General features: G+C 37.1%; 44 protein-coding genes. 24 read left to right on the top strand and 20 right to left on the bottom strand.

Annotation, left to right across the window (positions count from 1 at the left end):
* Positions 1 to 18: 18 nt before the first annotated feature.
* Positions 19 to 750 carry a ParA family protein gene (locus EHQ49_RS18465; RefSeq protein WP_135581471.1) on the bottom strand — a complete coding sequence of 244 codons (732 nt, stop codon included), beginning with the start codon at positions 748 to 750 and terminating at the stop codon, positions 19 to 21.
* A gap of 787 nt (positions 751 to 1,537) precedes the next feature.
* On the opposite strand from EHQ49_RS18465, the gene EHQ49_RS18475 reads away from it, so the two are divergent.
* Positions 1,538 to 2,098 (top strand): helix-turn-helix domain-containing protein, encoded by a 561-nt coding sequence (locus EHQ49_RS18475; RefSeq protein ID WP_135581475.1) that lies wholly within the window; start codon positions 1,538 to 1,540, stop codon positions 2,096 to 2,098.
* Positions 2,099 to 2,155: 57 nt separating this feature from the next.
* Here the strand turns inward: EHQ49_RS18475 and EHQ49_RS18480 are convergent, their stop codons facing one another.
* A complete protein-coding gene (locus EHQ49_RS18480) occupies positions 2,156 to 2,602 on the bottom strand; it encodes a hypothetical protein (protein WP_135581476.1) in 447 nt (148 codons plus the stop codon).
* Positions 2,603 to 2,717: 115 nt separating this feature from the next.
* On the opposite strand from EHQ49_RS18480, the gene EHQ49_RS18485 reads away from it, so the two are divergent.
* On the top strand, positions 2,718 to 3,683 hold the full coding sequence (locus EHQ49_RS18485; protein WP_135581478.1) for a YheT family hydrolase: 966 nt from the start codon (positions 2,718 to 2,720) through the stop codon (positions 3,681 to 3,683).
* Here EHQ49_RS18485 and mdoH read toward each other — a convergent pair.
* Genes mdoH through EHQ49_RS18500 form a run of 3 tightly spaced genes read right to left on the bottom strand, consistent with a single transcriptional unit; the run spans position 3,622 to position 7,647 of the window.
* Entirely contained in the window at positions 3,622 to 5,703 is a 2,082-nt protein-coding gene (gene mdoH, locus EHQ49_RS18490) for a glucans biosynthesis glucosyltransferase MdoH (RefSeq protein WP_135581481.1), read from the bottom strand. The genes EHQ49_RS18485 and mdoH overlap by 62 nt on opposite strands.
* Positions 5,700 to 6,089, bottom strand: coding sequence for a hypothetical protein (locus EHQ49_RS18495; RefSeq protein ID WP_135581483.1), 390 nt, complete (start codon positions 6,087 to 6,089; stop codon positions 5,700 to 5,702). The genes mdoH and EHQ49_RS18495 overlap by 4 nt, the downstream gene beginning before the upstream one ends.
* Positions 6,073 to 7,647 carry an OpgD/OpgG family glucan biosynthesis protein gene (locus EHQ49_RS18500; protein ID WP_135581485.1) on the bottom strand — a complete coding sequence of 525 codons (1,575 nt, stop codon included), beginning with the start codon at positions 7,645 to 7,647 and terminating at the stop codon, positions 6,073 to 6,075. Before EHQ49_RS18500 ends, EHQ49_RS18495 begins: the two co-directional genes overlap by 17 nt.
* A gap of 143 nt (positions 7,648 to 7,790) precedes the next feature.
* On the opposite strand from EHQ49_RS18500, the gene EHQ49_RS18505 reads away from it, so the two are divergent.
* From EHQ49_RS18505 to EHQ49_RS18520, 4 genes are read left to right on the top strand one after another with little or no spacing between them, the layout of a single operon-like run.
* Positions 7,791 to 9,263: a hypothetical protein gene (locus EHQ49_RS18505; RefSeq protein WP_135581487.1), complete on the top strand. Its 1,473-nt coding sequence runs from the start codon at positions 7,791 to 7,793 to the stop codon at positions 9,261 to 9,263.
* Complete coding sequence (locus EHQ49_RS18510; RefSeq protein WP_135581489.1) at positions 9,260 to 11,044, top strand: YlbF family regulator; 1,785 nt, start codon at positions 9,260 to 9,262, stop codon at positions 11,042 to 11,044. The genes EHQ49_RS18505 and EHQ49_RS18510 overlap by 4 nt, the downstream gene beginning before the upstream one ends.
* A 12-nt stretch (positions 11,045 to 11,056) precedes the next feature.
* A complete protein-coding gene (gene dgcR, locus EHQ49_RS18515; RefSeq protein ID WP_135581491.1) occupies positions 11,057 to 11,953 on the top strand; it encodes a diguanylate cyclase DgcR in 897 nt (298 codons plus the stop codon).
* 9 nt (positions 11,954 to 11,962) lie between these two features.
* Positions 11,963 to 13,009 (top strand): serine/threonine protein kinase, encoded by a 1,047-nt coding sequence (locus EHQ49_RS18520; RefSeq protein WP_135581493.1) that lies wholly within the window; start codon positions 11,963 to 11,965, stop codon positions 13,007 to 13,009.
* Between the two features lie 5 nt (positions 13,010 to 13,014).
* Here EHQ49_RS18520 and EHQ49_RS18525 read toward each other — a convergent pair whose 3' ends face one another.
* Positions 13,015 to 13,803, bottom strand: coding sequence for a TrmH family RNA methyltransferase (locus EHQ49_RS18525; RefSeq protein WP_135581495.1), 789 nt, complete (start codon positions 13,801 to 13,803; stop codon positions 13,015 to 13,017).
* 146 nt (positions 13,804 to 13,949) lie between these two features.
* Positions 13,950 to 14,483, bottom strand: coding sequence for a dihydrofolate reductase family protein (locus EHQ49_RS18530; protein WP_135581497.1), 534 nt, complete (start codon positions 14,481 to 14,483; stop codon positions 13,950 to 13,952).
* A gap of 62 nt (positions 14,484 to 14,545) precedes the next feature.
* Here EHQ49_RS18530 and EHQ49_RS18535 point away from each other — a divergent pair, with 62 nt between their 5' ends.
* Together EHQ49_RS18535 and EHQ49_RS18540 are read left to right on the top strand one after the other, a co-directional pair.
* On the top strand, positions 14,546 to 15,082 hold the full coding sequence (locus EHQ49_RS18535; RefSeq protein WP_135581500.1) for a TetR/AcrR family transcriptional regulator: 537 nt from the start codon (positions 14,546 to 14,548) through the stop codon (positions 15,080 to 15,082).
* A gap of 168 nt (positions 15,083 to 15,250) precedes the next feature.
* Positions 15,251 to 16,993, top strand: coding sequence for a PAS domain-containing sensor histidine kinase (locus tag EHQ49_RS18540; protein WP_135581557.1), 1,743 nt, complete (start codon positions 15,251 to 15,253; stop codon positions 16,991 to 16,993).
* Between the two features lie 634 nt (positions 16,994 to 17,627).
* Here the strand turns inward: EHQ49_RS18540 and EHQ49_RS18555 are convergent.
* Positions 17,628 to 17,849 carry a DUF167 domain-containing protein gene (locus tag EHQ49_RS18555; protein ID WP_135581502.1) on the bottom strand — a complete coding sequence of 74 codons (222 nt, stop codon included), beginning with the start codon at positions 17,847 to 17,849 and terminating at the stop codon, positions 17,628 to 17,630.
* A 430-nt stretch (positions 17,850 to 18,279) separates the two neighbouring features.
* Here EHQ49_RS18555 and amt point away from each other — a divergent pair, with 430 nt between their 5' ends.
* The 5 genes from amt (at position 18,280) to EHQ49_RS18580 (ending at position 27,179) form a co-directional block, all read left to right on the top strand.
* Positions 18,280 to 20,370 carry an ammonium transporter gene (amt, locus tag EHQ49_RS18560; RefSeq protein WP_135581504.1) on the top strand — a complete coding sequence of 697 codons (2,091 nt, stop codon included), beginning with the start codon at positions 18,280 to 18,282 and terminating at the stop codon, positions 20,368 to 20,370.
* A 216-nt stretch (positions 20,371 to 20,586) separates the two neighbouring features.
* Complete coding sequence (locus tag EHQ49_RS18565) at positions 20,587 to 20,946, top strand: helix-turn-helix domain-containing protein (protein ID WP_135581506.1); 360 nt, start codon at positions 20,587 to 20,589, stop codon at positions 20,944 to 20,946.
* Entirely contained in the window at positions 20,939 to 22,264 is a 1,326-nt protein-coding gene (locus EHQ49_RS18570) for a type II toxin-antitoxin system HipA family toxin (RefSeq protein ID WP_135581508.1), read from the top strand. The genes EHQ49_RS18565 and EHQ49_RS18570 overlap by 8 nt, the downstream gene beginning before the upstream one ends.
* A 575-nt stretch (positions 22,265 to 22,839) precedes the next feature.
* On the top strand, positions 22,840 to 23,808 hold the full coding sequence (locus EHQ49_RS18575) for a hypothetical protein (protein WP_135581510.1): 969 nt from the start codon (positions 22,840 to 22,842) through the stop codon (positions 23,806 to 23,808).
* Positions 23,805 to 27,179, top strand: coding sequence for a hypothetical protein (locus EHQ49_RS18580; protein ID WP_135581512.1), 3,375 nt, complete (start codon positions 23,805 to 23,807; stop codon positions 27,177 to 27,179). The genes EHQ49_RS18575 and EHQ49_RS18580 overlap by 4 nt, the downstream gene beginning before the upstream one ends.
* A gap of 58 nt (positions 27,180 to 27,237) precedes the next feature.
* Here the strand turns inward: EHQ49_RS18580 and EHQ49_RS18585 are convergent, their stop codons facing one another.
* Positions 27,238 to 28,332, bottom strand: coding sequence for a helix-turn-helix domain-containing protein (locus tag EHQ49_RS18585; RefSeq protein WP_135581514.1), 1,095 nt, complete (start codon positions 28,330 to 28,332; stop codon positions 27,238 to 27,240).
* Between the two features lie 169 nt (positions 28,333 to 28,501).
* On the opposite strand from EHQ49_RS18585, the gene EHQ49_RS18590 reads away from it, so the two are divergent.
* The 4 genes from EHQ49_RS18590 to recD all read left to right on the top strand — a co-directional run bounded on the left by EHQ49_RS18590 (position 28,502) and on the right by recD (position 39,216).
* The gene (locus EHQ49_RS18590; protein ID WP_135581516.1) at positions 28,502 to 30,223 is read left to right on the top strand and encodes an alpha/beta fold hydrolase; all 1,722 of its coding nucleotides are present in this window, start codon (positions 28,502 to 28,504) and stop codon (positions 30,221 to 30,223) included.
* 285 nt (positions 30,224 to 30,508) lie between these two features.
* Positions 30,509 to 33,817 (top strand): exodeoxyribonuclease V subunit gamma, encoded by a 3,309-nt coding sequence (locus EHQ49_RS18595; RefSeq protein WP_135581518.1) that lies wholly within the window; start codon positions 30,509 to 30,511, stop codon positions 33,815 to 33,817.
* A complete protein-coding gene (locus EHQ49_RS18600) occupies positions 33,818 to 37,429 on the top strand; it encodes a UvrD-helicase domain-containing protein (protein WP_135581520.1) in 3,612 nt (1,203 codons plus the stop codon).
* Entirely contained in the window at positions 37,426 to 39,216 is a 1,791-nt protein-coding gene (gene recD / locus EHQ49_RS18605) for an exodeoxyribonuclease V subunit alpha (RefSeq protein WP_135581523.1), read from the top strand. The genes EHQ49_RS18600 and recD overlap by 4 nt, the downstream gene beginning before the upstream one ends.
* Here recD and EHQ49_RS18610 read toward each other — a convergent pair.
* From EHQ49_RS18610 to EHQ49_RS18625, 4 genes are all read right to left on the bottom strand, one after another.
* Positions 39,208 to 39,729: a nucleoside 2-deoxyribosyltransferase gene (locus EHQ49_RS18610; protein WP_135581525.1), complete on the bottom strand. Its 522-nt coding sequence runs from the start codon at positions 39,727 to 39,729 to the stop codon at positions 39,208 to 39,210. The two genes, recD and EHQ49_RS18610, sit on opposite strands and share 9 nt — an antisense overlap.
* Before the next feature lie 42 nt (positions 39,730 to 39,771).
* On the bottom strand, positions 39,772 to 42,240 hold the full coding sequence (locus EHQ49_RS18615) for a TonB-dependent receptor plug domain-containing protein (protein WP_244241557.1): 2,469 nt from the start codon (positions 42,238 to 42,240) through the stop codon (positions 39,772 to 39,774).
* 32 nt (positions 42,241 to 42,272) lie between these two features.
* The gene (locus tag EHQ49_RS18620) at positions 42,273 to 42,965 is read right to left on the bottom strand and encodes an HmuY family protein (protein ID WP_135581527.1); all 693 of its coding nucleotides are present in this window, start codon (positions 42,963 to 42,965) and stop codon (positions 42,273 to 42,275) included.
* 71 nt (positions 42,966 to 43,036) lie between these two features.
* Positions 43,037 to 43,759 carry a hypothetical protein gene (locus EHQ49_RS18625; protein WP_135581529.1) on the bottom strand — a complete coding sequence of 241 codons (723 nt, stop codon included), beginning with the start codon at positions 43,757 to 43,759 and terminating at the stop codon, positions 43,037 to 43,039.
* 62 nt (positions 43,760 to 43,821) lie between these two features.
* Between EHQ49_RS18625 and EHQ49_RS18630 the strand changes: the two genes are divergently transcribed.
* Genes EHQ49_RS18630 through EHQ49_RS18645 form a run of 4 tightly spaced genes read left to right on the top strand, consistent with a single transcriptional unit; the run spans position 43,822 to position 47,535 of the window.
* Positions 43,822 to 44,727: a heme/hemin ABC transporter substrate-binding protein gene (locus tag EHQ49_RS18630; protein ID WP_244241558.1), complete on the top strand. Its 906-nt coding sequence runs from the start codon at positions 43,822 to 43,824 to the stop codon at positions 44,725 to 44,727.
* Positions 44,724 to 45,710, top strand: coding sequence for a FecCD family ABC transporter permease (locus EHQ49_RS18635; RefSeq protein WP_135581531.1), 987 nt, complete (start codon positions 44,724 to 44,726; stop codon positions 45,708 to 45,710). Before EHQ49_RS18630 ends, EHQ49_RS18635 begins: the two co-directional genes overlap by 4 nt.
* Positions 45,707 to 46,486 (top strand): heme ABC transporter ATP-binding protein, encoded by a 780-nt coding sequence (locus EHQ49_RS18640; RefSeq protein ID WP_135581533.1) that lies wholly within the window; start codon positions 45,707 to 45,709, stop codon positions 46,484 to 46,486. The genes EHQ49_RS18635 and EHQ49_RS18640 overlap by 4 nt, the downstream gene beginning before the upstream one ends.
* Complete coding sequence (locus EHQ49_RS18645; RefSeq protein WP_135581535.1) at positions 46,483 to 47,535, top strand: hemin-degrading factor; 1,053 nt, start codon at positions 46,483 to 46,485, stop codon at positions 47,533 to 47,535. The genes EHQ49_RS18640 and EHQ49_RS18645 overlap by 4 nt, the downstream gene beginning before the upstream one ends.
* Here the strand turns inward: EHQ49_RS18645 and EHQ49_RS18650 are convergent.
* On the bottom strand, positions 47,515 to 49,047 hold the full coding sequence (locus EHQ49_RS18650; protein ID WP_135581537.1) for an MASE3 domain-containing protein: 1,533 nt from the start codon (positions 49,045 to 49,047) through the stop codon (positions 47,515 to 47,517). The two genes, EHQ49_RS18645 and EHQ49_RS18650, sit on opposite strands and share 21 nt — an antisense overlap.
* Positions 49,048 to 49,134: 87 nt before the next feature.
* Complete coding sequence (locus EHQ49_RS18655) at positions 49,135 to 51,006, bottom strand: 7TM diverse intracellular signaling domain-containing protein (protein ID WP_135581539.1); 1,872 nt, start codon at positions 51,004 to 51,006, stop codon at positions 49,135 to 49,137.
* Between the two features lie 134 nt (positions 51,007 to 51,140).
* Here EHQ49_RS18655 and EHQ49_RS18660 point away from each other — a divergent pair, with 134 nt between their 5' ends.
* The gene (locus EHQ49_RS18660) at positions 51,141 to 51,320 is read left to right on the top strand and encodes a YegP family protein (RefSeq protein WP_135581541.1); all 180 of its coding nucleotides are present in this window, start codon (positions 51,141 to 51,143) and stop codon (positions 51,318 to 51,320) included.
* Here EHQ49_RS18660 and ppnP read toward each other — a convergent pair.
* Entirely contained in the window at positions 51,311 to 51,622 is a 312-nt protein-coding gene (ppnP, locus tag EHQ49_RS18665; protein WP_135581543.1) for a pyrimidine/purine nucleoside phosphorylase, read from the bottom strand. The two genes, EHQ49_RS18660 and ppnP, sit on opposite strands and share 10 nt — an antisense overlap.
* Positions 51,623 to 51,738: 116 nt before the next feature.
* Here ppnP and EHQ49_RS18670 point away from each other — a divergent pair, with 116 nt between their 5' ends.
* Entirely contained in the window at positions 51,739 to 52,344 is a 606-nt protein-coding gene (locus EHQ49_RS18670; RefSeq protein ID WP_135581545.1) for a TetR/AcrR family transcriptional regulator, read from the top strand.
* Between the two features lie 3 nt (positions 52,345 to 52,347).
* On the opposite strand, the gene EHQ49_RS18675 is transcribed toward EHQ49_RS18670, so the two are convergent.
* The gene (locus EHQ49_RS18675) at positions 52,348 to 52,821 is read right to left on the bottom strand and encodes a PaaI family thioesterase (RefSeq protein ID WP_135581547.1); all 474 of its coding nucleotides are present in this window, start codon (positions 52,819 to 52,821) and stop codon (positions 52,348 to 52,350) included.
* A gap of 94 nt (positions 52,822 to 52,915) precedes the next feature.
* Here EHQ49_RS18675 and EHQ49_RS18680 point away from each other — a divergent pair, with 94 nt between their 5' ends.
* A complete protein-coding gene (locus tag EHQ49_RS18680) occupies positions 52,916 to 53,503 on the top strand; it encodes a TetR/AcrR family transcriptional regulator (protein ID WP_135581549.1) in 588 nt (195 codons plus the stop codon).
* A 10-nt stretch (positions 53,504 to 53,513) separates the two neighbouring features.
* Here EHQ49_RS18680 and EHQ49_RS18685 read toward each other — a convergent pair whose 3' ends face one another.
* From EHQ49_RS18685 to EHQ49_RS18695, 3 genes are all read right to left on the bottom strand, one after another.
* A complete protein-coding gene (locus EHQ49_RS18685; protein WP_135581551.1) occupies positions 53,514 to 53,699 on the bottom strand; it encodes a hypothetical protein in 186 nt (61 codons plus the stop codon).
* Between the two features lie 22 nt (positions 53,700 to 53,721).
* Positions 53,722 to 54,351: a helix-turn-helix domain-containing protein gene (locus EHQ49_RS18690; RefSeq protein WP_135581553.1), complete on the bottom strand. Its 630-nt coding sequence runs from the start codon at positions 54,349 to 54,351 to the stop codon at positions 53,722 to 53,724.
* Between the two features lie 542 nt (positions 54,352 to 54,893).
* Positions 54,894 to 55,772, bottom strand: a complete 879-nt coding sequence (locus tag EHQ49_RS18695) for a ParB/RepB/Spo0J family partition protein (protein WP_135581555.1) — start codon at positions 55,770 to 55,772, stop codon at positions 54,894 to 54,896.
* Between the last annotated feature and the right edge of the window lie 84 nt (positions 55,773 to 55,856).

Genomic DNA, 55,856 nt, shown 5'->3' on the forward strand with positions numbered 1-55,856 from the left:
AAGGTACGCCGGCGTACTTTATTTTAGTTTCTCCGCTAAGATTTCGAAAGCTTTCCAGGGGACACTTCCTTCTTGTAGAGGTTTTCCGGTTTCAGTTCGGTCCCGAATACTGTCGTTTTTTGGGATTGGTTCTAAAATTTTTAGAGTTTTTATGGTGTTTAACTTTTCTAAAAGATCCATTTGTTTTTGCGAAGTCCCCCACTGAGAGGGGAGGATTAATACTGATTTTTTCTTGGATTGTTCGTCGAACCTTTCTGCTTCATCAACTTTTTTGAGAACTTGTGCAACGGTTCGGACTGCCCATTTGGATGGTGTGACCGGAACAAGAATAACAGATGCCGGTAGGTAGGATGCTATGTTTTCAGAAGACCCTGATCCTGGGGTGTCAATAATTACATAGTCGTATTTGGCTTTGAGCAGGATATTTTTTAACCGAGGAATCATTGAAAAATCTTTTGAGGCTAAATAACTTAAATCGGAAAGTTCGATGATGGAAGGTAACACGTCGATATTGTTCGATGGTTTTACTGATTCGCTAAGTGTAGTTTCTGCATTAAGGACAGAAAGGGTATTCCCGGAATCAAAAAATTCCACAGGTTCTTCTGGGAAAAAAAAGTCAGAGAGGTCCGCTTGTGGGTCCATGTCTATTGCGAGAGTGGACCCTCTTTTGGATAGTGCTAGGGCCAAATGGATGGCTGTTGTAGATTTGGAAGTTCCGCCTTTGATATTGGCAACTGTGATGATCTTCATTGCAAAGTGAGTTTGTGATTGGTAGTTTTGTGTGCAATGAAAAATCTAAAATTAGGATTATTTTTAAAAAGTACGCCGGCGTACCTTGGGTTGGGTAAAAAATTCAAAGAATTCATTTTCTTTTTGGGATACAAGTTGTGTTTGGTAGAGAGAGTTTCTTTGCGCAAAGGATCGAAGCGGAAATCCTTTCTCGTAGGGAAAGATTGCAGCGGAGAGCCTGGTCGTTTGCAAAAGGGATTATGGTCTGAGTTAAGATTCGATGCGCCCAAAAATGGTTTCATATTTATTTTTCTTTAGGATAAAAAATTCTTGTACTATTTCTTCAGATTGTTAGATTGTTCGTAACCCCTTTAACCGGGTGATGTAAACTCTCTGGATTGTGTGGAAGCAGTTCAGAGAGACTTTCCTTCCTTCTCTGGTTTTGAAATCCCCCTACTCACTTGTGAAATTTTCCCTTAACTCTAATTCAATCTGTAGGGAGCCCCTGGCCTTCCTTTTCTGCTTGGGATAGGCGTTAGAATTATGTCACATTAAAACTTGACAGAAAATAGAATCCGATGTTTGTAGAGATAGGGTAGGGGAGGTGTCTCTATACCCGAAAGCGGTCTTCCACAATTTATACCGCTTCTATACATCACCTGGAATTCAAAAGAATTCCAACCAAGGACGTTCGAAAGAACTTCCAAGTTGATAATAACGGCGCCGAAGGTTTGTCTTCTCGTTGTTAGCAGTCCAAGAAAAAATCTCTTCTTGGATGCCGGAGGTTTGTGTTGGCCAAGGGGAGTTTATGAGTGAGTCTAAAAGAATGGGTGTATGGGTTGCCCAATGGATGGAAGATTTGGGGTTAACGCCGAATCAGATAAGGCTGTATGCGGAGATCGTTTCCTTAAATGCAAAAGGAGGATGTTTTGCTTCCAATGAATACTTGGGTGGTGTTTTGCGATTGAAACGGGATACTGTGTCTCGGTTGGTATCACAATTAAAGAAAAAAGGACTTTTGAAACAAACTGGGTTTGATGGAAGAAAACGGTATCTAGTTCCTTTGGTTTTGGACGGTGAGTCTGCATTGGATTCTCATACCAAAAAGAGAGAACCTTCTTGTTTGAAAATCGAAAGCTCGGTGGGATTTGAATCCAGGTCTGAATCTGCTCGGAATACGAAGCCTTCTCTTAAATACGAAGTACATTCTAGTATACAGAATAGCGATGATTGGAAAGCTTTTTTGGCTTGGACTGAAAAGCGGCTTTCTTTTTCTACGAGTTTTGCTTTGTCCAAATTACGAGGGCCTGAGGTGCTCACGGGACTCCCCCTCTCCTATTGGGAACGATTTAAGGCGAACCCAAGATAAGATTGGCCCTTGGGTATTTTGTCCGGTTTTTCGGATAGACCATGAAGAGTCAGAGTTTCATTTAATTTGAGTTAGGTCTTGTCTGAATTGTTTTCTCCCACCCGGATATTCGATGGTATAGATACATTGGCAAGATTCCCAGGCGGGGCTTGTGAAAAAGTAACTACCTTCTTCTGTTTGGCAAAACTCTTGTTTGGGTTTGATTTTGTGGGAGGCAATGAGCCTACTTAAATCTTTTGTTTCCACTTCGTCCAGTTCCACGGATTCTTGTTCTAAGAGGATGGCGGTTAGTTTCGGGGATGTAGAAAGAAGGTTTGTTGCATTCACACAAGTGCTTTTTCTCATAGCAAGGCTTCCCGATTCGATCGCTTGTTGGCTTGCTTTTGCGGAAACAGCAGCAAAAAACAACTCGGTTCCGTCTTTTGTTTTCCATTCTGATTTCCAAGGCATATAACTTTGGCAGGTGAGGAGAACTAGGACGATACAAAGAGGTGAATATTTCATGAGAGAATCCTAACTCGAATCTAAACTTTGTCAATGGAAACCTACCTTCTTCAGTCCTATCCAGGATATTTTATTGAAACTATTCCCAATCGAATCAAAGTTGGGAGGATCTGCTATGAGCCTTTTTAAGCCACTTCCCATTTTCTCCGGTGCCATGGTTCAATCATTTATGGCTTCCTTCAAATCTAAGTCGGATAAACGTTACGGTCATTCGGTTGCAGGTAAATGGAGATCGGTAAAAACAAAAGACGGGACCACTTTACTTGCCAAGATTCATGATGTGGTAAACCCGAAAGGACTCGTGGTCCTCGTTCATGGATGGGAAGGTAGCATTCATTCTAGTTATATCATTCGAACCGCGAAATATTTTCTGCAAAAAGGGTTCTCTGTTTATCGGTTGAACCTACGAGATCATGGGGACACCCATCATTTGAATGAGGGAATCTTTAACGGTAGTTTGCTTCCTGAAACCTATGAAGCTGTGAGAGAACTCGTTAAATCTTCCGATTCCAAGGGGCCTGTGTATTTGGCTGGATTTTCTTTGGGTGGAAATTTTGTTTTGCGGATGGCAGGGAGGCATTCCCTTTCCAAAGCCGCTGACCAAATACCAAGATTAAAACATTGTTTTGCTTTTAGTCCGGCACTTGATCCGAAAAGGGCTACAATCAAAATGGATGAACATCCGTTTTTACGGAAATATTTCTTAAATTCATGGAAGTCTTCGTTGGTCAAAAAAGCAAATTTATTCCCTCATTTGTATTCTTTCCATGATTTGGATGATTACCAATCGGTAATGGATTTAACAGAGAAGATGGTGAAAGAATTTTCACATTTTTCTTCTGTGGATGAGTATTTTGATTCTTATACTTTGAATGAGTTGTTTTTTAAATCGGTTCGCATCCCAACAACCATTCTTACTTCTATGGATGACCCCGTGATTCCTTGGAAAGAATTTGCAGAGATCCCACCTTCTTCTTACTTAGAGGTTGTGATTGAGTCGAAAGGTGGTCACTGTGGGTTCATTGAAGATTGGAATCGTTCTTCTTATTATTGGAAATTGATGGAAAAAAAGATGGGTTGATTTCTCCCCAAATGGTTTTCCAATAACCTGCCCAATTTTCTTTTTTCGAAGTCCAAAATTTCGTATAAAATGAATCCAATAACTCCCTGTTAGATAAAATTTTTAAAAGAGACTTTGTTTCTAAACCACCAGGGCCTTCTGTGAGTAAGATGTTTAAGTCTTTTTCGGAAGATTGTGGGAGTTTGGATCGATAGAGTTTATTTCCTTGGAGTTGTTTGTGTTTGCCTTGGAATAGAGGGTGAACCAGGGCAAAAAAGAATTCTCGACCTTCCAGATAACTGTTCTTATGCGAAGTGAGTTCTTCTTCAAACCTCTGAATTAGGTTTGTATTTGGTTCCCAAAAAGAAGTGTTGAAGGCTTTGTTTAGAATTTTTTGTTCTTTTTCCGTAAATACTACGAGAGGGATCGCTAAAATCCAACCAAGCCAAATGGGCATTGTCAGAATAAATAACATCGTCGAGTGCGTATAACTAATATAAGCACAGGAGAATCCTAAAATGGTCACACCAAAAAAAGAGGAAAGTATATAAGGGAGATTGTATCCAGAATCGGCATCCCTGTTTTGTGGACCCCAGGTGATCCGTTTATTGAGTAAAATGGAAAACACAAAAATGCTGTGGTAGATCATGTAGATGGGGGCAATCAAGATTGAAAATGTGGTCTCCAAAAGAAAACCTGGGAATTTCTTTAAAACTTGGATTAAGGGAAGGCTTATAAAACTAAGGACCCTTGGTAGAAATAGTAACACAAGGGAAAGGTATAATAGTTTTAAGTAAAGTGGGTCGTAAATTTGCGATTTGAAAAATTCATATTCCTCAGGTAACATGGAGTAGTTCAAATATTTGTTATCTTCCAGATAATTCCATAAACTCAAGACGATATAACACATCCAAATGGGTGAATTGAGATAGGATAGGATTCCGTTTAGAATGTGGATCCTGTTGATAAAGGGAATTTTTTTCCCAAATAAAAACCAAAAATGTTGTAGGTTCCCTTGGCACCAACGTTGGTCACGTTTGAGCGCATCAATAATGTTAGGTGGGTTTTCTTCGTAACTTCCATCAAGTTCGTAGGCGCTTAAAACTTCATATCCTGCTTTTCGCATGAGAGCGGCTTCCACTGTATCGTGACTCAAAATTTTCCCGCCAAGTCCCCCGTATTCGGGAAGGTGGGGAAGGGCACAATGTTCCATGAAGGGTTTGACCCTAAGGATTGCATTGTGTCCCCAGTAACCAGAGGAGTTGATTTGCCAGAAACTTGCTCCTTTTAGGAAAAAAGGGCTAAATAAATAGGATGAAAATTCTGTTAACTTTTGGAAGAGGGTAGTGGAACGAAATATGCGAGTGCTGGATTGGATGATTCCAGCATTGGGATTTTTTTCCATATTAGCAATTAATTGGAGAATGAGTTCACCTGACACAAGGCTATCAGCATCAAGTATAATCATATATTTATATTTTTTCCCCCACCTTCTACAAAAGTCGGCGATATTCCCACTTTTGCCGTTTAGATTACTTTTTCTTCTTCGGTAGTGGAAGTTATGGAAGTTTTCTGTCGACTCACATAATTCTATGTAGGCGGCTTCTTCTTTGATCCATTTTTCTGGTGTTCTTGTGTCACTTAAAATGAAAAAATCAAGTTGGGGTAGTTTGTGAATTTTATTTGCGGATTCAAAAATAACTTTGATACGAGAAAAGATTGAAATTTCATTTTCTTCGTATACAGGCATAACAATCGCAACAGGTATAGATGCCATTAAAGACATGTCTAATTCTGTTTCTGGAATTCGTTTTGCTTTAAGAAGGGAGTCGGCATCCTTTTTTAGAGAAAGTATAAATCCGAAAAAAGCAGTGCTTGCACCATAAGACAACATTGGCAAAAGGAAAATCAGTGTTATGAATTGGTAGTATTCGGTGATTTCAATTCCTTGAAAGGAAATGATTTCGATAAACAAACTAAAACCCCAAATAACAGGAGTGATGAAAGTGATAAAGAATAAACTACGATGAATATGGATCATAACAACCTAAATATAATGATGTAATAGAGGAAACTCCAGAGAAAAATGGAGACAATGATGAAAACTGGCTTTAATGATCCAACGATGGATTGTTTAGTTTTTTTTGGATCTCGTTTCCATTCAGCAGACTGTGGAATCATCGATCCAAACTGCCAAGAGCGATCGGGTAGGGGTAGGGATTCGGTTAGGTTTAATTGATTCGTTCGTAAATGGTTTAACCAAAGTTTCCAGTCGGATTCAAATACTAAACTCAAATCTGTGTTGTTGAAAAATCCACTGAGTAATTCTGCAATTTTATATTCGTTATGGATTCCACTTAAAATTAAATAGGAACGAATTCGTTCACTAAATTCGTTTAGGTATATGGTATTATTTGGATAGTCCATCTCGATAAATCCATGTTTCAGTAATTCTTTGGTTTTCTTGTTTAAGGAAAACGTTCCAATCGGATTCCCCTTCTGCGCTAGGATACCAGATTTGAAGACGCCATTGGTCTAGTTCTGATATTTTTTCGATTTTGTATCGAATCAGTTCGGGAGGGATTTCACTGTTTTTTATGACAGCAGTTAAAATTGTTTTTTTGTCCAAAGATTTTAAGTAATCACCAGTGAAGTACAGTGTGAATACTTTTTCTTTTGGAAAAACCGGATCAACTCCTCTATAAAATGCAGATGCTTTTCCGAGAGTATGGTGTTTGGGTGATCGTTCTGTATAATGTAAGGTGTATTGAAACTCATGGCCTTCATTTAAGTTGGGTGGGATTGCAGGTTCCCAAAAGGTTGTGACATTGTCATCGGAATCTAAGTTAGTTGTAAATTCCAATAGATACAAACTTCCCTTCCCCCAGTTTCCCTTTGGCTCTACCCAAACACTAGGTCTTAGGTGGTATTGGAGTTTTTCGTCTTGGTAACTTTTGAATTTTCTATCTCTTTGGATGAGACCATATCCAGAAGGTGAGTCCAATGGAATTCTTGTTAGTTGGGTTTTTTTGGGATTGATGAGAGGCCTCCATTCCCAGTCGCCCGTGTTGGTTTGAATGAGTAGACCATCTGAGTCATGTACTTCCGGATGGATGTTCCCGAGAATTGGGTTATCGGATTCACCATACAAATACATGGAAGTAATGGGTGCAAATCCAAGGCGTTTGATTTTTTTACGTAGATAGATTTTGACTCTTACATCAATGGTTGTGGTCTCTCCTGGTTTGACGACGAATTCATAAGAGCCAACCACGGACTCACTATTCATAATGGCATAGATAGTAATGGACGTATCCGTCTTTTGGGGTCGTTTGATATAGAAACTTTCAAAAATAGGGAATTCTTCTTTGTCTTTGGGCCCTGTGTTGATGGCAAGACCTCTACCGGATAATCCGTACACTTGATCTTTGGAAATGGCTCGAAAATAAGAGGCTCCTTGAAAAACTAAAAATTCTTCTAATGCTTCTTTTTGATTGATGGGGTAGTGGACCCGAAAGCCAGTATAATGGAGTTTTTGAGTTAGTTCGGCAAAGTCGTCTGTGAGAGGTAAGTCGCCAAAGTTAAAACGAGATGCATCATAGGGAATTTCTACTGGTTTTTCATTGATCACTTCATAGATATGAATTCCGTTGCTGTAGATATGACCTGGATGGAAAAAATGCAATTGATAAGGAAGGGCAAGATTTTTCCAAATAGCTACATCCGGTTTGTATTCAATTTGTCTATAGTCGTTGTAACTAATTCCATCAAGTCCTGGGATTTTGAATTCAGGAGTAGGGCTGAATTTTGACTTTAATTTTTGTTTTGCTATGGCATCGGCAGTATGAAAATCGAAAACTTCGGTGGGAGTGGTGATTGCCATCAAAGTGGCGATTTTACTTAACGTCAGATCGTTTTTTCGAATGATGATTACGACACACAATACCAAGGCAATGAGAGCAAGATATATGTTCAGTTTCTTCATAGGTGTAATGATTCATACTCAATCCATATGGTCACCTAAATATTCTGATGTAGCATTTTTGCCTCACTAAACATGGATTAAGCAAGAGTTTCTATTTTTTCTATTGCATATTTCGATCACTTTTGTACCATTCCCCTCATCTTATGAAACTTTTGTTACCCTTTTGTCTGTTCGCGATCACCTTATTCCTGCAATGTTCTGGTTCTCAGAAAACAGATAAGATTCTTGGCGAATCCGTGTTCACTGGAAACAAACCGCAATCATTCAAAAAAATTGCGCCACTAACTGCCAACTCCCTCGGATCAAGGAAAAATCTTTGGGACCACGGCTGGGCAGTCATTCCTTCAGGAAAGAAGAGTATGGATTTAGCTTATGAAAATTATGGGATTAGCTCACGAGTTGCGAAAGCAATGGTCTTGGTTCATATGAAAAAAAGAAGTGCTGACTATCCTGGAAAATTAGGGCAAACTATGGAATCGGTTGCTTCTTGGACAAAAAGTGGTATCAAAGATTCTTTTGGTAAGACGGAAGATATTTATGATGCAGGTTGGCAACTTAGCAAATCTGAATGGAAAGTTTCTCGGGAAAGTTTTGGAGAAGCAGGTTCTCGATTTGTACAAGGTTATGTATATTTGGTGCCAGGAATCGAATCGGATGTAAAAGTAATGAGATCGTCCCTTGTTGAGATTCACGGTGATTCTGATAAAAAGCATGCCAAGTTAAACGATTTATTCAACACAACTATCAATCAAAATTCCAAAAATATAGTTTCTGCATGGAGTGATTCTTTCTCTAAAGCTTCAAGTGAGTTTACAAAAAATTATGAAGAATCTGGCAATCGTGAGAATGCTCTCCTTGCCCTTGTTGATATCTTTAAAGGATATTCCGTTGCCCTGAAGGAAGTGATGGTGGAACCTATTGCCAAAACGAGCGTGAATACGGGTGAAATTCTTGTGGTGAATGGAGTGTATGTTCCTCTTTCGAAAACGATGAATTTTTCATCAACAGCTTTGATTTCTACAGGAGCTGTTCTTTTTTATTCGACTAAGTCTGGTTATCGGGTGATTTCTCCCACGTTGGAAGCCGGACTATTTAGCTCTATAGGCATTCTCTCCGCATCTTCTACGGTTCCAACTTACACGGCGGGAACCACTCTTGCGGCTTTCAACCAAGTCACTACGGTTGCCGCAACAACTGCCGGTGGAACGATTGGTGCCGTAGGTGGAACGGCTTATGATACGGGTGCTTATGCTACAGGGATGGTTTATGATTTGGCAAAAGGAACTTCGGAAGCCGGTGTTTATATGATGAGTTCTGGTTTGGTTTTGGGTTATAGTGCAATGACCGTCCTTCCTTCTCAGTTAATATTAACCGCAGTCGATGGACCTATATTAATTATCTATGATGGCCCACGTGTTGTGATTGCATCGGTGAGAGGCAACTATTTAGGGTTTGACGATGTTCCTACAGGTACAGTCATTAATTTAGAAGAAGCAAAAAAAGCAGGAAAAGTCAAAATCTTAACAGATGACCCAAAGATCATCAAAAAAGTATTAGATGCTGAAATCGCAGAACAAACAAAACGTGCAAATGTAAAGGCCTCTGAAAACAAATGAAACCAAACTCGTATAAAATATTTATAATTACTATTTTCTTATCTTTGTTTTTTTCTTATTGTTCGGGCTCTGATAAAAAAGCAGAGGATCCACTAAAGAATACCAAAAAATTAGCAATCGAAGGTCATACTTCCCTATACTATCAGGGAGCGTTACCTGTTAAAGGAACAAGTATTAAATTCATCCCGCCATTTAGCGAAGCCACAGTTTACGTTGGACGGTATACATTCGCAAAAGAAGAGTTCTCTAGATCTGTTTTGAAAGCACGCGAATCAGTGGTCATAGTCAAAGATGGGACCAAAATGAGTTGGACTGCTGCCGATAAGGTGAGTGCTGGCGGTGATGCAGCGGTTCAGTATCTCTCTGAAAATGCCACCAAACCGGGGTTATTTATTATGTATACTTCAGTTGCGGAATCGTATGGTTTGGTAGGGTCTTCCTGGGAACGAGGTGTAGATGCCCATAAAACGGTTGTCACAAACTCGCAGGCCATTCGTAAGGAATGGGACGAGTGGGCAGATATGCAATTGAATCAAAAAGAGGCTGTTGATAATTCTCCTTCTGCTAAAAAAAGATTTAATCAATACAAACAAGAATACCAAAAAGCATTTGAGTCAACGGTTCTTGGGTATGTGGATTTGGATGATGCGCTAAAGTCTTCTTATAATGAATCTTACGAAGATTTAAAATCGGGAGATTGGGAGCGTAGGAAAGCAAAAATCAAAGAATTTGGTTCTTCGGTTTCCGATAAAATTTTTGGAAATTGGAAAGAAACAGTTTTTACTTATGGTCAAGATAGTTCAAGGGAATGGGGACAAGCTAAAGCTGAGTTAGACTCAATTGCTGAAGAAGGCCCGGCTGTTCCTTTACTTAAGATGCTTTCCCGGACCGCAAAAGCCGTGTTTTATGATGGCCTGATCAAACCGATTGGGAAGATAACTTTGTATTCGGTAGGGTATGTCACTTGGAATGGGATCATTTATCCATCGGCAGTCATTTCTAATTATGCCGGTACTGGTTTGTATTGTTTAGTAGAAACATTTACCTTAGCAGGAAAAGGGGTTGTATATATTACTGCGCCTAGCGTTGAATTAGCATTAGGCGCTTTGTTGAATAGCACGGAAGTTGTCTTAAATGAATCAGTTCAGTCTATGGATAAAGGTGTAAAGATAACTTCTGCAGTTGTCAGAAAAACCTCTGCATATTCTGCCAAAACAGCTGGAGTAGTTACAGAATCCTCAGGGAAATATATTTTAGCTCCGATGAGTTTAGCGGGCGTTACTACTGGACAGACAGTTTTAGGAGGGGGGCTTGCCGTTGGTGGTGCTGTCACAGGGGCCACAGTGGCAGGAACATCAGCAACTGCCCAAGCAGTAACCTATACTTCTTCGAAAGTGGCTGCTGGAACTGTAGGAGTTACTGGAACTGTTGCCTCATTCGGAACAGGAACTACTTATGGGATCTATCAGTTAACAAAAGCAGTTGGTGTTCCAACTGGCGTGGCGATTGGTTCAGGAATTGTGCTGAGTTATGAGTTTGTATCACATATGTCCGCTCATTCTGTTCTCGCTGTTGCTGATTGTACCTATTTAGTGTTATCCCTGGAAGGGGGTAAGTGGGTAGTCTATGGAGTGAAAGATGGCTCAAAACGAGCGTCTCGCCTTCTAACGGGGGCTGTAGTGGATGTGGATCAGATTCGTAAGGAAGGCGGAACTGTAGTAAAAGTTCCTATGGAACCGGGTGAAGTTGAAAAAATACTAGGTAAAAAAAATAAAAAATAAAATCATTGGAGAATGGAGAACGAAGGTAAAAAAATTCTTATTATAGAAGACTCTGAACTTCAGAGAAAACTTCTCCATCGTTGGATTACCAATCATGGATACATTCCTTTGGAAGCAGTGAATCTTTCTGAAGCCAGAGAGATTATCATCAAAGACCAAATTGATGTAGTTCTCCTTGATTGGGAATTACCAGACGGATCCGGGATTGAACTCATCTCAGAAATTTTTTCCTCTTCTTCTGTGGGTTGGCTTCCTGTCATTATGGTGACGGGCCACACAGAACCTGAAAATCTTAAACTTGCTATTGAAGCAGGTGCAACGGATTACATCACAAAACCTGCCAAAGAAATTGAACTATTAGCAAGGATCTTTAGTGCTTTGCGAATGAAATCTTTACATGACCAACTACGTGAAACGTCAATTCGTGATGTAATGACTGGTTTATATAATCGTCGTTATATGGAAGAACGGATTGATCAAGAATTCCAAAGATGTAAAAGACACAAACATAACCTCTCTTTGGCAATGATCGATATTGACTTCTTTAAAAAAATCAACGATACCTATGGACATGAGACAGGTGATATTGTTTTAAAGAGAATCGCCTCAGAGTTAAAAACATGTTTACGTAAGTCGGATATTATATCTAGATTTGGCGGTGAAGAATTTGTTATTGTTTTCCCAGAAACTGGGCTCTCCGATGCGACTCGAGTTCTAGATAAAATTAGGGAGATGGTGTCTGGTTTGGAATTACATTCTGAGTCTGGACAGACATTTAAAATTTCTTTTAGTGGTGGTGTTGCTGGGGGAGATATCGTTCCAGTTGATAGCCCTATTGAACTTCTGCGCACTGCCGATAAACTTTTATATGAAGCAAAATCTTCTGGTCGAAACAGGATCATAAGTTAATTTACCAATTTGGATATCAATCATTCTTTTTACCAACTAACGCCCGATACAATACTAAATGCCTTGGAGTCCTTGGGTTATGAGCCTACGGGTCGTTTTTACCCATTAAACAGTGTTGAAAATCGAGTTTACGATATTGAAACATCAAATTCAGGAAGGATCGTTGTCAAGTTCTACAGGCCCGGTAAATGGACTTACGATGAGATTTTAGAAGAACATCGATTTTTAGAAGAGTTATCTTTAGAAGAAATTCCTGTCTTGTCCCCGATTGTGATTAATGGGAAATCTTTGTTCGAATGGTCAGGGATATATTTTGCCATTTGGCCACTCCGGAATGGAAGGATCGTCGAAGAAATTGCGGGCGGAGATTTAGAAAGAGTTGGTGCTCTTCTTGGGAGGATTCATTCTGTTGGGAAAAGATCAATTTCTAACCATCGACCGATTCTTGACATTCCATCATACGGTTTGAAATCATTAAACTTCATCTTAGAAAAAAAAATGATACCAAACAATGCTTTGGCGGAGCGTTACAAATCCACTGCACTCCGTTCTTTTGAATTTTTCGAATCTTTGGTAAAAGAATACCAAATTCCATTCCAGCGAATCCACGGAGATTGTCATAAAGGGAATTTGCTCGTTTCGCCAGAAGGATATAGTATTTTGGATTTCGATGATTTTTTGACAGGTCCTATTGTACAAGATTTTTGGATGTTATTGCCGTTAGGTGAATCAGATCGAAAAAACGATGTGTTTCAGTTTTTACAAGGTTACACAATGTTCGCAGAATTTGACGAACATTGGTTACAATTGGTAGAGCCACTTCGTATTGTAAGATATATTCATTATGCAGCCTGGATTGCGAAACGTTGGCAAGACCCATCCTTCCCATCATTGTTTCCTCATTTCGGAACGGAAGAGTATTGGTTAAAAGAAACCTTAGATTTGGAATCTGCCAAAAAAGATTTAGAGGATCAGTCATTTGAAGGAAGTGCTGACCCTATCAATACAGAACCTGAAATGACAAATAAAGACTTTTTTTGGGATTGGGAAAACTAAGACAACTAACTTAGTAAATGTGATAAAGCGACTGCGAGTGCATGGGATACGTTTAAAGAATCAATTTGGTTTTTCATAGGTATGTAAATCAAATTGTCTGATAAATTAAGTACATCCGATTCAACTCCGTCTGCTTCATTTCCAACAACGAGCACAAATTTGTTTTGTTTCTCTATTTCATGAATAGATTTTGTTTTTGATAATAAACTTTCGCCTTCTCTTGGAAGGGAGAGTGATAGAATCCTGTGGCCTGTATTTTGTAATAAACGTAAAGTATCTGTTGGGTTGGATATGCGCGTTAATTGGATTTGGAAAAGAGATCCCATCGAAACTCTTACCGATCTTCGCAGGTAAGGTGAAGCAGATTTTGAGTCAAAGAGTATGGATTGGATGCCAAAAGCCGCAGCCGTACGAAGTATGGATCCAATATTTTCACTATCAACGATTGCATTTACGAGAAGCATTGGAGCCGTAACCTCTTTTAAGGAACCCCATTTTTGGTATCCGACAGCCATAAATCCTTGGTGCACAGAAAATCCTATGGTTTCCTCAAATACTGATTTTTCGGCAACAAAACATTGATTAGATTCTTGGAGCCGAGATTGAATTAAATCTTTATGTTTTTCCCAATACTTTGGCATACAAAATACTGACTCTACTTTAAGATGCGAATGTAGGAGTCGAATTGCCGTTTTTTCATGGTCTGCAATGAAGGTATTGGATGGGTCTTCCTTTGCTTTTAAGAGCTGGTAGGCTGCAAGTCTGGGATCTTGGGGGCTCTGAATGATTTGCATTATGTCACATTACACCGAGAAAGCCCCCACCCTGAATCGCGTGGCGGAGGTGGGCTTGTGGGTTCCTCGCAAAACCCCTAACACAAATTCTCTCCTCTTTCAATCGAAGATTGGATTCTCCATATTTTTTTCGCAAAAAGTTCATATTAACTAATTTGGTATTTTGTTTGAATAAAGCCATTGGAAAAGGTCGAAGTCTGAATATGGTTTAGTTTTCTTTCGATCAGGGAATTACCAAATAACGGTAACCCGGACCCTAGTAGTATTGGTATCGTTGTAATTGTCAATTCATTTAACATATGTTTTGCTAAATAGGATTGTATCAGTTTTCCTCCGTCCACATAAACTGTTTTGAATTGTTTTTTTGTTATATCAGAGTCTAGTTCTTCAAGTGTTCCTTGAAATATTCGAATAGGATGTTCTGATTTGAATTTATAATCTAGATTTCGGGTTAATACGTAAATGGGAATGGATCCAAAAGGGTAAGTTTCAAAGGTTAAAACTGTTTCAAAAGTAATTCTCCCCATAACAATACATTCGATACCTTCCATAAAAGAAGAATAACCTAGATCATTATTTTCCAATGTGAATTCTTTTGAGGAAAGCCAATCAATCGAACCGTCGGTTCTTGCGATAAATCCGTCTAAACTGCTTGCAATAAATGCTTTATATTGTATCATGTGGTAGCCTTACTCTACAACGTAGACTAATTATTCTACACTGTAGAAAACATTGGGTAAAAATGAAAGAAAAAATTATACAAACAGCTCTCAGAATTTGCGAAAGAGACGGTTATGAGTCTTTTAGTATGCGAAAATTAGCTACAAAATTGGATTTGGATCCAATGGCGGTCTACCATTATTTTGAAAATAAAGAAGCTCTGACGAAAGCAATGGTAGAACAAATTTTTAATCGTTTTCAAAAAAAGATCTCAAAGACTAATAAAAATCCAAAAATTAATCTTAAAAAGATTTTAACAGAGTATTGGAACTTGTTTATCGAATATCCTGGTATGTCTTTGTATTTAATTAAAAATTCTCATGAAGATTTTCCTTCTGTTATAACATTTAACCAAACACTCCGAGATTTAATCCGGGACTTACATCCTGGAAAAGAAATAGAGAAGGTGTTATATATCACTATTGATTTTATTCATGGCAATGCATTTGCGCATTCTTCTATTCTAAATGGAAAAACGAAAGGGGAGAAAATCCGGTCGGTGCAAAAGGTTTTTGAGTCTACGTTATCATACCTTTTGGATTTGTTATCCAAGTCCTAGCCACCTAAGTGTGGTTCTGGGACTAGTAAATTTCCGTAAGTATTTTCCATTTGTAGTTGATAAAATTACATAGGAAAAAACTATTTATTTGGAATCTTGGATTTCTACCGACCCATGAACATTGATCCTCGCACAGTCGTATTCATAAATGTAATTGGATGTTTGTTGATGTCGGGTGGGTTGTGGTTTGCTGCTCGAGGTTATTTTCAGAAGTTACCTTATGTAAAAGATTGGGCCATTGCCACATTAATTCAAGCTTTGGGCTGGATTGTGATGGGTGTTCTGCGAGGTGTCATTCCAGATTGGATTTCCATCAGTGTTGGGAATTCGTTAATTCTTTTATCGTTGGTATATTCTAATAATATAATACTCTCTATGTTCGAGAGAAAAACTACTTGGAAGTTCGGGATTTTTTCGGTAGTATTTGTTTTTGTTTTTTTGGTTTTGCACCATTTTTCTGATTTTGCGCCCAAATATAGGATTTCGTTGATCTCGTTTGCCGCAGGTTTACAACTTATTTGGTCTTCAAAAACAATTTTAGCGGCAAATCAAAATGCAAAGTTATCAAGCCGTTTTGCTGCGTTTGTATTTTTGGCTTGTGGTGTTTTTTTGTTCCTTCGTTCTACTTATTATACCTTTGCAGATGTTTCTGTTTCCCAAATCGCATTTGGAAAAGGTCCTATCCAAGATATAACCTACCTATTTTTTTATGTTACATCAGTAATGATGACTTTTGGATTTTTAATGATGTGTATTGATATATTCATCAAAAGCCAAGAAGAGAGTGAACAAAAATACAAGTTACTTGCTGAAAACACAACGGATGTTATTTGGGTATTGAATTTTGATGAACGAAAATATCTTTATGTCAGCCCATCCGTTATTAATATCACTGGATTTACATCAGAAGAAGTCATTACACATACCTTAAGGAATTCTCTGACACCTACCTCTTTACAATATGTAATGAGTGTACTACCAAAACGGATTCAAGAATTCAAAGATACTGGTGAAAGAAAGCCATATAGCGATGAAATAGAACAATACTGCAAAAATGGTACTACTGTATGGATTGAAGCAAATACGGTGTTCCAGTGGAATCCGAATGGTTCGATAAGTATACTTGGAGTTTCTAGAAACATCGATAAACGGAAGAAAACAGAAATCGAAAAAGACAAATTTTATTCCGAATTGCAGTTGTTAAATCATACAAAAGATAGATTTTTTTCTATCATCGCACACGATTTAAAAGGACCTATAGGAGGGATGAATACTTTTGCAGGTATGATTCTGGAAGATCTGGATACAAGGCCTCTGAAACGAACAAAAAATGATTTAAGTATTCTTTTTCAATCATCCGGTGAAGTGTTTGTTCTGTTAGAAAACCTTTTGACTTGGGCAAGATCACAAACAGGAGAAATTTCATTTTTTCCCGAAGATATATCCTTATATCGTTCTATAGAGTCTTCAATCGCATCAGCATCTTTCTCTATTCAAAACAAGTCAATGACTGTAAAAAATTCTGTAGATCCGCAAGCTGTAGCTTATGCAGACGAAAAGATGATAGAGACTATTCTTAGGAATTTGATTTCAAATGCAGTAAAATACTCTCACCCGGGTGGTGAAATTCGGATCGGATCTAAATCGATAGGGGATGATATCGAAATTTCAATTATAGATTTTGGCACCGGTATCTCTGAGGAAATTAAAGATAGGTTGTTTCGTATAGACGCAAAACAAAAAAGTATGCCAGGTACTATAGGTGAAAGGGGTACAGCATTGGGTTTGATTTTGTGTAAAGAATTTATAGAAAAACATGGAGGTACAATCCGAGTTGAGAGCGAATTAGGCGAAGGATCTCATTTTTATTTTACATTGCCGAAAGCATCAAGCGTACCTATTCGGGCATAACTTTGATTCCGTTCACCATTGTATCCCTGGATATAAAATAATAGGCTACCTTTCTTAATATCATTCCTTATCATATACCTTCACTTTGATGTTCTATCTCTACAAACCGCAAATTTGCTCTTTTCTTTTCTACAGTGAATACTTCCCATTTTTCATCTTCTCGGAATAACGCAGATGTAGGTAATAAGATTGCGTTTGGTTTTACAAATAAAATAATTTATAATTTAATTCATAACCATCAGCGATATCTGATGGAAGATTAAATTGAATTGTGAGGGGTGCCCGTTATTCTTCCACACCTAAAGAAGAAATTTTTGTTATGACGGAAGGTTGAATGATCGAAAGGGGACCTTCTAAAATTTTTTCGCCCTTAGTTAAAAGTCCTGCACTTTCACAGTAAGTTCACCTTCATTGAATTTTAGATTTACAGAATGCAGAGAGATTAGTGGCACTTTACCAACTTGATAAGTTTTCCCAAAAATATTTGTTTTAAGGAGAGTATTTGATTTCGTTATTTTGTAATTACCGACGGAACAAAAAGAACATTTAATTTTAAAAATTTATTCCTTCGATTATATTCTGTGAACTGAAAATTCTGTAACTTTCTTTTGGAATGGATTGATCTTTCTCAACCTTATGGAAGAACGGAAACAATTTTCGATTTGGATGTAAGTCCTGATAGGATTTCTATATTGTTTTTCGGTACTTGGAAATGTTTGGAAAGTAATGTGATTAATTCATCGTTTGCCTTTCCATCTACCGGTGGAGATTTTATGTGCGCAATGCACTCAGTTTCTGATAAAAATTCTAAACCAGGTCGTTTGTTGTTAGGTTTTACTTTTATAATCAATTTCATAAAATTGTAATCTCATAGTTTCCTGGAAAAAAAATACCGACTCAATCAGAAAATAAAGTATGTTTTTTTAGAAAACATTTAATATCATACTTGCTATCGATACAAATGATTGTCATTTTCTGGGCGCCTCGAATCTGTTTGGTGATCTAACTTTTTTCTAGGCACGATCCCGCTCTACGCTTCAATCTTCCCCTTCGGGAAAGGATTTCCGCTACGATCGGTGGCGCATGAAGAATAGTAAATAGGCAAATTGTCCATAATCTAAACATTTTTTCAATAAGAAATGAATTGAGAATTCTTTAAAATGATTGTTAGGTGAAAATGCCGAGAATTCGACTTGCTGGTCTTTAGGTAAATTGGAATGATCTCTTAGAAACAACTGCATTTTGATAATTTTATCTTAATGGTGTGGGACTTTTTGAGGGTAGGGATGTCAGTTCAAAAAAATCTTTTAGATATTTTATGGGTTCTTGTTTGTTCGGGACTTGTGCTCATGATGCAAGGTGGTTTTTTAGTGTTAGAGTCTGGTTTGACTCGTGCTAAAAATTCAATCAATGTTGCAATTAAAAACATTGCTGATTTTGGAGTGGCAACACTTTTATTTTATCTCTTTGGGTTTGGGATCATGTTTGGTTCGTCTTTTTATGGTTTGTTTGGTAAGGATTTATTTTTACCTACCTTTCCTAAAAACAACGCATGGCCTCCAACTTTCTTTTTGTTTCAATTAATGTTTTGTGGAACTTCTTCCACCATTGTTTCTGGTGCTGTTGCGGAACGACTAAAGTTTCCTTCCTATCTTTTGGCAACCGCCCTTATTTCTGGAATCATCTATCCTATTGTTGGTCATTGGGTTTGGGGCGGAACATTCAGTGAATCTTCCCGTGGTTGGTTGGAACAATTAGGGTTTCATGACTTTGCAGGATCGACTCAAGTTCATAGTGTTGGTGGTTGGGTTTCTTTGGCACTTCTTTTAGTGGTAGGTCCGAGGCTCGGTAGATTCAAAGCCGGGGAACCTTCTAAATCGGTTACAGGTAGTAATCTCCCTCTGGCCATGTTAGGTGGCATTATCCTTTGGTTTGGTTGGATGGGTTTTAACGGTGGAAGTACTTTAGCATTCAACGGGACGGTACCGTTGGTTATTTTAAATACAATCATTGCTTCTGGTTTTTCTATGTTAGTTGCATTATTTTTAACTTGGTTTGTCAAAGGATATCCAGAAGCAATATCTCCATTAAACGGGTCTTTGGCGGGGCTTGTGGCCATTACTGCAAGTGCGGATTGTGTAGAGCCGTCTCAAGCTGCTATGATTGGTATGGTGGCTGGAGGGCTTACCATCCCGGCAGAAAAATTACTCGAAAGATTAAAAATCGACGATGCTGTCGGTGCAGTACCCGTTCATTTGGTAGGTGGTCTTTGGGGGACAATCGCGGTTGGTATTTTTGGAGATATTGAAAGATTGGGTGCAGTAAACGGTAGGGGGAACTTTATTCTCATTCAAATTTTAGGCGCTGCTGTTGTTGGTCTTTTTGCTTTTGGTGTGTCCTATATTCTTTTTAAAGGAATCAACCGTTTCTATCGTTTACGGGTCGATGAAATGGAAGAAAGAATGGGTTTGAATATATCGGAACATAAAGCCACTACTGAACTTATTGATTTGTTTTTATCAATGGATTATCAACATAAAACGGGAGATCTAACTCTCGATGTGCCAGTGGAACCTTTTACAGAAGTGGGGCAAATTGCAGAGCGATACAATTTAGTCTTAAGTAAAATTAGATCTACATTAAAAGAAAACGAAGATTCTCGAGTGGAAATTGCAAACGCGTATGAAAAAGTAAGAAATGAACAAGAAAGAGCCGAAAAACTATTGTTAAATGTTCTTCCTAAAGCTATTGCAGAAGAATTGAAAGAAAAACAAGGACTAATTGCAAATAGTTATCCAGAAGTATCAGTCATATTTGCTGATATTGTTGGGTTCACTCAAATTTCATCGGGCATGAAACCGGAAGCTGTGGTGCGTATCTTAAATGAAATTTTTTCATACTTTGATGTCCTCGCGGAGAAATATAGGTTAGAAAAAATCAAAACCATTGGAGATGCTTATATGGCAGTAGCAGGGCTGCCAGCTCCCGATCAATATCATTCTTTACTTGCCGCACATATGGCATGGGACATGAAAGCTTTGCTCTCTAGGTTACGACTTGGGAAAAGTGGAAATAAACTCAGTATGCGTATTGGAATCAATACAGGCCCTGTGGTGGCTGGTGTGATCGGAACAAAAAAATTCATTTATGATATTTGGGGAGATGCAGTGAACCTTGCTTCTCGAATGGAATCTCATGGGCTGCCGAATGAAATTCAAATTACAGAATCCACTGCTCAATTGATTCAGTCTGATTTTGAATTAGAAACAAGGGGTGAGATTGAAATCAAAGGGAAAGGAAAAATCAAAACCTTTCTCATTAAACAAAGATTACGCGAACCAGAAGATAGTTTGCCTTACTTCCAATTTGCTACTTAGGTAGATAGTAAACAAGCCGGCAACAACCGGCTTGTTTAGATTCACAACTTGGAGTTTCAATAAATAAAGAAGCAGTAAATAGCCATATATGACATATTATGGCTAAGATGTGAGTTAGTTTTCATATATGCTGAATTAATATTTTATTTTTTATCCTGCATAATTGATAAATTAAGGCTTGAAAAGCAGATAATCTATCATATAATACTAATTAAAATGACCTGGGATGGGAAAAATTTATACGAAATTCAAGAAAGTATAGGAACCTCTTTAAAAGGAAGGCGTGTCCAAATGAACCTTTCACAAGAAGAGCTGTCGGAAAGGAGTGGGGTCTCTCCTTCCTCCATCGCTCGCTTAGAAACAGGAAAAGGAAATATTTCCTTACTCAATTTACTTTCCCTTCTGAAAGAACTAGATTTATTAAACGAATTACAACTTATCTTTAGAGATCCGAGTCTTTCTCTCGCTCTTCTTGCAAAATCAAAGACCAAAAAACCTAGGCAAAGAGTGAGGAAACAGAAAGTAGAACCACCTAACAAAAATAAAACTTGGGTTTGGGGAAACCAAAATGAGTGACCCTATCACCTTAGCCAAGGTTTATCTTTGGGGTAGTCTCGTGGGTTATGTTTCTTGGAATGAAGAAGGCGGATTTGCATCTTTTGAATACGATAATGAGTTCCTTAACGCGCCAGTAGAACCAGCACCACTTTTGATGCCAAAAAGTCGCACGCTTTATTCTTTTCGTAATCTCAATAATGAAACATTTAAAGGACTTCCCGGAATGCTTGCAGATTCCCTTCCTGATAAATTTGGGAATGCTTTAATTGATGTTTGGCTTTCTACAATCGGAAGGAATAACAAATCATTTAATCCAGTAGAAAGATTGTGTTATATTGGTGAACGTGGAATGGGAGCTTTGGAATTTAAACCAGCAACTTATAAATTAAAAACCAAAAATGTTCCAATCGAAATTGCAGAGATGGTTCAGTTGGCATCAGAAATTTTAACTCATAGAAAAAAATTCTCATCAAAACTAGAAGTTAATAATCAAAAAAAACTGAATGAATCTCTCACAAGTCTGCTGACCATCGGTACATCTGCCGGTGGCGCAAGGGCAAAATGTATTATTGCTTATAATGAAAAAACTGGAGAGGTTCGATCCGGACAAGTAGAAACCACTGAAGATTTCTCCTATTGGATATTAAAATTAGATGGGATTCAAAACAATAAGGATAAAGAATTAAATGACCCAAAAGGTTTTGGCAACATTGAGTATGCTTACTATCGTATGGCATTAGATTGTGGAATCCGTATGATGGAGTCCAAACTACTGGAAGAAAATGGTAGATACCATTTTATGACCAGACGTTTTGATCGAAATGCAGGTGGCAAAAAACTTCATATGCAATCACTTTGTGCCATAGCTCATTATGATTTTAACATGGCTGGCGCTCATAGTTATGAACAAACCTTTGAAGTAATTCGCAAAGTGATCTCTGACAATACAAGATTAACATTAGAGCAACAATTCAGGAGATCTGTCTTTAATGTTATTTCTCGCAACCAAGATGATCATACAAAAAACATCGCCTTTCTCATGGATCAGAGTGGAAAATGGGGGCTCTCTCCAGCATTTGACATGACTTATAGTTATAATCCCAATGGGCAATGGACAAATCGCCATCAAATGAGTATCAATGGAAAACGAGAGCGATTCACAATGGAGGATATAATTGAGCTTGGGAAAAAAGCCGATTTAAAAAATTTACAAATTAAATCAATTGTCGATGAAACAAAAGAGATAGTCTCCCAATGGACAAAATATGCAGCAGAGGCAAAAGTAATTCCTTCTTTACAAAAAGAGATTCAAAAGAATCTAAACTTATCGATATGACCTATGCTTCCGATAATATAGATTATGTCACATAACTAATGTTATCTGGTTAAGTGTAATCATACATCTTTTGCAGTTTTGTTTCAATACATAATTTACAAAAATATCAATACCCCCTCTAGTTCAGACGTGGATGAGAATTCTAGTTTAGTTTTTAAATATAAAAACCTTTTGGTATGCCTACAGATTATCCAATAACGGAGTTCATACAATTGGATGGTGTTATCCGGTAAGATTTTTTTATCATGGAACCGATTCTTTGGCCAAGAAACTCATAGGATGGATGAATGATCCTCTCAAACTATCAAACTATCAAACTATCAAACTAAGACTATAACAACCATCATCATTTTATTTCCCGGATAATTTAACTTTAATTTTAAAATTTGTCTTAGAGAATTCTATGATACATTATACTTTTCTAATGCACAGTTTCCATGATATGAATTTTGAGACGAAATATCAAACTATGTAGCGATATTCATGGTATCTATATTCAAAAGACCTAAAATAAAAAATAATTTGCCTAATCAACCATAGTTTACAATTTGCATCCTAAGTTTTTAAAAATTAATATGCAAGAGATTCAAACCAACACCACTACTGATGTAAAAAAGGATTCTATTATTACTGGATTCGAACGAATTCTGTTTGAGCGAGATAGTCATGGGAATATTTGGATAGGTGCTTGGAACAAAAGCCCTATTCTTTATAAAAATGATGGGAACCAAATCACACGTTATGAGTTCCCTGTGGGGTTTTATCTTTCCAGTGATAATCCTTTCGATTCAAATCAAGATTCTGTGTATTTCGGATCATCAAAATCAGTTATCTGCTACAAGGATGATAGCTTTTACACACTACCTTCACCAGAAATAACCAATTCATCTCCTTATCAAATTCTAAATATTGGACTTTATGTATATGTTATCTTTGCCAATACAAGTGCAAGAAAACATATACACCGGTGGAATGGAACCCAATGGGAAACATTAAACTGTAATTTAGAATTTGAAAACCTAAGAAATCTAAAACAAATCAGTAATAATCGAATTTTAGTAAGTGAAAACAATACAGAAATTGCTTATATTCTTGATTTGGATGGTAAGTTTATATCGGAATTTGCAACGAGTAGTGCACCGATGAATGTGAAAGTAAATTCAAACAAGATTTTTTTATATTCCGATTCAAAACTAGAGGTGCGAAGTAAGGATGGTGAATTGATTCATGTATTAGATTTATATGATGAAATAATGAAATCCTATTTTGGATCCTACTTAGAATTTATTGATATCGCCGTTGAGGATGAGTCAAACCTAATCTTTCTGTTAAAAGAAAGAAATAAAAAACCTGCAAAAAAACACTTTTTAAACTTCAATTTAGATACATTAACTTTAACTCCTCATTCTCTCTATGGCCAACTAAACGATGACCAAAATCTTCTCCGATTTGAAAAAGACAACTTGGGAACTTATTGGTTTAAGGTTTTTGGAAACCATTATTCTGAATCGTTTTTTACTTTAAACACGGATTTATCGCAATGAAACAAAATACAAAACTGAACTTAAAAATAGAAGACCTTTATTTTGGAAATTTAAAAGAAATCATTATCGATCGGATGTTAGTATTTCAATCTTTAAAGGATACTTTTCAAAAGAAGGCAGACAAAAATAAAAATAAACTAAACCAAAGTTTTCTAAAAGAATTCGAATCTATGTATGGATTTAGCCCTGGAAAAGAAATTTTAGAGTGGGAGAATCTCAAAAAAGCATATCAAACGATTATGTATGAAGTGGCTGATGTTTGGAATATGATCGACCATCATTCTGCCGAAGAAGAGGAAATCGAGGAAGATGAAGATGGTGGTTTTGAATATGCTATTTCTTCTACAGAAAAACTCGTAAAAAGTAAAGATCCTGAAGAAAGACTCTCATGGTTAGTCGGAACATATAGTGGATTAATGTTTTTATTCAATGGTTCGTATGCTTTTGCCTCTGATGGCGGTGGTGACACATGTTGGATCAATCTATTACCCAATGAAAATGAGTCTGTGGAGGTCAATCATTACAATCATGAAATTGGAGAATTAGAAAACTTACCTTATTTTTCTATATCACATTTCGTTGCAGATAATTGGAATAACGATGCCAATGAAAGTTATGATGATGACGAGGAAGAAGAATTCGAAGAAGAAAATTCAGATAAAAAGGAAAAGGAACCCATTCTTACCTCTCAGATCAAAGAAACTACCATTAAAGCTTTTGAAAAGGAAGCGACAAAGTTTTATGAAAACAAACCAATCTATAACAATTCTTTGGATATGTTCGAAAGGTCAGCTTGGTTGCTAGGACATAGTTTTGGTGACCCGGCTTATGCTTTTACAGAAAAATTAGCTGCAGCTCCATCTTATGCTCTTTGGGAAGAGGAAAAGATAGAAATCAAAAAATATCCCAACCTAGCAGCGTATTGGATCTTGCACCACTTTTATTTAAAAAATGACGATGCTTGCAAAGAAACAATCAAACTAGCCGGTAAATCCAAAGGAAAGGTTATTGCAACACTCAGCAAACAAGTAATTGGTTATCTGGAAGGGAACTCAAAAACTCTATTCAATATTTCATCAGAAAAAGTAGAAAAAATTAGAACCCAAACATTTAATAATGCCGATCCAAAACAAATTGAACCGAGAAACGTTCAGTTATACAATGATAGTTTAGGTTTAACGAACCTCAAAACGATTTCAAAAAAAGAATTAGAATCTCGGTTGAAAACAGATTCTGACCTTTTTCAATTGATTGAGGAATATCCAGATGATGTGACAACACACGATACCATTCTAAAAGAGATAGCCAAACGAGATCCGAACCTAAAACGACTCATTGAAGATTATTTTAGGGAACGAACAGATAGTGCTTATAATACTTGGCCATATAATCCAGATAAATTAGACAAACGCCTTTCTGTCGTTATCAATGCAGCCTTCCGACAAGGATTGAAGTATGATGCAGACAATAAAAAAGCTTTTTCTGGAATTACTAAAACTGTCGGTATGTTGGATGATGACAAGGCAATGGTTTCCTTAAGAGAGGCTGTCCACAAACTCAAACAAGATGACCCAAGGATGGAGTACGTAGTAGAAGCTTTGATTAAAAGTGATCATAATGAATCTAGATCCATCTTAGCAGATGCAGCTTGGCGGACTTTCGAAACTTTAGACAACGTAAAAGAAATCAATCAAAAGGTTCAAAAAGAAGGCCCTACCTTAAACAATATGTTTACTGTGTACACTCATTTGAACGAAGCTTTACAGGAAAGAATTTTAACTTTAGATGAAGTCTCCGTAAAATTAATCCAAAAACTTTTTAGTTACTCTGATCACTTTAAATATTTTGGGATTAGCGTAGGAAATGCATTTGCAGTCTGTGCTCATTTGGGACTCAGCGAACATACAGAGATTATTGCAAATTATCTAAGAAGAAGTTTTCAAATCAAAGGGAGAGATAAAGGCTCTTATTTAGAGTTACGTTTGATTGTTAATATCTCTGAAGCAGCTCTTGCCTGGGCGAAAATGGAACCAGAAAAAGCGAAAGAGGAACTCATCAAATTTTTCAAAGAAGTTGATGATTCAAATGATCCAGGGATCGCAATTGACTTAAAAGCATGTTACGTCGCAGGTTTGTTATTCTTAGAACCGGATAACGAAGAGTATACGAGTTTTGCCGAACGAATTTTAGGGAACAAGGGAGATCAAGTTCGAGTTTACGGGATCATTCGTTGTATCAGAAAACAAAATTTAAAAAAATTCAAAGATTATCTTTGGTATCATATTTACGCAGATCCAGACCCTATGGTTGATTATTCCTGGAGTTATGTTGAAGTAGAGGCAAGAAGAGCTTGGGAAACTTTAACTGGAGAAGATGCACCAGACTTTGATAATTCTGATCAATATGCGTCCTCTCTTTCTAAAAACAAATCGTTATTACCTGAGGCAATTCTCCATCCTGAAAAATATAGTATCCAACATGTGTTCGAAAAAATTCGAGAAACTAAATACAAACATGAAGATGTGGTACGTTATGGTGGGCCTTGGCTTGTCGATTCCTTACGTTATTCTTTAGACGAATACAAGTATTCAGGATCCTATGACCGTTGGGAAGCTATCAAGGCCTTATTCTTTCAGGGACGGAATGTTTATCCATACTTTTTGGAAATTTTCAAATTACCTTATGCAGCACCTTCCTGGAAAACCTATCTATTACAATTTATGAGAGTGATGGAACCTGAATCTCTCAAATGGAAGAAAGTTCTTACAATGGATGTAAATGAAATTACAACATTACTTGAAAATCCAGACCCCGAATGGTACGTATGGACTGATTTACTTGCTGCGAGGCTTTTTTTGTTAAATGGTGAGTCTTCTTTTGAGAACATTTCAAAAGTAATAGAGAAACGTTTGGATATGACCAACCATCTGTCTTATGATTCCAGTATCTATGAAGAAAGTTTAGGTCTTCGATTGCCACTTCTTTGGAGGTGGTTTGGGAAAAAAGGGGATGATAGGATTCAATCCCATTGGAAAAAGGCCAATAGAGATTCGGAAACTTATACAATGCTTGATATGGCAGCCAGACGCAAGTTAGATGATCAAGTTCCAGAAATGCCAAAGATTGAAAATCCGGGTATTTTACTAAGCTTCTATCCAGAACAAAGAGAGTATGGTTGGCATACATGGATGCATATAACTCCTGATGTGGTTCGATTTGGGACCAATGAGTTTCATCTACAATCCGTTTTACCCGATTCCAAAACTGAATCGAGTTTCACAGAAGCCAAGGAACATCTAGAAATGATTTGGAAGATTGCACATATTTTAGGTTATACAGTCTCTAAGAAAAAACCCAAAGGAAAAAAATAAGAATGGTTTCTGTTTAACCATTCTTATTTACCTTTAGCCGAAGGTACGATGGGAATGGTTAAGTCGGTTGTCCCTTCCCTACTGACTTTGCATAATCACTGGGAGACATTTTTTTTAGTGACTTAAAGGCTAAGTTAAAATTGGCTTTCGAGTTAAAACCAACTTGGTAGGCTAGCGACAATAAATTGGCTTTAGGTTCCTTTTCAATCAACTGACAAATTTCTGCGATACGGTATTCGTTCACAAATCGATTAAAATTCATACCAAGATATGCATTGATGTATTCACTCAATTGATAATCTTTGATTCCTAATTTTTCCGCAAGGTTTGCTAAATTCAAATCTTCTTCGCGATATACAAAATTCACCTTAAGTAAAGTATCTAAATCAAGTTTTAACTTTTCCAAATTTAAATTTAGAATCCGAGAAGTTCTATAGGACTGACGTAGTTCTGGTAAAAGATCCTTAAACAATTGGTGATTGATTTCTGTTCCGATAAAAGCAACTACTGCCATAAGGGTTGCCAATCCCGCTGTAAAATAAATTCCTGTATGCCATCGTAAGAAAGTACTAATAAAGATAAAACTAGCAAAAGTAATATTTCCTTTTAGTATCATTCCTAAAATTTGTACTCCTAATTTTGCTTCTTGATTGGGATTACGATAGAGAATCATTCTATACTGATATATCATCCATACAAAAGTACCTACCCAGTAAACACATCCAACTGCAGAAATCATTTCAGGGATAGAAAAGGGAGCTCCCGCAAAACTTTGATTCATTGATTGTAAAAGAAGATGAGGAGTCGCCCATTGTAAAAGAAACAGAATGAGGACTACAAAAAAAGTAGGATACAATCGTTTCAATCCACCTAAAGGAATCGGCTCTGAACTGAGAAATTGTTCGATTGTATATTGCATACTCCCAGGGATTAAAAAAATAATCGGAACGTAACCATGATTTAAAATCGCAGTTTCAAATTCGAATCCGGCATACAAACGATAGGCATAAACAATCAAAATCCCACCAGAAAAGGCAGCTATCATGGCAAAGGGAAAACCTTTGGAACCCTTTTCTTTCACTAGGATCCCAATTCCTAAAATGAAATGATACCACGCTCCAAACTGGAGCCATGACCCAAAAAATTCGAACATGTTGCAAAATTCGGACAATCATTGCAAATCCGTCAACACTTTGGGGATCTTTCGTACAAAGAATTAGTACAAAATCATGATACTAGACCTAAAAAATCGTCTAGAATCGCCATCTTAGACGCCAATTGGGCGCATTCATGGTAAATTTGAGGCAATTCAGAGGCGAATTATGAAAAAGCAAAAAATCTATCGTCTGTTTTTACCACTAGGGGTCTTCCTTCTTGTGGCATGCGGACCAAATGGAAACCAAAACTCAAAAGACAACGCAGCCGTACTAGGCGTGTTAAACGGATCCAATTCCAGTAACTCAGCTTCACCAGAAGCTCTCCAGTTAAGTAATGCAGCCAATGCAAAGGATATTCAAACTGCATTTGCAAAAGAAAATGATGGAAGTTTTACTTTCAACGACAACATCTCTTTTCTTAGCAACGATGGTGTCAAAATTACGGGAAACCTTTTCATTCCAAAATCTGGAACTGGCGCCTTCCCTGCAGTGATCTTTGTTAATAGTTGGGCACTCAATGAATACGAATACATTGTTCCTGCTGCTAAACTTGCAAAAAAAGGATATGTAGTATTCAGTTATAACACAAGAGGATTTGGAACATCTGGGGGACTAATTAACGTTGCAGGCCCGAAAGATATGGAAGATCTCTCGAAAGGAATTGACTTCCTACTTGCAAATGCACCTGTCAATCCAGCAAACATTGGTATTGCGGGAGTATCTTATGGTGCAGGGATTTCTCTTCTTGGTCTCAGCAAAGAACCTAGAATTAAAACAGCAGTAGCAATGAGTGGATGGGGAAGTTTACCTGACTCACTGTACGGAAACCAAACACCTAGACTTGTATGGGGACTACTCCTCGTCACTGCTGGTTATATTACAGGAAAGATGGATCCAGTGATTGCAGAAAACTTTGGAAAACTTCTTGATACAAGAGATGTTGCAGCAGTTTTAGCCTGGGCCAGTGAACGTTCACCTAATAGTGCTGTAGCTGCCCTCAATGCTTCCGGAAAACCAGTTTATATTTCAAATAACTCACAAGACAATCTTTTCCAACCCAACCAAATCCTTCCTTACTTCGAACAATTAACCGTTCCTAAAAAATTGGATTTGAATAATGGGATTCATGCAACTGCTGAGGTTGGTGGTATTCTTGGTCTTGATAATTATGTTTGGACCAATGCTTATGACTGGTTTGACTATTGGTTGAAAGGAATTCAAAACGGTATTATGACGAAACCAAAAGTTTCGATTCAAAAACGATTTTCTTCTTCAAGAGTTACCTATTCAACTTGGCCAAATCCAAATAAAGTAGATAGAACTTACCACTTGCGACCAATGGGACTTTTGACTCCTGGTAAAATCACTACCACTGCGAATACAACGAACGGAAATGATACCATTCTTTCTGGAGGAACAAGTGCGACTACCGGTGTCCCTCTCCTATCAGAAATTTTAGATGGAGCGGTATCTGTACCTGTAACTACAAATGTCAATTTGATTGACCGTACAAACGCAATGGTCTATATCTCTGACCAGTTGACAAGTGTACTCAAAGTGAGAGGACGCACTTTTTACAAAGGTCGTATCAATAGTTCAGATGTCGCACCTCACGTTGTAGTGTATTTGTATGAAGTAGACATTTGGGGAACAGGAAAACTAATCTCTCATGGTACTGCTACTTTATTCGGTGTCAAAGGAAAAGATACAGATCTTAATGTTGATTTACAAGCAGTGGCACATGACTTTCCAGTAGGAAGTCGACTTGCTCTTGCGATTGATAACATTGACCCAATGTATGCAGTTCCAAAACCGGTTTCTTTATACACAACTACTTTTAAACACAGCACATCCACGGCTTCCACACTTCGTTTTGAAAGTGAATGATTAAAGTATGGGTGCGAATGACAAAATAACTTAAATCAAATTTCACCTTTAAATAGTTAGTTTATTCATCGGGAGAGGTCACCTCTCCCCTTCTTTTTATCCAACAATCAAATGCTAGCGCCCCGGATAGTAGCGGAAATCCTTTCGCGGATGCGAAAGATTGCAGCGGATAGCCGGAAATGGCGCCCACATAGCTTTATTTTTCCGTTAGTTTATTCGGATTAGAATGGACTTGGTTCGTTCCAAGGCCAGACTTTGTACGATTCATAAATAAAGGGAAACCCGTTGCCGATACATTACTACGCTGGCCTTCATCTCGGTGAGATCACCACCGAACTCGGAAAACAAATTACCGAAGACCAAAAAGTGAATCCTCTCAAACGACCATTGGTTGTGGTTCCCAATCAAAATTTAATCCCTTGGTTACGTTTAAACTTACCTAAGTTTGATGTATCAAATCTTTCCTTAAACATTGAATTTACGTTTTTAGAAAAAGCAATTTTGAAAATTATATTTCAATCTTTGAATATACAAACTTATGAAGAACAAACAGCGCTATATCAATATGAAACTTTAAAACGAGATTGTTTTGCCCTACTCTACCAAAAACAACAAACATTACTGAAAAATTTTCCTGAAATTCAAACGTATTTGGAAGAGATCCCAAAATTGTATTATCTTTCTGATGTACTAACAAAATATTTTAAAGACTATGAATTAAATCGAGAAGAATGGATTAAAGATTGGATTGGCCTTGATTCAAAAACTATCCCGAACGAAGTTAAAAAAGATCCTTATTGGGAACTAGAAAAACAAATTTATACAGAGATTTATAAAGACGAAACAAAACCAAAAAATTTATTTCGATATTTGGAAGAAGGAAAAAATTTACCACTCTCTGGCAACTTACATTTGTTTTGTTTATCTAACCTTTCCGGAACTTATATTGATTTTTTAAAAGAAACAGCGCTAGCCAAAGAATCTAAACTTTCGGTTCATATTTACCAATTCCACAATGGGAAAGTTATTGGCAAAAATACCGAGAAAACAAAAAACTATTTATCTAAATTTTCAAAACCGCAATCCTATTTGGCAAAAGAGTTCTCCAAAGCTAATGATTCTAAACAAAAATCAAAATTTATAAGTGGTGGGATGCTTTCTAAGTTAAAGGCATTTTTATTAGAAGAGCCTGTGAAATCAGAAAACTATTTAGAAGACCAAACAGTAAGGGTCTGGAATGCACCTTCCGTTTATCGTGAAGTGGAATCAATTGCGCACGATATACTTCATAAAATTAGTTTAAGTAAAGGTAGACTCAATTTACTTGATTTTGCGATCTTAGTTCCAAATATGAACGATTATCGATCAGCCGTCGAATGGGTGTTTGATGGCGGAATCTACGCCACACAAAAAAAAGAAAACTTACCAAGGTTACTCAAAATCCCTTATTCAATCACCGATCTAGTGGCCAAAGACACATCACAACTATACCTAGCATTGTCTACTTTGTTTCGCTGTATGAAAAATGATCGATTCGAAAAAGAAGACATCTATTCTTTATTCAAAAATCCATTACTTATGGGCGTTAATGATACTAATGAGGAAGAAAGCTCTCTTAAAGTTTTGGATTTAATTGATTCTTTGGGTTCTCTCTACGAGGAAGAAAAGGAATACAATCCTTATACAATTTCCTTTGGCCTAAAACGTGCGGTAGTTTCCTTGGTCTCTGATGAAGAAACCGCTTGGAAAGAAATAGAAGTGGTCACAAAACCAATTTCTTCTGACAAAACCGTAATTGAATTTGTGGAAATCTGGAATCGAATCAAAGAAATTCAGCGGGAATTAAAAGAAAAAATTCTACAAATACCGAAAGAAGAACGTTATCTTGTCTTTGAAAATTTATTTCAGAAATTATTTACCTTTGAGGGAGAATGGGAAAAAGAACTTACCTACTTCAATCAATGGTTAAAATCAATTCAATCTTGGTGTGTTAGTGACTGGAATCAAACCAAAGACTTTTTAGAAATGATTTCTCTCTTAACAGAAGAAGTTTTTTCCGACATACCAATGCAACGTGGCAATTATTTAACCGAAGGAGTCACTGTTTCTCTCCTGCAACCAATGCGCCCTATTCCATTTTTTCATGTATACATCGCAGGACTTGGTGAAGGGAAATTTCCTGGTTCTGTGGATCGATCCAGATTCAATTTACGAAGATATGATTCCAAACCTTGGGATCTCAATCGAAGAGAAATCCAAGAATCTCTTTTCTGGGAATCCATTCTTTCTGCAGAAGAAAGTATTACATTTTCGTATGTGGGAAAAAACACACTAGAAGATAAAGAATTCGAACCTTGTTCCACTTTATTTGAAGTAATGACTGCGATGGAAATCAAAAAAGCTGTGGAGCTCCCTTTAACATCGTATAGTCGATTCTATGACGAAACCCAATTCCCGTCTTTTGATTATGTTCGAAACTTAAAAAAATTTAATGCCGGGGATATAAACTTCCCAAGGCCCAACTTTACCGACGTAAATCTTTTATCTCCTTCAGAGTTTACCAAACAAAAAACAAATGAAATCACGGTTAAACAACTTGTTACAGGACTTAAGAATCCCATTCTTGGGCCTCTATCAGAAAACCTTGGTCAAATTTGGGAGGAAGAGGAAGAACAGGAAGAAGAACCATTTCGTTTGAACAATTTAGAAATTTATACAATCAAAACCATTTTTATTCCTATATTTACCGAATCTTTGGTCCTTAACAAAGAATGGACTTGGAATCGCGAATCCATTCAAAATCACCTAACAGAATACACACGAAAAGCAGAACAAAATGCTGAATTCCCATATGGGGCATTCCATATTGTTTCCTCAGAACTTTTATTACAAGAACTGGAAACCATTGCAGAGCGATTCCATGTTCTCAAAGATACAGTGTTTTCGGTAACAGAAAACTTATCATATTTAAAAGCCGTTTCTATTGGAGATACAGGCCTTAGGCATTGTAAAAAAATAAATCCATACCAAATTACCGAAACTCATAAAATCATCGGAGAATGGGAAAACTTAATCGAAAAAGACGGAGTTTATTACTGGGTTCATTCAGGAAGTTTGTACGAAAAACCTAAATATCCTAACGAATACTTAAAAGATTACCTCGGTAAAATGGCTTATGTTTTGACTACGGCATGTTTGTTTCAGATGACCGGAAACAAGTTAATCATGATTCCCGCCAATGCAAAGGATTTTAAAAATGATTCCTATCTTGATTTTTCAAATCTATCTACACCCGACTGCCAATCTTATTTAAATTCGATCTACCAATTAGTTACAGAGGAAAAACCTAAGTATATTCCCAATGCTGGTTTAAATCTTTTCTTCTCCAAACATTCTATTGAAGAGATGGAAAAAAATCCAGACACTATTGATTCTTTATGGAAGGAATTTTTATCAGAAGAATTGGACACCATTTTACATTTTGAAAATCAATTAATGAAGTTATCTCCCTATACCAAAGTTTTGTTGGACGAATTCTCTCTCACGTCTGTCTGGGAGATTTTTTTACCCATCCTCAAAAAAGGATTTCGATAAATGGGCCACCCACTACTCCATAAACCAAAGTTTATCGAAGCATCAGCAGGTACAGGAAAGACCTATCTCATCATGGAAATGTTAGGTGACATCATGAAACATGATGTGGAAAACAACATTTCAGAGAATCGAATTCTAAATACTTTGATTCTCACATTTACTGAGAAAGCTGCCGGCGAACTTAAAGGAAGACTCAAAGCCAAAATTTTAGAACTTTCAGAGAATGGAAAAAATCCTGCTTTTTACCGATATCTCCGCGACTTAGATCAAGTCACTATTTCCACCATCCATGGATTTTGTAATATGGTTTTGAAAGAATACCCTATTGAAACACAAAACAATCCCAATGTCCGACTAACAAATACAGAAGAAATCATCAAAAAAAGTTTTTATCTTTTAAAACGAAGCCATTGGGGGGAAAAAGATTTTGAAGGTTTAGCAAAGAATCTAATAGAATCTAATACTTTAGAGAAAGAATCCTCCATTACCTTTGCTGTGTCCAAACTTTTATCTCATACAAAGAATTATTTTTTTCCAAAAATTTTGACTATAGAAGAAATTCTCTCTTCAGCAAATTTAGAAAAAATTCTTATTAGTTTAAATTCGGTGATGGTAACCTTACAAGGACCCATTGGTGCGTCTATCATAGAACAAGGAGACAGTAGAACCATCCAAAAGTGGATCGAAAACTGGTCCTTGATGCATACTTTCGCAGAAACCCTTGTGTCCAAAAATAGCGAATCCCTCAAAAAAGAACTTCAGCGAATTACTGGTTTACAAAGAACCGCTGATAAAGTTGCTTACCAAGGTTTCGCTTATTTATTGTTAACCGGTAAAACCATTACCAAAAACTTAAATAAAGAAGCGATAGAACTACAATCTTCAATCAAAACGCTAATTTCTTTACTCGAAGACACATTCCCTATAGAAAAAATTGATTTAGAGGGAGAATGGTTTTTACAAGAAACAGCGCTCCGATTGGCAGAAGATACAAAATCGCAGCTTAAAACAGGAGATACTTTAACCTACGATCAAATGATCCTAAAAGTACATGAGACAGTGGTCACAAAACCCAATCCATCACTTGTCCAATCACTAAAGGAACGTTATCAAGTTTGTATTTTAGATGAATTCCAAGATACAGATCAAAACCAATACCAAATCTTTCGTTCTCTTTTTGTAGATGATAAAGATAAAAGCCGCATGTTGTTTTGTATTGGAGATCCAAAACAAAGTATTTATGGATTTAGAGGAGCCGACATTGGTATTTATCTAAAAGCAGCAAATGATTTTGTAGATTCCAAAGCTAGTTTATCAACAAATTACCGCTCCACGAAAGAAATCATCCATGGGCTCAATTTACTCTTTCACAATGAAGAGAAGAACTTTGGCGAAACTAATTTTTTCCCCATAGAAGAACCGGGCTCACAAAAAGAAAACTACCAATACCATCCCGTTACCTCCCCCGATCCCTCTAAAATAAAATATAAGTATACCCATCCAGATGAATATGGGATTCATGTCTTTCATTATCAAGAGAACTTTCAAAATGTAAGTCGGGCTCGTAATGTTTGGGCGGAATCTATAAAGGAAGAGATCCTCAGTTTTCAACAAAACAAACAGACTTTACCTTATTACAAACACGGAGAACCAAATCCAAAAAAAGTAAGCCTTAGGGACATTGCCGTGTTATGCGGTAGCAAAAAAGAAACAGAACAAATCGAAAAGGTTTTATCGAAAGCAGGAATACCTTGTTCGATCTACAAACAAAGAGGTATTTTTAAATCCAAAGAAGCCGAACAAATCGAAAATTTATTAGAGTGTTTAGCTGAATCGAATAACTCTCGTTCTTACAAACGAATTTTATTTTCTGAGCTTTTCAGTGTCCATCCAGAAGATTTATCCAAATACAATGAACATTCCATTGATTCCTATGAAAAATCTTTAATGGACGTTTGGCTAAAACTCATTCGTGACAATCGTTATGCAGCATTCTTTCGATCCGTCATGGATGAAACAAAAGTTTTTTGGAATCATGATCTAAAAAATTTAGAATGGGAACGAAAACGTACCAATTACAGACAAATCTTTCAAAGGTTACTAGAATTTCAAATTCGAACAAATGCGAACCTCACCGAGTTATTAACTGAACTACGCGAACTCAAACAAAAAAAATCTTCTCCCGAGGAGGAACCTCTCTTTGATCGTGAAACCGAAGATGATGCTGTTCAAATTCTAACTGTCCATGCTTCCAAAGGTTTAGAATGGCCTATTGTATTTTTATATTATTTCGGGACTAGACCTCCAAGTTTAAATGATTACGAATACCCAACCTTTATCGAAGAAGATCACAAAACAGAGAGACGGTGGATCCTCAGTCTTTGGGACTCCAAAAATGGCAAACCAAATGAATTCAAACATTTTCTAAATGAACAAAAACGTATGTTATATGTGGCCTTAACAAGGCCCAACCTAAGATTGTATTTACCAAAAATATCATGGGGGAAAGATTCCATTCAAAAATCTGGGTATGGAAACATTTTATTTGCCGAACTAGAACGAATCCAAGAGTTGATCAAAAACCATTCCGATGGAGAGAAAACATTTCTATTCAGAAATGAAAAGAATATTGAAATTTTCGATAAAACCACGACACCCCTCTCTACTGAATTAGTTAAAAAAACGAATATAGATCCAATCGTTCTTCCTACAGAAATCAAAGCAGGCAGGATATTGTTACAACATAGTTATACAAGTTTACAAACCTCTCAAAGTCTTTTATCAAAGCTAAATGATGAAACACAAAAAGAAATTGAAGAATCTGGAGAACCAGAATTTATCAAAACAAAATCCGACCTCCCTTCCAGTTCAAAAGTGGGAAATTTCCTTCATCGCATTTTGGAGTTATGTGATTTTTCTATCTTCAACCTTCCGGCGGAATCTATCTTAAACCACCCTTCCTGGAAATGGGCTTATTCTGAATCCTTTAAACAATATCCAATCAAACTCCAACCCAACTCAGATGATCCTTTAGAATTGATTGTAGTCAAACTTTTACAGCGAGCTATGACAGCGGAGATCACACTAGCCGATGGAGAAAGTTTTGTTTTGAGTGGATTAAAACCGGAAGAAAAATCTTCTGAATTAAAATTTCATTTATATGTTCAAAAGATGTTAGAATCATCAGGTGTTCGTTTGACACAAGGATTCGAAAACTATCTAAAAGGAGCCATTGACCTCGTTTTTTGTAAAAACGGGAAATACTACATCGCCGATTATAAATCCAATCTTTTACCAAATAGCAATTATGATACAAATGCAGTGACCTCTGCGGTGATAGATAAAGGTTATATGATTCAAAAATCAGTATATGCTTTGATACTTTATGATTACCTATCATCGCTTTATGGAAGTGATTTGGCTTTGGAGCGTTTTGGAGGAGTGTATTATCTATTTCTGCGAGGAATGGGACTTACAAAAAATTCTGGCATCTACTCAGATCTTAAATCATCCTCACGAGATTGGAATCAAGAAACCTTTACAAAAATTCGTAAAGAAATTTTGTCTTACATTCAAGAAGCCGCTTCTAGTTTGGAGAAATTATATTTATGAAACAAACAGAATCATCTTATCTAGAATTAGCAAAAGAGATTATAACCTATTTTCCCGAAATTCAAAAAACCCATGAGGATTTGGTTGCAAAGCTCATTGAAGCTAACCAAAACGGAGACCTTTATTTATCTCTGATGGATACACCATCAAACAAAGATTTTCCAAACCAATTTCCTTTTTACATTGAAACTATAGGCACAGAAAAAAAACTTTTTTTTCATAAGACATACAAAGAGAAAATTCATTTTGAATCAAAGGTCAAAGGTCTACTTTTAAATCACAACGAAGATTCTCTAAATAAATCAGATCTTACAAAAATAGAATCTACTATCTCCAAACTAGAAACTCAATTTCGCAATCCACTTGCCCCGGAACAAAAACAAGCAGTAATCGAATCCATCAGCTCTACGTTTCGAATCATTGCAGGTGGACCCGGTACCGGTAAAACTACAGTCGTTTCTTTCATTTTAAAAGTTTTAGACGAATTACAAAAACTGCCAGCTCCGAATCATATTGCACTTGTAGCACCAACTGGAAGAGCGGCGCAGAGATTAACAGAATCGATTCAAAAGAATTTAAACCACTTCTCCGACACAAAAGAATTAGCTTCTTCTTTGCGAGGGCAAACGATTCACAATCTCTTAAGAATTTTCCCTGATGCCCCAAAACCATATTATGGAGAGAAAAGATATTTGCCATTTGATCTCATCATTATGGATGAAACTTCTATGGTGGATTTGTCACTGATGAATCTTTTTTTAGATTCCATTAGCGAAAAAACTCATTTAATTTTGTTAGGTGACAAGAACCAACTCCCCTCTGTTGGACAAGGAGAAGTTTTAAGAGACCTGCTCGCAGAGTTCAAAAAACAAAACAAATTCATTTCGGAACTAAAAACAAACCATAGATCCAAAACCTCATCCAAGTTCAGTTTATTTGCTGAATTGGTAAAAGATTCTTTTGACTCCCCCGACCCCCAACCTACATTTCCCGATCCTAAAATTACAGAATCACTCAAAGGAGAAGAAGATGATTTCATTTGGTTACAGAAAGAATTACCAAAACCTACAGACACCATTCCCTTTAAAGATTGGAAAGGAGAAGAGTTAATCCAGTTTTTATGGAAAGATTTCTTTTTACCAACAGCAATCAAGGCCACGAACCTAAACTGGAAAAAAGAAAACCTAATCGAAGAAATACACAAAACCAAACTAGAAGAAATGATTTCCGAACATCGATGTTTGACTATTTTAAGAAATGGTTTTTATGGAATCGAATTTATACAAGATCGAATCCTCGAACTTGCAAAAAAACAACTGACTTCTACGAATACAAACCCACATAACATTGAATATAGGCACTTAGCAAAATCCTTTTATTTTCAAGGAATGCCCATCATCATCAAAAGAAATGACCAAATTCGAAAACTTTTTAATGGGGATATTGGGCTCGTTTTAAAAATCGATTCAGAACTGAGAGCGGTTTTCCCTATCGAAAACCGATTGTATTCTTTTGCTTTGGACACTTTACCTGAACATGAACCAGCTTTTTTTCTTACCATCCATAAAAGCCAAGGATCCGAATACAACACCATCCTACTCTATCTGCCACCTATCCCTAGTTTTGATCCCGAAAACACAAAAGAAATTCCCTTACTCAATCGAAGGATACTTTACACAGCTGTAACAAGGGCCAAAAAGAAAGTCATCCTCATGGGCGATTATCATACCTGGAAATTAGGTTTAGAAACATTTCGGAAACGAAAAACTGGCTTTCAGTTATTTTAAATTCCTTAGAAATTCCAATACTGTTTTTAAATTACCCAAAACCAAACTACCTCCAGATCCTAATATCGAAAATTCCAACATCAAATTGATACTATTTCCAAAATCTTCGTTCAATAAAAATCCATCCTCATCAATCGCATAACCAGAATCATGTGATTTTGTTGGAATTTTGGAACGAACAATTTCCGGCAAACTTCGTTTGTCGTTCAAATAACCAAATACACGTTTCCCTTTAGCATAGGCATACCCGATTTCAAAAGCTGTACCATCATCAACACAAGCACCTCGGAAAGGATTACAATTAGCAATCACCATATCGGATTGTTCAATGAGCGATATGTTTTCTTGAAAAATTTGTTTGGCCTTAGCCAAATGAATTTGGTCTGTTATTTCCCCATCAAAGGGAGTTAAGGCACGATACCCAAATGATTCGCAGAGGACTTTTGCATCGGAAAGTACCTGCAATGCATTGGGCAAAAAAACTTCCGGGCCCGCAAGATAGATAGTTTGCATATTGAATTCTACCTGGAGCCGGAAACAAATTTAAAGGATTTTTTAATTCATCTTAGGTTCTACTGGTGTGACTTTTACTTCACTAAAAGCAAATTTTCCATCCAATCCAAAATAAAAGAACCGAGGCCTTTGTGGGTTGTATTGTAAATCCCATGCATCTAAAGCATTATCCACTCCCACAAACCACTGGAAGTGGCCAAAAAATCTTTGTGACAATCGCAAATTCAAATTTGTATGGGGGTTCACCATTCGATAACCATAAGTGGCACTTGTCGTACAAGCAGAAATGTTGTTTTCTGCACAATAATCAGAAACGCCCGCAGGAAGTGCACTTAGCGCATTGGATATGTTAGTTTGAGCCTGACTAGCCAACAAAGTTTCTAACCCATCAAAATTTGTTGGGAGATCTGGGTTACACCAAAATGGATTTTTCACACAATAGTAAGGCTGTTTTCCGAAGACAACTGCAAACACAGACAAAGACATCCCACTTGTTTTTTCATCCAATCGAATACTAAAATTCCAACGATGTGGACCTCTTCCTTCAAGAGGAAGTTTAGTTAACTCGTCTCTTGTATCTGTATAAGTATATCCAACACTTGTAGATACAATCTCAGTCAATCGAACATTGACTGAAGATTCAATTCCTTGCGTTGTTGCCTTTTGATAATTGGATGTTTGATACACCATTAAACCCGATGAATCTCTGGCAGGATTTGTTCTAAATCCAATTAGATTGTCTACGTTGTTGTGAAATAAATTAGAACTATACCAAATTCTTTTTGTGATATCCCATTCCCAACCAAAGTTATAACTCCGAGAAAGTTCCGGCTTGAGATTAGAACTTCCTACAACCCGATACCCTACTCCTGGGTTTAAAAAATTAAAATATAAATCTTGAAAACTAGGTGCACGATATCCAAGCCCATTTGCTGCCCGGAATCGAAATTGGTCGGTTACATCATAACGAATGGCTAACTTGGGAAGCCACTCTCCCCCATAAATCGAATCATGATCATAACGAACTCCTGGAACAATTTGTATTCTTGGTTTGTCTGATACACGCCACTCATCTTGAACATAAAAAGCATTTCTAAAACGATAAGCATTCCCGTTAATCGTTTGTCCTTTTGTTAACTCTGGATTAAAATCTTCAAAACAAACATTGGGATAGGTCCTGCGACAATCAGGAGCAATCCTTGCAGAAGAAATTTGATCCTGCAAATTTTCTGCTCCAACAGAGGTTACATGATTTTCGGAGAATTTATAATCAACTCTAGATCGAAATTCAGCTACTGCATTGTCTGTCCTTTGTTGTGAATCCAAGTCATCTGCTTTTCTTTGATCCGTGGTATATAAATCTTGAAATCTAGAATAGTTAGCATTCAAATTTACATTCACTTTTTGAGTGGCGATCCAATCCACGTTGAATGCACCCATAAAGTCATGGGTTTTATTCCTACGGTCATAAATAGTTCTTGGAGGTGTAGCATCAACTGCAGTTTGGTCTAAATGCCGATAGTAAAATTGCCCCGTCAAAGTTAGGTTGTCCGTAGCATGGTAGACCGTTTTATTCGAGAGATTCATATCATTGAATGCACTTCCCGACGTTGACTCTAGAGGTGGTGAATAATTCGGCAACCTAGTGGCTAACAAATAAGAACTAACAGCAGAAGTATTAGCAGGGTACGGATTGTAACCTGGAGCCAGAGACGCATATCTTCCATTTCTTGGGCCTGGAGTTGCATCAGGAGTTAAATCATAACCATCTCCTTTATGCCAACCAACAGTAAAAAGAGTTGATAACTTATCACTTTTAGCTCCAACCGTTGCATAATTTCGAAACTCCATATAAGGCCCGTAATATTTTTCACTTCCAGACCCTCCTAAAGTTCGAAACTCAGCATACAAAGGGTCTTGTGCTTCTTTAGTAATGATATTGATCACACCTGCAATCGCGTCTGAACCGTAAATAGCAGAAGAAGCTCCCTTTACAATTTCAATTCTTTCTATATCTTCTGCTTTGAATCGGGTTAAGTCAATGGATCCACTAAACCTTCCTGTAGTTCTTTGCCCATCCACAAGGATTAACACATTCTGTGCAGATAATCCTTGCAAACGAACCGTTTGACCCCTTTCACCGGCTTGTGCTGGTCTAACTTCAATCCCGGGAACATTCCCCAATGTTTGGGATAAGTCTCTTGCACCCATCGCATCAATGTCTTTTCTCGTCAAAACCTCAGTCGTAATCGTGGAATCTTTTAAAAGGTTTTTCCTTCTGGTTCCAGTGACAGTAATCATATTGGAACGATCAAAATTTGTCTCATTTGGTTGGATTCCCGATTCACCATGTTTTGTCTGTTTTACGGGTTCCGAAGGTTCTTCTTTTCCAACAGAAGATTGCGAATACAAAGTGGAATGAATGAGTATCAAACCAATATTTATAACAAAAAAAAGAGAAAAAACCTTACGGGTTTGTAAACCCAAGGTTTGTTTGAAACTAGTCTTCATACTTTATGCACTTATAATCTAAGCAATTGAGGTTATAACTTCTTCCATTGAAACTTCGGATTTCCTGAAGTTCCCGCTGCGCTATAATAATCTAACATTTGAATTGCATACTTAGCTCCATCACTTCCGGTAATGATAAAAACGTCCGTTTTTGCTGTTAATATTGTATTGGAATAAGTATACCAAGCACCATATCCCGCTGGCATCGGAGTCAAATCAAGGGGAGCAGCCATTACAGGATTTATACTTTCTGAAGATGAAGTCACGGGGCCACCGCCAGCGGAGGAAAGTCGAACGTCCACAACTGCCGTACATTCTGCACCAGTAAAAGCAGAAGCGAAATTTGTAGAGCCGGATTTACATGCCCCACCACTCCCAGATCCACTTGTTCCACTGTTTGTCTGAATATTAAATCTTTTTAAAGCAATGTCCCATTGCGAAGTAGATTCTACTTTAACTCCATTTGACTTTAAACTCACGTACACCCAATTACAACTTGAGGTAGCATTAACTGTAGTGGTATAAGTTCCTGTTGTAACAACAGCATTGGTTGGAACTGCAGTACAAGGGATGCCACTTTCCACTCCACCAGCAAGCAACAATAAAGAAGCAGATGAATCATCATTACTGTCTTGTTTCAACGAACAGTTAAGAATGAATGAAACGATTAATAAAATTACGAATGAGAAATGTTTGGATGTTTGTAACTTAGGTTTTATTAGCATTTGTATACCTCTTCTAATATTTATTTGCCAAAGAACCGTTTGATCCCTTGGCAACTTCAATCTTTTAAAAATTATAGGATTGGTCTTGTCGATACGTGGACTTTAGTTGCGGTCAACAAGGCAGTGCTTGAAAAACGAAAATATGCAGCAAGAGAGTCTGTTGCTAAAATATTATTTGAGTCAGGCCAAGCAGAATATTTGATAATCGCATTATCACTATTAAGCGAACTTCTCACCTTACAATTTGCACCATTAATACCAGTTGCCCAGAAATGAACGGAAGGCGCAGATGTTGTAGAATTTCCGATACTAATACAAACATCAGCACCGTTTGCCAAAGCAAGACTTGGGTTAGCGCCTGAATCGGTTTGACCCCCTTGGTAGTTTCCGTAATCTTTATTACGAAACCAAGCGTATGGATTTGGACTAGAAACAGATTTACCAACAACAAAAGAATACTGACCCGTCAAAGTTGGAGCAGTAGTCGTAGGCGCAGTTTTATAACCTAAGAAAAAATAGAAATACCCGTTGTCTCCGAGAGCCTTCAGGTTTTCAATGCGAACAAAATTTCCATTTCCTGCAGCCGGTCGGCAAAGTTCTGCGTAAGTTCCAGATGTATAAGTAGCATCGATGGTTTTTTCACAAATCGTATTTGGGTCTTCATAGTTAGCAGCAATCGCTAATAATCCAAGAGATGTATTATTATTATCACTCGATTCGTCCGGGCAGGCAATCGAGAGGGAACCTACTACTAGTAGGGTAAAAAGTAGAGTCATTTTGCGGATCTGTTTCATTGGTCATTTTCCTAAAAGAGAATGAGTCTCATTTTTTGTACCCCCAAATGGAGTCAAGTACTTTGAGACTCATTCTCTTTTGTATTGACGCCTACTCCCTCCTCTTTGAACCTTGGATCATGATTCAATTCAACCTGACCAAAACATTAGGAACCCTTTTGGTATCCATTATTGTTCTAACATCACCCATATTTGCAGAACCGAACCATCGAATTGTTTCTGCAAACGGCACAATCACGGAAATTATTTACGCACTCAAATTGGAAAACCAGTTGGTTGCCGTAGATTCAACTTCCTATTTCCCAAAACAAGCAACAACACTTCCGAATGTAGGTTATCAAAGAACACTCACAAGCGAAGGAATTTTAAATGTAAAACCGACACAAGTCATCGGATTGGAATCAGCAGGGCCACCTGCAACCATTCAAAATTTAAAAGATGCAGGGATTCCCCTTTTATTGTTTCCAGACGAATACAAACTCGAAACTCCCAGCAATCGCGTGTTAGAGATTGGTAAAATTTTTGGAAAACAAAAAGAAGCGGAAAATTTAGCAAAATCAATCAACGAACAAATTCAAAAGTTAAAAATCAATAAAAACAATGTGAAGGTTCTTTTCATCTATTCGCGAAATCCAAGTTCTGTATTTATTTCTGGAACTGGTACAGCTGCTCATGCAATGATTGAACTTTCCGGTGCCAAAAATGCGGTGAACGAATTCTCGGAATACAAACCACTTACGAGTGAAGCTTTAGCAAAAGCAAACCCTGATATCATTTTAATGCCAGAAAAATCGGCACAAGGATTTGGTGGTGAAAAGGCAATTTGGGAAATCAATGGAATGGAATTCACACGTGCAGGCAAAGAGAAGAATTTGATTTTACTTGATGATTTACTTCTTCTTGGATTTGGACCACGACTTCCATTAGCTTTAAAAACACTTAACGATAAATGGAAACAGCTGGAATGAAGAAAAAATTTCTTTTTATCACATTCTGTATTCTTTTTACTATTTTTTCTGCGTTTGCCTCTTCACTATTCGGTGCGATGAGTATTCACTGGGGAGACTTATTCCTCAGTGATAGTATGGAATCTCGAGTTTTTTTCGAGTTACGTATACCAAGAATCCTTTTAGGACTTATGGTAGGAGGATCTCTTGCTTGGTCTGGAGCATTGGCTCAAGGTTTATTTAGAAACCCTATTGTAGATCCAGGTCTTATTGGGATCACAGCAGGATGTTCTTTATTTGCATCCATTGCGATTGTACTTGGTAGTTCCATTCCATTTTTACATTCCATATGGAGTGTTGTCCTCTTTTCTTTTGTCGGAGGAATTTCATCGTCCTTCATTATTTTCTTTTTTGCAAAATCAAAAGGAAGAACCGATGTTTTTTCAATGTTACTCTCTGGTATCGCAGTTAATGCAATTTGTTTTTCAGCGATTGGGATTTTAAGTTATATCGCCAATGAAGCACAACTCCGGAATCTTTCTCTTTGGAATATGGGAAGTTTAGGTGGCGCTTCTTGGAACCTCTTAAAATCATTTTCCTGTTTTTTTGTATTACCACTTCTCGTAAGTCCCCTTATTGCGAAACAGTTAAACGTATTCATTCTTGGAGAGAGAGAAGCGACCCATTTAGGAATATCTACGGAACTTTTAAAAACCTCAATCATCCTCCTAATTGGTGTGAGCGTAGGAGCTTGTGTTTCTATTGTAGGTAACATTGGATTTGTTGGTTTGGCAGTACCTCACATTGTCAGACTTGCGATTGGACAAGACTATCGATATTTACTGATTACAACTTATATATTGGGTGGTGGTCTACTTTGTTTTGCCGATGCAATTTGTCGTGTGATCATCGCTCCTTCGGAAATTCCAGTGGGTATTGCGACTGCCTTACTCGGATCACCATTTTTTCTTAGTTTGATCAGAAAAAGGATGCACTCTATATGACAATACAAGCCATCGACTTAGATTATTCGATTGGATCGAAACAAATTCTTTCTAAAATAGAATTAGAAATTCATCCAGGTGAACTCCATGTTTTAATTGGGCGAAATGGCGCCGGAAAATCATCCCTCTTTCATATGTTATGTGGTGATATATATCCACAAAAAGGGACCATATATTTGGATGGAGTGGAACTACGGAACTATTCCAAAAGTCAGTTGGCCAAAATCCGAGCAGTCCTTACACAAGAAACGAATATCACTTTTCCCATCCATTCAGAAGCAGTGATTGCCCTTGGTCGTCACCCTCATGCAACAGATGTGTCTAGAGATAAAGAAATCGTTCAAACCTGTCTAAAAATTACTGATTCGATAGGCCAAAGAGAACAAAACTACGCGACCCTTTCTGGTGGAGAGAGACAAAAGATAAACTTCGGTAGAATCTTAGCACAAGCCTGGGAAACACCACCAAGATATATATTTCTTGATGAACCGGTATCTGCTTTAGATATACCCAACCAATACAAAACTCTGAATATCTGCAGGCATATGGCAGATCAAGGATATGCTGTATTTATGATCTTACATGACTTAAATCTAGCAGCACAGTATGCGGACAAAGTCACCCTACTCCATCAAGGAAGAATCATTAAATCAGGAAAACCAAATGAAGTCCTCACATCCGAAAATTTAGAAACTGCATTTGGAATTAAAACAAGAATTCTAAACGCACCAGAGGGCAATTTTATCATTCCAGAAATCATAGGAGAAACAATATGAATGAAAATTTAAAACAACAATGGGAAAACTTAACAAAAGAAATGCCCAAACTTAGAATCCGTGACGCTGCCAAACACTTAAAAGTAAGCGAAGCAGAGCTTCTTGCCACAAAAATCGGACCTTCCGTACAACTGTTAAAACCAGACTGGGCAGACTTTTTACTTAAAACAACAAGTCTAGGTTATGTGATGGCACTAACAAGAAACGAATCCTGTGTCCACGAAAGAAAAGGAGTTTATAAAGATGTATCAGTCAACGGACAAACAGCCCTTGCTGTTGGCGAAGACATAGACCTACGAATTTTTCTTAAAGATTGGAAGTATGGTTTTTATGTAGAAGAACCAAGAGAAAACGAAGTGATGCGTAGTTTTCAATTTTTTGACTCCAAAGGCGAAGCAGTTCACAAAATCTACCAAACAGATAAATCATTGGTAGACGGTTGGAAAAATCTCAAAAACCAATTTGTAGATGAGACAGCAACCTTCACAACACCAACAGCCGGAACAGTACCGAAAACAGAAACCAATGACCCAAAAGAAGTCCCTCAATTCTTAGAGGCATGGAGCAAACTGGAAGACACACATGACTTCTTTTCTTTACTTCGTAAATTCCAATACTCCCGCGAATTTTCACTAAAAGTCGCAAGTGGGAAGTTTTCTTTTAAAATTTCTACAGAAGATTTCTTAAATCTAATGGGTCAGGCAAGCAAACTGGATTTGGACATCATGATCTTTGTCGGAAATCCAGGAATGATTCAAATTCATACCGGAAAAATTCAAAAACTAGAACCGATGGGACCATGGTTTAATGTCTTGGATCCAGAATTCAATCTACACCTAAGAACCGACAGAATTGAATCCGTATACATCGTCGACAAACCAACAAAAGACGGCACAGTAACATCCGTAGAAGTTTTTGACAACGAAGGTATTTTGATTTTACAAATGTTTGGAAAACGCAAACCAGGGATCCCACAATCAGATGTTTGGTTTCAACTTTCTAGAGAGTATACAAATAAAAGTGAGGAACTAAACCCTTCTTTTGTATAAATCACTGGGGAAACTCAACTTCATCCGAAAACCTTGAGTACCATCAATACTCAAGGTTCCTCTCATTTGTTTCTCTGCAATCACTTTCGCCAAACTTAAACCCAACTTCTTCTGGTTCTGTAAGTCAAATCCCGCCGGTAATCCAATTCCATTGTCACTATATTCAAAATGGCAAACATTCCCATCAAATGAAAACAAAATTGAAATTTGCCCTACCTTTTGATCAGGAAAGGCATACTTAAAACTATTTGAAAGTAACTCTGTAAATACAAGTCCAAGAGGAACAGCGGTATCCAAAAGTAGAGACCCCTCCCCTACCTCGAAATTAACATGAATATCTAACTCTGAAATAGGATAGGCATTTCGAACCATATCAACTAACGAATTCAAATAATCTGAAACTGGGATTTCACTTAAATCTTTGTTGGCATATAAATGATCATGAACCAACGACATGGTTTGGATTTTGATCGAAGTATCTTCTACAATGGCCTGAATATTTTTATCATCCGGAAAATCTGATGCTTGTATCATTAAGATAGAACGAACCATTTGAATTGAATTTTTGGTTCTATGAAAAATTTCGGCGACTAAGTTTTCCTTTTCCAACAAAGACTTTCTGATCACTTCTGCATAAGTTTTATTTTCTTCAATTTCTTTGGAAAGAAGTCGATTACTTTGAATTAGTTTCTCATATGGATCATTGATAGCAGCAAGGAAAACAGCTTTATAAATCAAATAAAAAGCCCCAATTTTATAAATATGGCCAATCACGTTGTACACATCAAACACACTAGTGTAAAAAGCAAAAACCATCTCACTAAAAATACAAACAATGAAAGCAGATAAATAATATTGCCTTTGTTTTGTTGAAACATAAAAGCCAGCCTTCTTATAAAGAATGAGAGACAAAAAAAGGATTGTAATGATCACAAACTCCGCATTTTTTTTGAAAGCCGTTAACCCTTTCCCCTGTTCATAAGTCTGAGGGATCCAATGGGAATAAAAAATAACCAACAAGAAAACAACAGAAACCAAAAGAAAGGCAAAGAACATCAAAAACCTTTCTTTAACCAAACGATAGCTTCTCTCTGGTTTGATATAGATGGCACCAAACAAAACCATTGCCGTGATCATACGGGAAAAAATCCAAAACTGAGACGACTTGTTACCCGAGTTTGGCGTAATAAAATCAGGCATTCCTCGATACCCAAGTGTATGCATAAAATCAATCAACCCAACAACAAGAAATCCAACACCGAGAAACAAAGTGTGAGGGTTACGGCTTTGCGAATAAGAAAAGTATCCAAGGCCAAAAATAGAAAAAGATACAATAACACTAAAGATTTCAGTTACATTATGAAATACCAAAAAATAGCCGATTTCATACTCACGATAAAAGTAATTAGGAAATGTACCGACAAGCAGAAGTGGGAACAGACAAAACAAGGTAACACCTAAATATAGATGATTGTTTTTCAAAACTGCAAAAAGAGGATCAATTCTATACATTTATTAGGAGGAAATTAGATAGAATTCTTTTGTTCAGGCAAGAATTTATTTTAAAACAGGAAATAATATAACTCAAAAAATCAAAACTTAAACTTTCGTTAGGTCTATAGAAACCAAAGTAATATCATCTTTTGATACTTGTCGCATTGCGGACAATCTGTTCAGAAGATTTGTATGAAACGCATTCTGAGGGAATCCTACCAAAGGTTCTATTTCCGGGAATAAAATTGCGTCGGGTTCTTCATCTGGTTTTAGATTTTCATACAATCCATCGGTAAAAATAAGTATACGATCCCCTTCCTCCAAACCAATCATTTTTTGTTCGTATTCGAAATTAGATCGAACTCCAAGCAATAGACCAGGACATTCGAATGATTCTATTTCTCCATTACGAATCAAAACAAAGGGAGGATTCCCGGCAGAACTAAAGTATAATTTCATTTGAGAAAAATCGATATAGAAATAGGCTGCACTGACAAAACGAGCACTGAGACTTGTACAAAGAAAACGGTTCATGGCGGCAATCAGCTCTTTAGGTGACTCCTTAAACTCTTTCGCATTTCGGAATGCAATTTTAACTGTTGAGGAATCAAGTGCCGCACTCACTCCATGACCCGTCACATCAGCAATCACAAGACCAAAACCATCAGAAAACTCAAAATAATCATAGAAATCACCACCCACATCATAAAGCGGGTGATAAGACACAACCATCGATAATTTTTGATTTGTTGGCAACTTATCAGGCAATATACGCATTTGGATTTTTCTTGCAGTTTCCAAATCTTTCTTAATTGTCGTTAGTTGGTTCTGAGCGATTAGATTTTCTTCCAACAAAAAACGCAACCTCCTGCCCAAGGCAAGAGAGAACAAAATCACCTCAAATGCAGTCCCAATTTGTACCCCATAACGACCGAAAGTTGAAGATGGGATGAGTGAGGCCTTAGTCAAAGAATCAAAAATGACACCAATAAACAGTGTCACCCATGCAAAAAGAAAAAACAAAGAGGACTTCACTCCTTTTACATAGGAATAAGCACCCGCAGACATCAACAAAAGGAAGATATAAGGGAAAGTATAAATAAAGGAAACTTCGATCCAGTTAGATGGAATTACAAAAGAACAAATTGCCATCATTCCAAAAGCAACTACACTAAAGAAAATCAATCGATGTAAAAATGGGTTTATCTTTTTTAAATTTAAAAATGTTAACGAAAAAAGACCCACAAAAGTAAGGGATACGTTGACTGAAACATAAAGATAGGGCTTTACTGACATCGCTACATTTGGAAAGAACAGCTGTTTAAAAAACCCTCCAAGTAATGAGTAATTGATGGCTAAAGTTGCTAGGTACATACAATAATATACATAAGCTTTTTCTCGAACGCTGATATATATTAGTAAATTGTATAAGAGTAATGCAAGTATGATCCCAAAATAAACTCCATTGGCAATATAGTCTCTTTCCATTCTATCGAAAAAGGAATTAATTTTCCAAATCCGAAATGGGGCGCTTAAGATTCCCGAATTCTGGATGAAAACATAAATGGTTTTGGTTTCATAAGGTTTTAAAGATAATTTATAAATCGGGTTTCTATGTTGTATTTCTCTTTCGGCAAAAGGTTTAGAACCATCAAATTGTTTTTGAACGATCACACCTCCCGATTCCCAACCTAACAGGACGCTATCTACCCAAGGAGCTTCCAATTCTAGAATATAATCATTGGTTTCCTCATAAGGATTCGAGACATCAAACTTTACCCAAACCGAAGGTTTCCAATAACCAAAATTATATTTAAGTTCGTGCGCTTTGGACCAAACAGGTCCACTGGAAAGGATTTGTTCCAAGGTCTTCGTTTCGAAAGTATATTGGATGAGAGGACGTTCTGGGAAATTTGTGCCGCAGGACATAAAAATCAGAATGGATAGAAATAAATTAATTCTTCTGAGTTGGGTCATTGGCATGAATTGAAGCCTAATGCCAATTTTTTGAACCTAACGGTTACTGGAATTCAAAATCAAAATTAAGTAGAAAACGTATTGCCAAAATCCCTAAACTCAGGATAGTTTTGGCAAATCAAGGAGATAGGTTTATGTCAGCAAAATTTGAAATCTACAAGGACAAAGCAGGAGAATTCCGCTTCCGTCTCAAAGCAGCCAACGGGGAAATCATCGCATCTAGCGAAGGATATGCGTCCAAACAATCCTGCGAAAACGGCATCGCTTCCGTTAAAAATAATGCCGCAGCCGCTGAGATTGTGGATCAGACGTAAGAACAGCAGTAGTCTGTTACAGTTTGAACTTTTAATTTAAACTTGGATCCAGCAGGGACTTCAAATTCCGACTGACCGTCAATTTGAAGCCATGTTTCGGATCCCGGTAGCAAAACAGAGAGTTTCCCTGATTGGATTTCCATGATTTCCTTTTGGTCTGTTCCAAATTCATATTCTCCGGGCATCATGATTCCCAAAGTTTTCTTTTCCCCATTCGGAAATAGGACCGTCCGGCTGGTAACGTTCCCATTGAAATAGATATTAGCTGGTTTTAGTACTGTTACGGATATAAATGAACTCATACAGACCAAAAACTGGACAGACTCCAGACTTCCAAGTGAATTCTAAAGGCCTTATCTCTTCGATTTTGCATTAAAAAGTGTTTGCGAAAATCGAAAGTACAAGAACCGTGAAGTCAGTGCCCATAAAGTCCTCACAAAAATCAGAGAACAAAAAACAACAAGCCAGGGAGAAGTCCATCGAGAGGATTCTCACCTCAGCCATTGTTTTGTTCGCAAAACATGGGTTCTCTCAAACTACCATGGAAATGATTGCCAACCATGCTAAAATTTCCAAGGGACTAGCTTACAATTATTTCAAAAGCAAAAACCAAATTTTCGAACAAATCATAGACAGTCACCTCGCCAAACAAGAGAAGTTCTACAACAATATCCCCCCAAACCTTTCCGCAAAAGAATATGTCAGAGAATTTTTCAATCGTTCTATCCAATTTGCAAAAGAAGAAAGAAAAACCATGGTTTTAATTTCTGTATGCCTTTTCCAACCGGGATCTGTTTCACTTTCAAAGAAAATGTTAGAAAATGTGGAAAAACGATTTGCCCCTTTCAAAGAGGCAATGCGAGAAAGATTCAGATCTTACGGGGTCAAAGAACCTGATAAAGAAATGATTCTTATCAAAACTTTTCTTCATGGTGTGATCATGAGCCAACACTTTAATGACACTACAACTTGCACACCAACGATCATTGAAATGGTTTTGGAAAGATACGATTACAAAAGCTAAATCCTAGTCCCCAACCCCGCCCGGAATTTTTAGAATCAGAAGGTTTGTCGTCGCTGTTGCCAAAAGTTTCTCTTTTTCAGTTCGCATCTCCCCTACCATATGAATGGTGGAAAATCCTTTTGCTTCTACAGTAGCTGTTACGATGACCTTTTGGTCAACGGCGACTCCCCGAATGTATTGGATATTCATATCAATGGTAGTTGTCGGACGTTTTGCGACTAAGTAACTCAAGGGTCCAAAAGCATTGTCAAAAGCAGCAGCAATCACACCACCCTGCATCATTCCCATTGGATTGGTTTGGTCTTCCGAGACGGGAAAAGCAACAGTAATACTTTTTCCTTTTGTATAAGACAAAATTTCAGCTTTCATCGCTAGAAATATGGGAGGCGGGACTGTGATTTTCCGTCCGCCATGATTAAAATTAACAGTCATATCATTTAGGATACTTTGTGTTTCTTCGGCTGTCAGTGTTTGCATAAAAAAGCCTCCATATGTTACCAAGTGTAACATTATTTGGTTTTATTTCAAGAAAAAATGTTGCCACTGGTAACTTATTTTCTACAATTCTATTGTGAAACGATCTTCTTATCACCATGGCGATTTAAAAAATTCTATCATAAAATCTTGTCATAAATTATTACAAAAAAAAGGTGCTTCTGATTTTTCACTTCGAGAGGTGGCTACACTCTCGGGTGTTTCTCATGCGGCAGTGTACAGGCATTTCCAACACAAAGAAGAAGTTCTAGAAATTTTATCAGCCATAGGATTTGATCGGCTTGGGTCTTTACAGAAAAAAGTACCACAAAATCGGCAAAACCCAGACGACTATTTTGTGAAATTGGGATTGGTTTACGTCCAGTTCGCAATCAAAAATCCCAATTATTACCGCCTCATGTTTCAAACAAAACGTTCCCAAGAATCAAAAATTTTAAAACGTTCCAAAATAAAATCTTATGCAATTCTTGTTCGCGGATGTCGGTTTTATTTAAAAACAAAACACAGAAAAGAGAATCATCGTAGTTTTGCTCTTATGGCTTGGTCCTTAGTTCATGGATATAGCAATTTATGTATAGAAACAGATTTTCCTGACACAGAAAGCCAGGTATTAAACAAATCTACAATAGAAATGGCAGAAGACATCTTGCGGTTTTCCATTTAGAAAAATAAATTTAGATTTTTAATTCCTCAAATTTTTCCAAAAATTCGAATTTATCCCTTACAAATTTTTTTGGATTTTCTATACCATATTCACAGTAATAAACCATTTGTTGGCCATCGTTAGCATTGGTGCAGTTTTTAGCTTCATCTAATTTTAGATAGAGGTTTCCTGTTTTTTTGTGTTTATAAACGATCATAAAAATTCTCCAGATAATGAATCTAATTTCGAAAGGAATGATTACATGAAACCATTCTCTGGTTTGAAATAGTTTGGGTTTCGATCCAGTTTTTCCATATCAAGTGTAAACTTCCTGCTAAAAAATCCGGTGACGGTAAATTTAAAATCTGGTAATGTGTTGATTTTGATAATGTCCTTTCACTCCAAATTTTAAATTCATCCCAAGAAGTTTTTTTATGTAATATTTTTTGTACCTCTAATGTACTGATAAAGGAAGGAACATCTTTTTCCAAACCTGCATTGGATTTTTGAATGGTGGGGACTTGGAGATTTTTCCCTTCTTTTTCTTTCCGCATTGGATTTTTTTCCAAGACGGATTCTTTGGGAGCCAGTTCTTTAAGAGTTGGTTTTGAGAATAAAGGTTTTAGAAATCGTCTTCTTCCATCGAATCCAGTTTGTTCCAATAAACCGAGTTTTTTTAGAGAGGTGATGAGTCTTGAGATGGTATCCATTTTAAGACCAAGGACTTCGCCGAAATATCGGTTTGATGCAAAACACCCACCTTTGTCATGTAGGGAGACAATTTCTGCGTATAGTTTGGTTTGGCTATGAGAGAGATTGAGATCCTCTATCCAAACGGGAATCCAAATTCCTGTTCGATTTGTTTTCATTTTAGGTTCCTTCTCCCAAACGAACACATCTCCGGCTACGAGCGTTTGGTTATTTTTTGCCTATATACCTTTTGGGTATATCTCCCCTACTCTACTGATGAAAATTTGTTTTTGAATTCGAACAAACCTTCGGTCAACTTAGAGAAAAGAAATTTTGGAAGTTCTTTCGAACGTCCTTTCGGAACTTTTTTAGAATTCCGGTTTGAACAATGACGGCGTTGTGGTAGAGCCGTGTTCGGTTGTGTGAGCCGAACGTTCCCTATATGTACAAATTCAAAAATTTCGTCAAGTGAAAAATGAGACATAATTCTGAGAGAGTCTCATTAGGATCAGTTTTCTGTAAGTTTGGATTTTGAGGATTGAGAGGGAGGAAATGGCCCCGGGTCGCTACCACACTTCCCAGGGCTTTTATTGTTCAACCCGGTTACGGATCTAAAGAACAATTTAGTCTGCAATCCAAAGAAGTACAAGTTTTTTTCTAAATTTTTGTCAAAAAAACGAATCTCTTTTTTTGTCTTTGGATATGGTAAAGATGAATAGGTTTATTTTTTAAATTTCCGAATAGTCTCTTCTAAGATTGATTTTTCATTTTGTAACTGGGAGATCTTTTCTTTGATTTTTGAGAGTTTGGTTTTTAGATCTTTGAGTTCCAGGTTCCCGAGTTTTGGTTTGGATTGTTTAGGTTTGTTTGGTTTTAACGGACGAACGTATTCTCTTAGGTCATTTCGAGAAGGGAAGTCTCCTTTTTTTTCCAATCCTTTGATTAAGTAATCAATCGCTTTTTTTCTGTTGGTTACGTCTAGAGGAGCTATCTCCGTAAATAAACTGGTAGGGATCTGAAAGATGGGATGATTTTTGTCTGAATTTGAGTTGATGTTTGTTTCTTTTAAGATTTCTGCATGAGATATTTTTGTTTTCACCCATTGTGCTGATTTGTTGATTCGTTTCGCTAATTGGTCATTTGTTTCTTTGTGTCTATTTTTTAATTCCTGAAGAGAGAGAGCTAGGTCAGATTCGGAAAGATCCTCGCGTTGTAAGTTTTCTACCAACTTAATTTCTGGTAATTTGGTTATGTCGATTTGTTCTACGTTTTTGATGATGGCTAGGATGTTTTTTCTTTTAAGAAGTTTATGTGCCCGAAACCTTCTTTCTCCGTTGATGAGTTCGTATTTTCCCGCTTTTTTCCTGACAACAATTGGCTGTAAAAGTCCATATTGGGAGATGGATTCTGCAAGTTCTCTGATTGTGGATTCGTTAAAAGTTTTTCTCGGATTATTTTCCGTAAGGATTTGGTCCACTGGGATCTCTGTTGCATTGTGGTTTGAAGTGCCTTCTTCTTTTAGAAATGGATTTAAGGATGAGGTTCTGGCACTTGCTCTCGAGAGGATGTCGGCTGGATTATAGTTTGTTTTATTTTTCATGGTATTGCTAAGGTACGCCGGCGTACTTTATTTTAGTTTCTCCGCTAAGATTTCGAAAGCTTTCCAGGGGACACTTCCTTCTTG

It is taken from the genome of Leptospira perdikensis (assembly GCF_004769575.1).
GTDB lineage: Bacteria > Spirochaetota > Leptospiria > Leptospirales > Leptospiraceae > Leptospira_A > Leptospira_A perdikensis.

What these genes read in the sequence shown, in the direction of transcription:
- EHQ49_RS18465 (WP_135581471.1), bottom strand. Translation starts at nt 750, where the DNA reads ATGAAGATCATCACAGTTGCCAATATCAAAGGCGGAACTTCCAAATCT.
- EHQ49_RS18475 (WP_135581475.1), top strand. Translation starts at nt 1,538, where the DNA reads ATGAGTGAGTCTAAAAGAATGGGTGTATGGGTTGCCCAATGGATGGAA.
- EHQ49_RS18480 (WP_135581476.1), bottom strand. Translation starts at nt 2,602, where the DNA reads ATGAAATATTCACCTCTTTGTATCGTCCTAGTTCTCCTCACCTGCCAA.
- EHQ49_RS18485 (WP_135581478.1), top strand. Translation starts at nt 2,718, where the DNA reads ATGAGCCTTTTTAAGCCACTTCCCATTTTCTCCGGTGCCATGGTTCAA.
- mdoH (WP_135581481.1), bottom strand. Translation starts at nt 5,703, where the DNA reads ATGATCCATATTCATCGTAGTTTATTCTTTATCACTTTCATCACTCCT.
- EHQ49_RS18495 (WP_135581483.1), bottom strand. Translation starts at nt 6,089, where the DNA reads ATGGACTATCCAAATAATACCATATACCTAAACGAATTTAGTGAACGA.
- EHQ49_RS18500 (WP_135581485.1), bottom strand. Translation starts at nt 7,647, where the DNA reads ATGAAGAAACTGAACATATATCTTGCTCTCATTGCCTTGGTATTGTGT.
- EHQ49_RS18505 (WP_135581487.1), top strand. Translation starts at nt 7,791, where the DNA reads ATGAAACTTTTGTTACCCTTTTGTCTGTTCGCGATCACCTTATTCCTG.
- EHQ49_RS18510 (WP_135581489.1), top strand. Translation starts at nt 9,260, where the DNA reads ATGAAACCAAACTCGTATAAAATATTTATAATTACTATTTTCTTATCT.
- dgcR (WP_135581491.1), top strand. Translation starts at nt 11,057, where the DNA reads ATGGAGAACGAAGGTAAAAAAATTCTTATTATAGAAGACTCTGAACTT.
- EHQ49_RS18525 (WP_135581495.1), bottom strand. Translation starts at nt 13,803, where the DNA reads ATGCAAATCATTCAGAGCCCCCAAGATCCCAGACTTGCAGCCTACCAG.
- EHQ49_RS18530 (WP_135581497.1), bottom strand. Translation starts at nt 14,483, where the DNA reads ATGATACAATATAAAGCATTTATTGCAAGCAGTTTAGACGGATTTATC.
- EHQ49_RS18535 (WP_135581500.1), top strand. Translation starts at nt 14,546, where the DNA reads ATGAAAGAAAAAATTATACAAACAGCTCTCAGAATTTGCGAAAGAGAC.
- EHQ49_RS18540 (WP_135581557.1), top strand. Translation starts at nt 15,251, where the DNA reads ATGTCGGGTGGGTTGTGGTTTGCTGCTCGAGGTTATTTTCAGAAGTTA.
- EHQ49_RS18555 (WP_135581502.1), bottom strand. Translation starts at nt 17,849, where the DNA reads ATGAAATTGATTATAAAAGTAAAACCTAACAACAAACGACCTGGTTTA.
- amt (WP_135581504.1), top strand. Translation starts at nt 18,280, where the DNA reads ATGTCAGTTCAAAAAAATCTTTTAGATATTTTATGGGTTCTTGTTTGT.
- EHQ49_RS18565 (WP_135581506.1), top strand. Translation starts at nt 20,587, where the DNA reads ATGACCTGGGATGGGAAAAATTTATACGAAATTCAAGAAAGTATAGGA.
- EHQ49_RS18570 (WP_135581508.1), top strand. Translation starts at nt 20,939, where the DNA reads ATGAGTGACCCTATCACCTTAGCCAAGGTTTATCTTTGGGGTAGTCTC.
- EHQ49_RS18575 (WP_135581510.1), top strand. Translation starts at nt 22,840, where the DNA reads ATGCAAGAGATTCAAACCAACACCACTACTGATGTAAAAAAGGATTCT.
- EHQ49_RS18580 (WP_135581512.1), top strand. Translation starts at nt 23,805, where the DNA reads ATGAAACAAAATACAAAACTGAACTTAAAAATAGAAGACCTTTATTTT.
- EHQ49_RS18585 (WP_135581514.1), bottom strand. Translation starts at nt 28,332, where the DNA reads ATGTTCGAATTTTTTGGGTCATGGCTCCAGTTTGGAGCGTGGTATCAT.
- EHQ49_RS18590 (WP_135581516.1), top strand. Translation starts at nt 28,502, where the DNA reads ATGAAAAAGCAAAAAATCTATCGTCTGTTTTTACCACTAGGGGTCTTC.
- EHQ49_RS18600 (WP_135581520.1), top strand. Translation starts at nt 33,818, where the DNA reads ATGGGCCACCCACTACTCCATAAACCAAAGTTTATCGAAGCATCAGCA.
- recD (WP_135581523.1), top strand. Translation starts at nt 37,426, where the DNA reads ATGAAACAAACAGAATCATCTTATCTAGAATTAGCAAAAGAGATTATA.
- EHQ49_RS18610 (WP_135581525.1), bottom strand. Translation starts at nt 39,729, where the DNA reads ATGCAAACTATCTATCTTGCGGGCCCGGAAGTTTTTTTGCCCAATGCA.
- EHQ49_RS18615 (WP_244241557.1), bottom strand. Translation starts at nt 42,240, where the DNA reads ATGAAGACTAGTTTCAAACAAACCTTGGGTTTACAAACCCGTAAGGTT.
- EHQ49_RS18620 (WP_135581527.1), bottom strand. Translation starts at nt 42,965, where the DNA reads ATGCTAATAAAACCTAAGTTACAAACATCCAAACATTTCTCATTCGTA.
- EHQ49_RS18625 (WP_135581529.1), bottom strand. Translation starts at nt 43,759, where the DNA reads ATGAAACAGATCCGCAAAATGACTCTACTTTTTACCCTACTAGTAGTA.
- EHQ49_RS18635 (WP_135581531.1), top strand. Translation starts at nt 44,724, where the DNA reads ATGAAGAAAAAATTTCTTTTTATCACATTCTGTATTCTTTTTACTATT.
- EHQ49_RS18640 (WP_135581533.1), top strand. Translation starts at nt 45,707, where the DNA reads ATGACAATACAAGCCATCGACTTAGATTATTCGATTGGATCGAAACAA.
- EHQ49_RS18645 (WP_135581535.1), top strand. Translation starts at nt 46,483, where the DNA reads ATGAATGAAAATTTAAAACAACAATGGGAAAACTTAACAAAAGAAATG.
- EHQ49_RS18650 (WP_135581537.1), bottom strand. Translation starts at nt 49,047, where the DNA reads ATGTATAGAATTGATCCTCTTTTTGCAGTTTTGAAAAACAATCATCTA.
- EHQ49_RS18655 (WP_135581539.1), bottom strand. Translation starts at nt 51,006, where the DNA reads ATGACCCAACTCAGAAGAATTAATTTATTTCTATCCATTCTGATTTTT.
- EHQ49_RS18660 (WP_135581541.1), top strand. Translation starts at nt 51,141, where the DNA reads ATGTCAGCAAAATTTGAAATCTACAAGGACAAAGCAGGAGAATTCCGC.
- ppnP (WP_135581543.1), bottom strand. Translation starts at nt 51,622, where the DNA reads ATGAGTTCATTTATATCCGTAACAGTACTAAAACCAGCTAATATCTAT.
- EHQ49_RS18675 (WP_135581547.1), bottom strand. Translation starts at nt 52,821, where the DNA reads ATGCAAACACTGACAGCCGAAGAAACACAAAGTATCCTAAATGATATG.
- EHQ49_RS18685 (WP_135581551.1), bottom strand. Translation starts at nt 53,699, where the DNA reads ATGATCGTTTATAAACACAAAAAAACAGGAAACCTCTATCTAAAATTA.
- EHQ49_RS18690 (WP_135581553.1), bottom strand. Translation starts at nt 54,351, where the DNA reads ATGAAAACAAATCGAACAGGAATTTGGATTCCCGTTTGGATAGAGGAT.
- EHQ49_RS18695 (WP_135581555.1), bottom strand. Translation starts at nt 55,772, where the DNA reads ATGAAAAATAAAACAAACTATAATCCAGCCGACATCCTCTCGAGAGCA.